The sequence below is a fragment of the Mesorhizobium sp. M1142 genome (assembly GCF_040318565.1).
Classification (GTDB): Bacteria; Pseudomonadota; Alphaproteobacteria; order Rhizobiales; family Rhizobiaceae; genus Mesorhizobium.
Map to the genome: position 1 here is coordinate 1 of NZ_JAMYMK010000005.1, position 54,224 is coordinate 54,224.

The 54,224-nt window shown below is 63.3% G+C and carries 58 protein-coding genes and 2 pseudogenes (1 of these 60 running past the window's edge); 31 read left to right on the plus strand and 29 right to left on the minus strand.

Annotation, left to right across the window (positions count from 1 at the left end):
- Positions 1 to 217: 217 nt before the first annotated feature.
- Positions 218 to 1,561, minus strand: coding sequence for a mechanosensitive ion channel family protein (locus NKH42_RS10125; RefSeq protein ID WP_352974063.1), 1,344 nt, complete (start codon positions 1,559 to 1,561; stop codon positions 218 to 220).
- A gap of 34 nt (positions 1,562 to 1,595) precedes the next feature.
- Between NKH42_RS10125 and NKH42_RS10130 the strand changes: the two genes are divergently transcribed.
- Positions 1,596 to 2,828, plus strand: coding sequence for a hypothetical protein (locus tag NKH42_RS10130; RefSeq protein ID WP_352974064.1), 1,233 nt, complete (start codon positions 1,596 to 1,598; stop codon positions 2,826 to 2,828).
- A gap of 39 nt (positions 2,829 to 2,867) precedes the next feature.
- Here the strand turns inward: NKH42_RS10130 and NKH42_RS10135 are convergent, their stop codons facing one another.
- Positions 2,868 to 3,872 (minus strand): cytochrome d ubiquinol oxidase subunit II, encoded by a 1,005-nt coding sequence (locus tag NKH42_RS10135; RefSeq protein ID WP_352689783.1) that lies wholly within the window; start codon positions 3,870 to 3,872, stop codon positions 2,868 to 2,870.
- Positions 3,869 to 5,242, minus strand: a complete 1,374-nt coding sequence (locus NKH42_RS10140) for a cytochrome ubiquinol oxidase subunit I (protein WP_352689784.1) — start codon at positions 5,240 to 5,242, stop codon at positions 3,869 to 3,871. The genes NKH42_RS10135 and NKH42_RS10140 overlap by 4 nt, the downstream gene beginning before the upstream one ends.
- Before the next feature lie 263 nt (positions 5,243 to 5,505).
- Here NKH42_RS10140 and NKH42_RS10145 point away from each other — a divergent pair, with 263 nt between their 5' ends.
- From NKH42_RS10145 to NKH42_RS10160, 4 genes are all read left to right on the plus strand, one after another.
- Positions 5,506 to 6,432 carry an ABC transporter ATP-binding protein gene (locus NKH42_RS10145; RefSeq protein ID WP_352509392.1) on the plus strand — a complete coding sequence of 309 codons (927 nt, stop codon included), beginning with the start codon at positions 5,506 to 5,508 and terminating at the stop codon, positions 6,430 to 6,432.
- Positions 6,433 to 6,446: 14 nt separating this feature from the next.
- Positions 6,447 to 7,208, plus strand: a complete 762-nt coding sequence (locus NKH42_RS10150) for an ABC transporter permease (RefSeq protein WP_352509411.1) — start codon at positions 6,447 to 6,449, stop codon at positions 7,206 to 7,208.
- A gap of 134 nt (positions 7,209 to 7,342) precedes the next feature.
- Positions 7,343 to 7,831 (plus strand): MarR family winged helix-turn-helix transcriptional regulator, encoded by a 489-nt coding sequence (locus tag NKH42_RS10155; protein WP_352974065.1) that lies wholly within the window; start codon positions 7,343 to 7,345, stop codon positions 7,829 to 7,831.
- Positions 7,831 to 8,511: a GNAT family N-acetyltransferase gene (locus NKH42_RS10160; protein ID WP_352509395.1), complete on the plus strand. Its 681-nt coding sequence runs from the start codon at positions 7,831 to 7,833 to the stop codon at positions 8,509 to 8,511. The genes NKH42_RS10155 and NKH42_RS10160 overlap by 1 nt, the downstream gene beginning before the upstream one ends.
- 104 nt (positions 8,512 to 8,615) lie before the next feature.
- Here the strand turns inward: NKH42_RS10160 and NKH42_RS10165 are convergent, their stop codons facing one another.
- Positions 8,616 to 10,622: a PhoX family protein gene (locus NKH42_RS10165; protein WP_254818037.1), complete on the minus strand. Its 2,007-nt coding sequence runs from the start codon at positions 10,620 to 10,622 to the stop codon at positions 8,616 to 8,618.
- A gap of 202 nt (positions 10,623 to 10,824) precedes the next feature.
- Between NKH42_RS10165 and NKH42_RS10170 the strand changes: the two genes are divergently transcribed.
- From NKH42_RS10170 to NKH42_RS10185, 4 genes are all read left to right on the plus strand, one after another.
- Positions 10,825 to 11,163 (plus strand): hypothetical protein, encoded by a 339-nt coding sequence (locus tag NKH42_RS10170; RefSeq protein WP_023679017.1) that lies wholly within the window; start codon positions 10,825 to 10,827, stop codon positions 11,161 to 11,163.
- 14 nt (positions 11,164 to 11,177) lie between these two features.
- Positions 11,178 to 11,879, plus strand: coding sequence for a phosphatase PAP2 family protein (locus tag NKH42_RS10175; RefSeq protein ID WP_352509397.1), 702 nt, complete (start codon positions 11,178 to 11,180; stop codon positions 11,877 to 11,879).
- A 314-nt stretch (positions 11,880 to 12,193) separates the two neighbouring features.
- The gene (locus NKH42_RS10180) at positions 12,194 to 12,463 is read left to right on the plus strand and encodes a helix-turn-helix domain-containing protein (protein WP_352509399.1); all 270 of its coding nucleotides are present in this window, start codon (positions 12,194 to 12,196) and stop codon (positions 12,461 to 12,463) included.
- A 180-nt stretch (positions 12,464 to 12,643) separates the two neighbouring features.
- On the plus strand, positions 12,644 to 14,356 hold the full coding sequence (locus NKH42_RS10185) for a SulP family inorganic anion transporter (protein WP_352509400.1): 1,713 nt from the start codon (positions 12,644 to 12,646) through the stop codon (positions 14,354 to 14,356).
- Positions 14,357 to 14,372: 16 nt separating this feature from the next.
- Here the strand turns inward: NKH42_RS10185 and NKH42_RS10190 are convergent, their stop codons facing one another.
- The gene (locus NKH42_RS10190; protein WP_352509402.1) at positions 14,373 to 15,233 is read right to left on the minus strand and encodes an SMP-30/gluconolactonase/LRE family protein; all 861 of its coding nucleotides are present in this window, start codon (positions 15,231 to 15,233) and stop codon (positions 14,373 to 14,375) included.
- A gap of 115 nt (positions 15,234 to 15,348) precedes the next feature.
- On the opposite strand from NKH42_RS10190, the gene NKH42_RS10195 reads away from it, so the two are divergent.
- Positions 15,349 to 16,149, plus strand: a complete 801-nt coding sequence (locus tag NKH42_RS10195) for a helix-turn-helix domain-containing protein (RefSeq protein WP_352509404.1) — start codon at positions 15,349 to 15,351, stop codon at positions 16,147 to 16,149.
- Here the strand turns inward: NKH42_RS10195 and NKH42_RS10200 are convergent.
- From NKH42_RS10200 to NKH42_RS10210, 3 genes and pseudogenes are all read right to left on the minus strand, one after another.
- Positions 16,146 to 16,343, minus strand: a pseudogene (locus NKH42_RS10200) (hypothetical protein); the annotation flags it as partial. The gene NKH42_RS10195 and the pseudogene NKH42_RS10200 overlap by 4 nt on opposite strands.
- 133 nt (positions 16,344 to 16,476) lie before the next feature.
- Positions 16,477 to 17,421, minus strand: coding sequence for a CHAD domain-containing protein (locus tag NKH42_RS10205; RefSeq protein ID WP_352509405.1), 945 nt, complete (start codon positions 17,419 to 17,421; stop codon positions 16,477 to 16,479).
- Positions 17,418 to 17,891 carry a CYTH domain-containing protein gene (locus NKH42_RS10210; RefSeq protein WP_352509406.1) on the minus strand — a complete coding sequence of 158 codons (474 nt, stop codon included), beginning with the start codon at positions 17,889 to 17,891 and terminating at the stop codon, positions 17,418 to 17,420. The genes NKH42_RS10205 and NKH42_RS10210 overlap by 4 nt, the downstream gene beginning before the upstream one ends.
- An 88-nt stretch (positions 17,892 to 17,979) precedes the next feature.
- Between NKH42_RS10210 and NKH42_RS10215 the strand changes: the two genes are divergently transcribed.
- The 4 genes from NKH42_RS10215 to NKH42_RS10230 are packed head-to-tail and all read left to right on the plus strand — an operon-like array spanning position 17,980 to position 21,708.
- A complete protein-coding gene (locus NKH42_RS10215) occupies positions 17,980 to 18,696 on the plus strand; it encodes a CerR family C-terminal domain-containing protein (protein WP_352509412.1) in 717 nt (238 codons plus the stop codon).
- Positions 18,693 to 19,646, plus strand: a complete 954-nt coding sequence (locus tag NKH42_RS10220; RefSeq protein WP_254818028.1) for an HlyD family secretion protein — start codon at positions 18,693 to 18,695, stop codon at positions 19,644 to 19,646. The genes NKH42_RS10215 and NKH42_RS10220 overlap by 4 nt, the downstream gene beginning before the upstream one ends.
- Complete coding sequence (locus NKH42_RS10225; protein WP_352509476.1) at positions 19,643 to 20,563, plus strand: ABC transporter ATP-binding protein; 921 nt, start codon at positions 19,643 to 19,645, stop codon at positions 20,561 to 20,563. The genes NKH42_RS10220 and NKH42_RS10225 overlap by 4 nt, the downstream gene beginning before the upstream one ends.
- Before the next feature lie 8 nt (positions 20,564 to 20,571).
- Positions 20,572 to 21,708 (plus strand): ABC transporter permease, encoded by a 1,137-nt coding sequence (locus NKH42_RS10230; RefSeq protein WP_352509497.1) that lies wholly within the window; start codon positions 20,572 to 20,574, stop codon positions 21,706 to 21,708.
- A 35-nt stretch (positions 21,709 to 21,743) separates the two neighbouring features.
- Here the strand turns inward: NKH42_RS10230 and NKH42_RS10235 are convergent, their stop codons facing one another.
- The 3 genes from NKH42_RS10235 to NKH42_RS10245 form a co-directional block, all read right to left on the minus strand.
- On the minus strand, positions 21,744 to 22,397 hold the full coding sequence (locus NKH42_RS10235; protein WP_352509478.1) for a glutathione S-transferase family protein: 654 nt from the start codon (positions 22,395 to 22,397) through the stop codon (positions 21,744 to 21,746).
- Positions 22,398 to 22,489: 92 nt separating this feature from the next.
- Positions 22,490 to 23,467 (minus strand): threonine/serine dehydratase family protein, encoded by a 978-nt coding sequence (locus tag NKH42_RS10240; protein ID WP_352509479.1) that lies wholly within the window; start codon positions 23,465 to 23,467, stop codon positions 22,490 to 22,492.
- Between the two features lie 200 nt (positions 23,468 to 23,667).
- The gene (locus tag NKH42_RS10245; RefSeq protein WP_352509480.1) at positions 23,668 to 23,985 is read right to left on the minus strand and encodes a hypothetical protein; all 318 of its coding nucleotides are present in this window, start codon (positions 23,983 to 23,985) and stop codon (positions 23,668 to 23,670) included.
- 179 nt (positions 23,986 to 24,164) lie between these two features.
- Here NKH42_RS10245 and mbfA point away from each other — a divergent pair, with 179 nt between their 5' ends.
- On the plus strand, positions 24,165 to 25,148 hold the full coding sequence (gene mbfA, locus NKH42_RS10250; protein ID WP_254818023.1) for an iron exporter MbfA: 984 nt from the start codon (positions 24,165 to 24,167) through the stop codon (positions 25,146 to 25,148).
- Positions 25,149 to 25,154: 6 nt separating this feature from the next.
- Here mbfA and NKH42_RS10255 read toward each other — a convergent pair whose 3' ends face one another.
- From NKH42_RS10255 to NKH42_RS10265, 3 genes are all read right to left on the minus strand, one after another.
- Entirely contained in the window at positions 25,155 to 25,499 is a 345-nt protein-coding gene (locus NKH42_RS10255; RefSeq protein WP_254818022.1) for an antibiotic biosynthesis monooxygenase family protein, read from the minus strand.
- Positions 25,496 to 25,828, minus strand: coding sequence for an NIPSNAP family protein (locus NKH42_RS10260; RefSeq protein WP_352509481.1), 333 nt, complete (start codon positions 25,826 to 25,828; stop codon positions 25,496 to 25,498). The genes NKH42_RS10255 and NKH42_RS10260 overlap by 4 nt, the downstream gene beginning before the upstream one ends.
- Before the next feature lie 97 nt (positions 25,829 to 25,925).
- Positions 25,926 to 26,141 (minus strand): DUF1127 domain-containing protein, encoded by a 216-nt coding sequence (locus tag NKH42_RS10265; protein ID WP_254818020.1) that lies wholly within the window; start codon positions 26,139 to 26,141, stop codon positions 25,926 to 25,928.
- A 68-nt stretch (positions 26,142 to 26,209) separates the two neighbouring features.
- Here NKH42_RS10265 and NKH42_RS10270 point away from each other — a divergent pair, with 68 nt between their 5' ends.
- A complete protein-coding gene (locus NKH42_RS10270) occupies positions 26,210 to 26,884 on the plus strand; it encodes an ArsR/SmtB family transcription factor (RefSeq protein WP_254818019.1) in 675 nt (224 codons plus the stop codon).
- A 123-nt stretch (positions 26,885 to 27,007) separates the two neighbouring features.
- On the opposite strand, the gene ligD is transcribed toward NKH42_RS10270, so the two are convergent.
- The 3 genes from ligD to NKH42_RS10285 all read right to left on the minus strand — a co-directional run bounded on the left by ligD (position 27,008) and on the right by NKH42_RS10285 (position 31,021).
- The gene (gene ligD / locus NKH42_RS10275; protein ID WP_352751387.1) at positions 27,008 to 29,509 is read right to left on the minus strand and encodes a DNA ligase D; all 2,502 of its coding nucleotides are present in this window, start codon (positions 29,507 to 29,509) and stop codon (positions 27,008 to 27,010) included.
- 9 nt (positions 29,510 to 29,518) lie between these two features.
- On the minus strand, positions 29,519 to 30,370 hold the full coding sequence (gene ku / locus NKH42_RS10280) for a non-homologous end joining protein Ku (protein WP_352751388.1): 852 nt from the start codon (positions 30,368 to 30,370) through the stop codon (positions 29,519 to 29,521).
- 144 nt (positions 30,371 to 30,514) lie between these two features.
- Positions 30,515 to 31,021: a YciE/YciF ferroxidase family protein gene (locus NKH42_RS10285; RefSeq protein ID WP_254818016.1), complete on the minus strand. Its 507-nt coding sequence runs from the start codon at positions 31,019 to 31,021 to the stop codon at positions 30,515 to 30,517.
- A 408-nt stretch (positions 31,022 to 31,429) separates the two neighbouring features.
- On the opposite strand from NKH42_RS10285, the gene NKH42_RS10290 reads away from it, so the two are divergent.
- From NKH42_RS10290 to NKH42_RS10300, 3 genes are all read left to right on the plus strand, one after another.
- Positions 31,430 to 31,576, plus strand: coding sequence for a hypothetical protein (locus NKH42_RS10290; protein ID WP_254818015.1), 147 nt, complete (start codon positions 31,430 to 31,432; stop codon positions 31,574 to 31,576).
- Positions 31,577 to 31,833: 257 nt separating this feature from the next.
- A complete protein-coding gene (locus NKH42_RS10295; RefSeq protein ID WP_352751389.1) occupies positions 31,834 to 32,214 on the plus strand; it encodes a thiol-disulfide oxidoreductase DCC family protein in 381 nt (126 codons plus the stop codon).
- A 50-nt stretch (positions 32,215 to 32,264) separates the two neighbouring features.
- Complete coding sequence (locus NKH42_RS10300; protein WP_352689789.1) at positions 32,265 to 34,016, plus strand: saccharopine dehydrogenase family protein; 1,752 nt, start codon at positions 32,265 to 32,267, stop codon at positions 34,014 to 34,016.
- Here NKH42_RS10300 and NKH42_RS10305 read toward each other — a convergent pair.
- The 3 genes from NKH42_RS10305 to NKH42_RS10315 all read right to left on the minus strand — a co-directional run bounded on the left by NKH42_RS10305 (position 33,905) and on the right by NKH42_RS10315 (position 37,404).
- On the minus strand, positions 33,905 to 34,288 hold the full coding sequence (locus NKH42_RS10305; protein WP_352689790.1) for a DUF1850 domain-containing protein: 384 nt from the start codon (positions 34,286 to 34,288) through the stop codon (positions 33,905 to 33,907). The genes NKH42_RS10300 and NKH42_RS10305 overlap by 112 nt on opposite strands.
- Positions 34,285 to 36,381 carry a TRAP transporter permease gene (locus NKH42_RS10310; RefSeq protein WP_352509487.1) on the minus strand — a complete coding sequence of 699 codons (2,097 nt, stop codon included), beginning with the start codon at positions 36,379 to 36,381 and terminating at the stop codon, positions 34,285 to 34,287. The genes NKH42_RS10305 and NKH42_RS10310 overlap by 4 nt, the downstream gene beginning before the upstream one ends.
- 63 nt (positions 36,382 to 36,444) lie before the next feature.
- The gene (locus tag NKH42_RS10315) at positions 36,445 to 37,404 is read right to left on the minus strand and encodes a TAXI family TRAP transporter solute-binding subunit (protein WP_254818012.1); all 960 of its coding nucleotides are present in this window, start codon (positions 37,402 to 37,404) and stop codon (positions 36,445 to 36,447) included.
- Between the two features lie 237 nt (positions 37,405 to 37,641).
- On the opposite strand from NKH42_RS10315, the gene NKH42_RS10320 reads away from it, so the two are divergent.
- Complete coding sequence (locus NKH42_RS10320) at positions 37,642 to 38,010, plus strand: YciI family protein (RefSeq protein ID WP_352689791.1); 369 nt, start codon at positions 37,642 to 37,644, stop codon at positions 38,008 to 38,010.
- A gap of 7 nt (positions 38,011 to 38,017) precedes the next feature.
- Positions 38,018 to 39,274 carry an RNA polymerase sigma factor gene (locus NKH42_RS10325; RefSeq protein ID WP_352689792.1) on the plus strand — a complete coding sequence of 419 codons (1,257 nt, stop codon included), beginning with the start codon at positions 38,018 to 38,020 and terminating at the stop codon, positions 39,272 to 39,274.
- A gap of 15 nt (positions 39,275 to 39,289) precedes the next feature.
- Here the strand turns inward: NKH42_RS10325 and NKH42_RS10330 are convergent, their stop codons facing one another.
- From NKH42_RS10330 to hrcA, 6 genes are all read right to left on the minus strand, one after another.
- Entirely contained in the window at positions 39,290 to 39,913 is a 624-nt protein-coding gene (locus NKH42_RS10330) for a glutathione S-transferase family protein (protein ID WP_352689793.1), read from the minus strand.
- Positions 39,914 to 40,081: 168 nt separating this feature from the next.
- Entirely contained in the window at positions 40,082 to 41,062 is a 981-nt protein-coding gene (gene cysK, locus NKH42_RS10335; RefSeq protein WP_352689794.1) for a cysteine synthase A, read from the minus strand.
- Between the two features lie 153 nt (positions 41,063 to 41,215).
- Complete coding sequence (locus NKH42_RS10340) at positions 41,216 to 41,833, minus strand: LysE family translocator (protein WP_352689795.1); 618 nt, start codon at positions 41,831 to 41,833, stop codon at positions 41,216 to 41,218.
- An 87-nt stretch (positions 41,834 to 41,920) separates the two neighbouring features.
- On the minus strand, positions 41,921 to 43,276 hold the full coding sequence (locus NKH42_RS10345) for a PQQ-dependent sugar dehydrogenase (RefSeq protein WP_352689796.1): 1,356 nt from the start codon (positions 43,274 to 43,276) through the stop codon (positions 41,921 to 41,923).
- 100 nt (positions 43,277 to 43,376) lie between these two features.
- Positions 43,377 to 43,574, minus strand: coding sequence for a hypothetical protein (locus tag NKH42_RS10350; protein WP_352648472.1), 198 nt, complete (start codon positions 43,572 to 43,574; stop codon positions 43,377 to 43,379).
- Positions 43,575 to 43,607: 33 nt separating this feature from the next.
- On the minus strand, positions 43,608 to 44,720 hold the full coding sequence (hrcA, locus tag NKH42_RS10355; RefSeq protein WP_352648474.1) for a heat-inducible transcriptional repressor HrcA: 1,113 nt from the start codon (positions 44,718 to 44,720) through the stop codon (positions 43,608 to 43,610).
- A 145-nt stretch (positions 44,721 to 44,865) separates the two neighbouring features.
- Between hrcA and rph the strand changes: the two genes are divergently transcribed.
- From rph to NKH42_RS10380, 5 genes and pseudogenes are all read left to right on the plus strand, one after another.
- Complete coding sequence (gene rph / locus NKH42_RS10360; RefSeq protein ID WP_352491199.1) at positions 44,866 to 45,582, plus strand: ribonuclease PH; 717 nt, start codon at positions 44,866 to 44,868, stop codon at positions 45,580 to 45,582.
- Between the two features lie 32 nt (positions 45,583 to 45,614).
- A complete protein-coding gene (locus tag NKH42_RS10365; RefSeq protein ID WP_254818002.1) occupies positions 45,615 to 46,025 on the plus strand; it encodes a VOC family protein in 411 nt (136 codons plus the stop codon).
- Between the two features lie 29 nt (positions 46,026 to 46,054).
- On the plus strand, positions 46,055 to 46,702 hold the full coding sequence (rdgB, locus tag NKH42_RS10370) for an RdgB/HAM1 family non-canonical purine NTP pyrophosphatase (protein WP_352509499.1): 648 nt from the start codon (positions 46,055 to 46,057) through the stop codon (positions 46,700 to 46,702).
- Entirely contained in the window at positions 46,699 to 47,862 is a 1,164-nt protein-coding gene (gene hemW, locus NKH42_RS10375; RefSeq protein WP_352751391.1) for a radical SAM family heme chaperone HemW, read from the plus strand. The genes rdgB and hemW overlap by 4 nt, the downstream gene beginning before the upstream one ends.
- A 4-nt stretch (positions 47,863 to 47,866) precedes the next feature.
- Positions 47,867 to 48,167 (plus strand): annotated as a pseudogene (locus NKH42_RS10380) (low molecular weight protein tyrosine phosphatase family protein); the annotation flags it as partial.
- A gap of 265 nt (positions 48,168 to 48,432) precedes the next feature.
- Here the strand turns inward: NKH42_RS10380 and NKH42_RS10385 are convergent.
- Positions 48,433 to 48,618 carry a hypothetical protein gene (locus NKH42_RS10385; protein ID WP_352689797.1) on the minus strand — a complete coding sequence of 62 codons (186 nt, stop codon included), beginning with the start codon at positions 48,616 to 48,618 and terminating at the stop codon, positions 48,433 to 48,435.
- Positions 48,619 to 48,794: 176 nt separating this feature from the next.
- On the opposite strand from NKH42_RS10385, the gene rsmI reads away from it, so the two are divergent.
- The 4 genes from rsmI to NKH42_RS10405 all read left to right on the plus strand — a co-directional run bounded on the left by rsmI (position 48,795) and on the right by NKH42_RS10405 (position 51,575).
- Entirely contained in the window at positions 48,795 to 49,721 is a 927-nt protein-coding gene (gene rsmI / locus NKH42_RS10390; RefSeq protein WP_352701138.1) for a 16S rRNA (cytidine(1402)-2'-O)-methyltransferase, read from the plus strand.
- Positions 49,714 to 50,091 (plus strand): YraN family protein, encoded by a 378-nt coding sequence (locus NKH42_RS10395; RefSeq protein WP_023678973.1) that lies wholly within the window; start codon positions 49,714 to 49,716, stop codon positions 50,089 to 50,091. Before rsmI ends, NKH42_RS10395 begins: the two co-directional genes overlap by 8 nt.
- Before the next feature lie 192 nt (positions 50,092 to 50,283).
- A complete protein-coding gene (locus NKH42_RS10400) occupies positions 50,284 to 51,255 on the plus strand; it encodes a complex I NDUFA9 subunit family protein (RefSeq protein WP_352689798.1) in 972 nt (323 codons plus the stop codon).
- Between the two features lie 83 nt (positions 51,256 to 51,338).
- Positions 51,339 to 51,575 carry a metallothionein gene (locus NKH42_RS10405; protein WP_254817997.1) on the plus strand — a complete coding sequence of 79 codons (237 nt, stop codon included), beginning with the start codon at positions 51,339 to 51,341 and terminating at the stop codon, positions 51,573 to 51,575.
- 137 nt (positions 51,576 to 51,712) lie between these two features.
- Here NKH42_RS10405 and NKH42_RS10410 read toward each other — a convergent pair whose 3' ends face one another.
- Positions 51,713 to 52,963, minus strand: coding sequence for a flavin-containing monooxygenase (locus NKH42_RS10410; protein ID WP_352689799.1), 1,251 nt, complete (start codon positions 52,961 to 52,963; stop codon positions 51,713 to 51,715).
- Positions 52,964 to 53,057: 94 nt separating this feature from the next.
- Positions 53,058 to 53,864: an undecaprenyl-diphosphate phosphatase gene (locus NKH42_RS10415; protein WP_352689800.1), complete on the minus strand. Its 807-nt coding sequence runs from the start codon at positions 53,862 to 53,864 to the stop codon at positions 53,058 to 53,060.
- Positions 53,865 to 54,025: 161 nt separating this feature from the next.
- On the opposite strand from NKH42_RS10415, the gene NKH42_RS10420 reads away from it, so the two are divergent.
- On the plus strand, positions 54,026 to 54,224 hold the 5' end (the start) of the coding sequence (locus NKH42_RS10420; protein WP_254817994.1) for a glutathione S-transferase family protein. 494 nt of this gene lie beyond the right edge of the window; only the first 199 of its 693 coding nucleotides appear in the window; it begins with the start codon at positions 54,026 to 54,028; its stop codon lies off the right edge, out of view.

The window sequence follows — 54,224 nt, forward strand, 5'->3', positions numbered from 1 at the left end:
GCAAGCCAACGATAGGATGGCAAACTGTTCGCGATGTCCTCGCACAGCTGTTCGCGATGTCCCCGGTCCAAACAGGGGGGAGATCGGCTATCACCTCGACCTTCGCCAAATCTCCAACGTTCAGGACGAGCGGAGCGCTGAAACTGCTAATCTCCCCCCTTGCGGGGGAGATGGCCGGCAGGCCAGAGGGGGGTGCTGTCCCGCCAACGTCTCGAAACTACTCCCCCTTTTTCCAGGGCAGGCTCCAGCGCACTTTCTCCAGCGTCGCCCTTGCCTCGGCCGAGTCCGGGTCGGGCTCTGTCTCGCGATAATGCGCCGAGCCCTCAGGCGGGTAGTCAAGCGTGTTGTTGAGGGCGAATTTGTCGATCTGGCTGAAGTCGGGGAAAGGCAGATTTTGCGCCTCGCGCCAATCGCCGACCCTTTTCTCCGCGGCGATGCGTTTTTCGTCGTCGACCGGAAGGTCGGTGGCTCTGTATTCCAGTGACGAAGGGAAGGCGAACTGTGCGCCGGCATCATCCATGACGTTGATCATGGATAACAGGATGTCCTCGCGGATGGCTTGAAAATCGGCCACGTCGGCGGTTTTGATATAAGTGAACACGTCGATATCGAGCGAATAGGCGCCGTAGCCGGCAAAGCGCACGCGGCACGGCTCATCGATAACGCGCGGATGGGCAATCAGCAGCTTGCGCAGCTCGGCCAGGACGTAACGCAGCTGATCGGGCGTCGTTTCGTAGCGCAGCTGCAGCGTCGTCGCGAACCGGGTGCGGTCGCGATGGGCGTAGTTCTCGATCTGCATGCCGGCGAAATCCGAGTTCGGCACCGAGATGATGGTGCGGTCGAGCGACCTGATGCGCGTCGAGCGCATGCCGATATGCTCGATTGTGCCGGACTGGTCGCCGAACTTGCAGAAGTCGCCTACGCTTACCGGCCGGTCGGCATAGAGCGTCAGGCCGGAGAGGAAGTTCTGCAGCGTCGGCTGCGCGGCCAGCGCCACCGCCAGACCGCCGATGCCGAGACCGGCGATGACGCCTTCGTATGGGATGGCGAGCACTTCGGCCAACAGCAGGAAGGCGACGACGAGCACGGCGACGCGCGCGACGCCGGTGGACAGCGAAATCAGCGTGTCGTGATAGCCGGGCACTTGCCACAGTCCGCGATAGTGTTCGGCGACCTTGCCAATCAGATGCCAGACCACCGGCACGGCGCCGATCACGATCAGGCTCCAGGCGATTGCCTTGACCGGGGCGGCGACCACTTGTGGCAGACCGAGCGGGCGCAGCGTCAACAGCAGGAAGAAGCCAAGCACGATCGAGCGCACCGCCCATTCGACGATGCGGAAGAAGGCCGGGCTGTCCGTCCTTCGCACAAACAAGGAAATCAGCGCATTGGCGATGAAGCCGAAGACGATGCCGGCCAGTGCGGCAAGGCCGAGCATCCACCATTGCCAGTGCTCCATCGGGCCGGCGCGGGTGAGCAGGCCGGGGCTGATCTCGCGGGCGAGGCCACGGGCGATAAAGAACGGGTCGGTGCTGGCGAAGGCGGCGAATTCCGGCGCCACCGGCACGTCTTCGACGTCGGCGTAGAGCGCGGATGTGGGCGAGCGTCTCGGGCGTGAACTGCCAGATCTTGCGCTTGCCGGTGCCGTCGGGGTCGGTCTCGACCGGGCCGATGACGATGTTGCCGGCGGGATGCTCGAAATAGACGAAGGGGGTGTTGCTCTTCGGATCGTCGGGGATCTCCTGCCAATAGACGTAGCCGATGCGGTCGATGACCTTTTTGAGATAGCGCTCGAGCAGGAACGCCTCGTCGCCGCGCACGGCCTGACTGTAGTTGCGCAGGTCGAGCGCCGCCTGGGCCGGGTCGCCGGCTTCGGTGAGGCCGCTCAACAGTACCTTGAACGTGTCGCGCGGCGAGGCGAGCCTGCTCGGATCGTCGATCATGTCGACGGCTTCGCCACGCGCTTCCTGGAATTCGGCGAGCTTTGCCTGGAGCTCGCCAAGTGGCGGCCCCACGATGAACCAGTCGCCATTCCTGCGGCGAAATGTGACGTCGAAGGAGACCCTGGTGCCGTATTGCGGCAGCGTCGCCGTCACCTCGTCGCTGGAAATAATGTCATGCGGCAGGCTCCACAGACGGAACGTCGCGTTGTCGATGACGGTGAACAGCAGCTTGGTGTAATCGGGCATGTTGAGGCCGCCGCGGTCGGCCTCGGTGACGTCGACGAGACCGGCCGCCAGGCCGGCAAGACCCATGCCGCCGCCGGTGGCGCGCGGGACATTGTCGGCGCCGCTCTCGTTCATCGTCTGCAGGAACGAGCGCATGGTGCTCATCGGGCTCGACTGGTCGACACGCACGTCCTCGACGGCGCTGACGCGCACACCTGTCCACCATTCGGCGGTGGCGGCATCGAAGCGGCCCATGAAGCTGCCGCCGTCAGGCGACTGGACGAAGGTGAAGGCGCCCTGGCGGTCGCCTTCGAACCAGTGGCCGACAAGCTTGTCGCCTTCGGCCTTGGCCTCGATACGGCCGTTATAAAGCGGGTACACGCCCTTTACGTCGGCGCCGGTCTGCTCGAACTTGATCTGGGCGCCGCCGCCGCGCCACTTCGTGTCCCACACGCCGGTCCAGTTGGCCGCGTCCTGGGCATGCGCCTGCGGCATGGCCGGCAGCAGGCCGGCAAGCGCGAGTGCGCCGATCAGCGCGACCGTCCGGATCAGCAAAAGCAGCAGCCGATCCTGTCCTGCCGCAGAAAAGGGGTTCATTCTGTTGCCCTTCTTCTTGCCGGCGATTCTGCTGGGCCGGCCAGAGAAGGTTATTCCGCTTGAAGATGAATATTCTGTTTCAGGCTGCGACGGCGATGCCGGTCAGTCATAGGTCAGATCCGTCGCCTTGCCGGCGAACACCCGGTAGGCAAAGAACGAATAGAAGATGATGATCGGCAGCACGACGGCCGTGCCGACCAGGATGACGGCCAGGCTTTCGGGTGCCGAAGCAGCCTGCCAGATGGTCAGCCGGTCGGGCACCACGAAGGGGTAGAACGACCAGGCGAGGCCGGCAAAGCCGAGCGTGAAGATCGCGGCCAATGTCAGGAACGGGAGCAGCGCGTGGCGGTCGCCGGGTTTCGGCAGATGGAAGGTCTGGCGCCACAGCCACAGGAACAGCACTGCCGACAGGATCGGCAGCGGTGACAAATAGAGCATGGCCGGCCAGACGAACCATTTGTCGAAGATGCGCGCGCTGGCAAAGGGCGTGGCCAGCGATACCGCGACCATGCCGAGCGCGGTCAGCACCAGCGCCGTGCGCAGCCACAGCACCGCCTTCTTCTGCAGATCGCCTTCGGTCTTATAGATGACCCAGGCCGCGCCCATTGCCGCGTAGGCCGCGGCAAGGCAGAGCGCCACCAGCGCGCCGAACGCCATGCCGCCAGGGCCGACGTCGAGGCCGAGCACATAGACGCCGAGCATATAACCTTGCGCCAGCGAAGCGACGACCGAGCCCAGGAAGAAGATGCGGTTCCAGCGGTGCTTCCTGCCGGCCGGCACCTTGGCGCGGAAATCGAAGGCGACGCCGCGCAGGATCAAGCCGACCAGCAGCACGAAAACCGGAGTGTAGAGCGCGGTCAGAATGGTGCCGTGCGCCAGCGGGAAGGCGACCAGCAGCAGGCCGACCGCCAGCACCAGCCAGGTCTCGTTGGCGTCCCAGAACGGGCCGATGGCGGCGATCATCGTATCCTGTTCGGTGCCTTCGGCTGCGGCGAACAGGATGCCAATGCCGAGATCGAAGCCGTCGAGGATGACGTAGATCAGGATGGCGAGGCCCATCAGGCCGGCGAAGATCAGAGGCAGCAGGGTCGGCCAGTCGACGCTCATGATGTTTCTCCCGGTTGCGCAACCGGCTGCGACAGCGGCATGTTCATGACACCCGGCAGCGGCGAGGTGTCACCATCCTTCGCCGCCTTCAATGCCAGATGCACCAACACGCCGAGATAGGCGATCAGTAGCAGCACGTAGAGGCTGAGATAGACCGCGAGCGACAGCGCGACATGGCTGCCGGCGACCGGCCCGACAGCATCGGCGGTACGCAGCACGCCGGTGACCAGCCAGGGCTGGCGGCCGATCTCGGTGGTGTACCAGCCGGCCAGCGTCGCCAGCCAGCCGGACAGCGCCATCGGCACCATGACGAGCGCCAGCGGCTTGGGGAGGCTATGGCGGCGCTTGAGGAAAAAGGCCGCCGACCAGGAGACGGCGAGCATAAGGAGGCCTGTGCCGACCATGATGCGAAAGCCCCAGAACACCGGAAATACCGGCGGATGGTTGCCGGCATAATCGTTCAGCCCCGGCACGACGCCGCCGGCGCTGTGCCTGAGGATGAGGCTGGCGCCGTCGGGAATGGTGAGTTCGAACCTGTTCTCGCTCGCCGCTTCATCGGGAAGCGCAAACAGCACCAGCGGCACGTTGGGGCCGGTGTTCCAGTTGGCCTCCATGGCGGCGATCTTCTGCGGCTGGTGTACGAGCGTGTTGAGGCCGTGCTGGTCGCCTGCGAAGATCTGGATCGGGATCAGGATCGCGGCGGTGAAGACGCCGGTGCGCAGCGCCTTCCACATCGATTCCGAACGATCGCCGTAGAGATAGCGCAGCGCCGACAGGCCGGCGATCAGGAACGAGACGGTCAGCCCCGAAGCAAGCAGCATATGGACGAGCCGGTAGGGCATGGACGGATTGAAGACAACGGCCCACCAGTCGGTGGCGTGCGCTACACCATCGCGCATCTCGAAGCCGGCCGGCGTCTGCATCCACGAATTGAGTGCGATGATCCAGAAGGCGGACAAGGTGGTGCCGCCGGCCACCAGCACCGTCGCCAGCGTATGGACGCGGTTCGAGACGCGGCGGAAGCCGAACAGCATGATGCCGAGGAACGCCGCCTCGAGGAAAAAGGCGGTCAGGATCTCGTAGGCCAGCAGCGGGCCGGCAATGTTGCCGACCGTCTCCATATAGCCCGGCCAGTTGGTGCCGAACTGAAAACTCATGGTGACGCCGGAAACCACACCCATGGCGAAGGACAGCGCGAATACCTTAACCCAGGTGAAATAAGCGCGCATCCAGGCCGAATCGCCTGTCGCGTTGTAGCGGAGCTTGAAGAACAGCAGCACCCAGCCGAGCGCGATGGTGATCGCCGGGAACAGGATGTGGAACGAAATGTTCGCGCCGAACTGAATGCGCGACAGAATGAGCGGGTCCATGGCGGCTCCGGCTGCTGCTTGTTTGTACAAGGATAGGCTTCATGCGCGGGACGGTCAAAGCGGCGTCCCGCCGCGAGGCGGAACGCCGCAGTGTCGGTGAATCTGTTTTTGCATGGAATTTGGCTGGACGACCTGGCAGGTGTCGCCTATTCCGGCAAACCTCGATGTCCAGAACTGTCAGGAGCGGCATTGACATCCGGATTTGCGAACCGACATTCAGCGGATTAAATCAACAACTCTGTTTCAAGCAGCCGTTTTCAGCCATGCAGCCGATCATCTCGATTTCCGGGGTCACCAAGACCTACGCCACCGGCTTCAAGGCGCTGAAGGAGATCAATCTCGATATAGTGCGCGGCGAGATCTTTGCGCTGCTCGGTCCGAACGGCGCCGGCAAGACGACGCTGATCTCGATCGTCTGCGGCATCGTCAACCGTTCGTCGGGTTCCGTCACCGTCGACGGCCATGACATCAACCGCGACTACCGCGCGGCGCGCAGCTTGATCGGGCTGGTTCCGCAGGAACTGACCATCGACGCCTTCGAGAGCGTGTGGGCGACGGTCAACTATAGCCGCGGCCTGTTCGGCAAACCGGCGGACAAGGCGTTCGTCGAAAAAGTGCTGCGCGACCTGTCGCTCTGGGACAAGAAGGACGCCAAGGCGATCACGCTGTCCGGCGGCATGAAGCGCCGGCTGATGATTGCCAAGGCGTTGTCGCACGAGCCGCGCATCCTGTTCCTCGACGAACCGACGGCAGGCGTCGATGTCGAGCTGCGCCAGGACATGTGGGCTATGGTGCGCCGGCTGCGCGAAGACGGCGTCACCATCATCCTGACCACGCACTACATCGAAGAAGCGGAGGCGATGGCCGACCGCGTCGGCGTCATCAACCGCGGCGAGATCGTGCTGGTCGAGGACAAGGCCGAGCTGATGCGCAAGCTCGGCCGCAAGCGGCTTGTGCTGGAACTGCGCAGTCCCCTGGCCACCGTTCCCGACGCCTTTTCGCGCTACGCGCTGGAGCTTTCGCCGGATGGCGGGCAGCTGACCTATACTTATGACAACCAGAGCGAACGGCCGGGCGTCGCCTCGTTGATCCGCGAGCTCGAGGCGGCCGGCATCCAGTTCCGCGACATCGACACGGAAAACAGCTCGCTCGAGGAGATCTTCGTCAATCTGGTGAGGAAACCGGCATGAACCCGCGCGCGGTCATGAACCTTCATGCGGTATGGGCGATCTATCGGGTGGAGATGGCGCGCGCCCTTCGCACGGTGCTGCAGAGCATTGTTTCGCCGGTCATTTCGACGTCGCTCTATTTCGTCGTCTTCGGCTCGGCCATCGGCTCACGCATCACCGAGATCGACGGCATCAGCTACGGCGCCTTCATCGTGCCGGGGCTGATCATGCTGTCGCTGCTGACGCAGTCGATCTCCAACGCTTCTTTCGCCATCTATTTTCCGAAATTCGTCGGCTCGATCTACGAATTGCTGTCGGCACCTGTGTCCTATCTGGAGATCGTCATCGCCTATGTCGGGGGTGCGGCGACAAAGTCGATCGTGCTTGGCCTGATCATCCTGGCGACGGCCTCGCTGTTCGTGCCGCTTCACATCGAGCATCCGTTCTGGATGCTCGCCTTCCTGGTGCTGACGGCGGTGACCTTCAGCCTGTTCGGCTTCATCATCGGCATCTGGGCGAAGAGCTTCGAGCAGCTGCAGCTGGTGCCGCTGCTGATCATCACGCCGCTGACCTTCCTCGGCGGCAGCTTCTATTCGATCAACATGCTGCCGGGCATCTGGCGCACGGTGACGCTGTTCAACCCGGTCGTCTACCTGGTCAGTGGCTTCCGCTGGAGTTTTTACGGCAAGTCCGACGTTTCGGTCGGCGTCAGCCTCGGCATGACGGTTGTTTTCCTGCTCGTCTGCATAGCAATCGTCGCCTGGATCTTCAGGACCGGCTACCGGCTGCGCAACTGATCGACTGGCCTGCCAGGCAAAGCAGCCTTATCAGTCAACGGAAACAGCGCTGAGTGCAGCCCTTGCGACGATGCCCTTGATCTTCATGTTTTGTTATATATCATGTTATTGTTTTTCGCGAGACGGATTGGTTTATGGAAGACATCACACGATCGCTTGGCTTCTTGTGCCTGGGCAGCAGGATGAAGCGTATAGGCGAGCAACTGCAAGCGGAGGCGCAGCGCCTGCTCGACCGGCTGGATGTTCCGGTTCAGGCGAGCCAGTACCCACTGCTGGCCGCGCTCGACAGGCTGGGCCCGCTGCCTGTCGGGGAACTGGCGCAATCGCTCGGCATCGCGCAGCCAGGTATAACGCGAAGCGTCTCGCTTCTGGCCGGACTGGGATTGCTCGAGGTCAGTCAGTCGACCGATGACCAGCGGCGCAGGATTGTCTCTCTCACTCGGGACGGCCGGCGGCTGGTCGATGTCGCAAAGCGCGAGGTCTGGCCGCGCATCGAAAACGCCGTTGCGGATTTGTGCGCGGATCTTTCGGGGCCGCTTCTTGAGCAGCTGACCGCCATCGAGGACGGCCTCGCCGCGGCTCCTCTCGACCGTCGAGTGAAAAATCCGGAGGGCGCGGCGTAATGAGACACCTGCTCGACCGCCCTATCTGGAGCGCACTTCAGACGCGACATCGGGCGTTCGCGCAAGGTAATGACCTCGCCAGGCAGTATCGGCCGTCGATCGTTCCATTCGCCGCCACTGGCGCCGACGACGCGGAAAGCCTGCGGACGCTCGAACAGCTTGTCTCCGCGGGCGAGAGTGTCATTCTGCTTCAGTCGGACGCCATTGCTCTGCCCGCGGGGCTTTTTGCGACTTCGACCGCAGCCGGGGTTCAAATGATTGCCGAGCGGCCGTTGCAAACCGTGTCTGACCAACGTGTGCAACATCTGACCCGAGACGATGCGGCTGAGATGCTCGCCCTGGCATTGCTCACCAAGCCTGGCCCATTCACGCTCGAAGCCTTGAGCCTGGGCGATTTTTGGGGCGTGAAAATCGAGGGCAGACTTGTGGCAATGGCCGGCGAGCGCATGAAGCAACCTGGCTATACCGAACTCAGCGGGGTGTGCTCACATCCGGAATTTCGCGGCGGTGGCCTAGGCAAGCTGCTGTCCCTGTTCGTGGCAAACCGGATAGTGGCGCGCGGCGAAGTTCCCTATCTCCACGCCTATGCCAGCAACGCCACGGCCATCAGACTATACGAGTCCATTGGCTTCAGGTTGCGAAGCACAATGAATGTGGCCGTGGTTCAGCGCACCGAATGATTAGTCGGCGCATGATGCGCAGCATGGATGCATCCCATATCAGGAAAGGAAGGATTTCGCATCCACCGAAATCCTTCCTCGAGACTGCAAGGCCTTCCTGCGTCTCAGACCGCGATCTTGCCGCCGCCTTGCCTGGTGATGGCAACGACCGCCGGGCGCACCGGCATGTCCGGCTTGAAGTCAGGCCAGCGGGTCGACAAATCCTCATAATAGGAGGGACGCCCAAAAGCCTCCCAGTCCTCGCCACCGTCGCCTGGATGCTGGACGGCAACGAAAGCAGTCTGGTCGTCCGGCGCAAACAGGGGACCACACATTTCGGCGCCGATCGGCACACGGAAGAACAGCTTTGAGGTCGCCCGCGCCGGGCCTTCCGTGTCGACCGCCCACAGGCCGTCGGTGCGGCCTGTGGCCTTCGGGCCCTGGCCGTCGGTAGCAACCCAGAGGCGGCCGGCCGAATCGACCGCGCAATTGTCCGGCATGCCGAACCAGCCATTGGCAGTGGTTGCGGTGGAGAAGGTGGCGCCGATTTCGGCCACGGCGGGATCGCCGCATTTCAGCAGGATTTCCCACTTGCCCTTGGTCGCAGCGAAATCACCGCCATCCTCGACGATCTCAATGATATGGCCAAAGGCGTTTTCGGCGCGCGGATTGGCGGCGTCGACCTGGTCGGCCTTGCGCTTCGAATTGTTGGTCAGCATGACATAGACCTTGCCATTGGCGGCATTGGGCTGGATGTCTTCCGGGCGGTCCATCTTGGTGGCGCCAAGCAGGTCGGCGGCACGGCGCGTCTCGATCAGCACGTCGGCCTGGCTGGCAAAGCCGTTTGCCGCTGTCAGCGGTCCCTGGCCGAAGACGATCGGCAGCCATTCGATTGAACCGTCCTCGGCGAACTTGGCGACATGCAAGGTGCCGTCGTCGAGCAAATTCATGTTGGCGGCGCGATCGTCCGGATTGAACTTGCCTGTGGTGACGAACTTATAGACATAGTCGAAGCGCTCGTCGTCGCCGAGGTAGAAGACGACACGGCCATCCTTGGCGACGATCGATTCTGCGCCCTCATGCTTGAAGCGGCCCATGGCGGTGCGCTTCCTCGGCACCGACGTCGGATCCTGGACGTCGACCTCGACGATCCAGCCGAAGCGGTTCGGCTCGTTCGGCTCCTTGCCGATATCGAAACGGTCGTGATGCGCCGCCCATTCATAGGCGCCTTCGGGAATGCCGAGGCGCTTGTAATTGGCCGCCTCGTTATGGCTCTGCGGCAGCTCGCCCGAGAAATAGCCGTGGATGTTCTCCTCGGCCATGACATAGGTGCCCCACGGCGTGACGCCGCCGGCGCAGTTGTTGAGGGTGCCGATGACCTTCGTGCCGCTCGGGTCGGCGCTGGTCTTGACGCGGTCGTGGCCGGCGACGGGACCCGACAGTGCCATCTCGGTGTTGGAGGTGATGCGGCGGTTGAGCTTGCCGTCGCGCACGACCTGCCATTTGCCGGCTTCTTTGCGGATCTCGACAATGGTGCCGCCATGCGCGGCCATCTCGACATCGACTTGCTCCTTGCTGAGGGGCGCCTGCTTGGCTTTGCCATCGACGATGGTGACGAGGCCCGGGAACATCAGATGCGGATTGGTGTATTCGTGGTTGACGACCAGCAGGCCATGCTCGGCCGAGCCGCCGATCGGGATATAACCGACATAGTCGTTGTTGTAGCCGAATTGTCTGGCCTGGGCTTCCGCCGACTGTTTTGTCGGATCGAATTCCGGCGAATCGGCGAACAGGGGATCGCCCCAGCGCAGCAGCACGTCGGCGTCATAGCCAGGTGCGACGTGATGCTTGTCGTCGATGCCGGCCTCGAGCTCGTCGAAAGCGAAAGCGGAGCCTTCGGCGGCGCGGGCGTTGTCGGCGGCGATCAGCGCCAGCGGGCTAACGGTAGCGGCTATGGCCGAGACGGCAAGCGAGCCCTTGAGGAAGCCGCGGCGCGAGAACCGCGCGGCGATGATCTCACCCATGGTGCGGTTGTCGGTGGGATTGGCTCCTGGCCCATCGTTTTCCTCGAGCAGGCTGGTGCGGAAATGGGCGTCAGGGGTGCGATGTTCGGTCGAGCGCTGTTCAGTCATGGGGGCCTGCCTCTGGCTGGATGGATTGCTGGAGCGTGTTGCCTGGCCAATCCGGTATTACCGGCAGGTCACAGTTTGATGACATGCCGGCTAATTGCCACCTGCGATTTCGTATCCAACATCAGCCCCGCTTGACCGCGACCGGCGCTTCGGAAACAAGAGCTGCGGCAGGCGCGTAGGGACCGCATCGGGAGGAACAAAAGTGAGTTTCTGGGGACTTGGGCAGCTCTGCGTTTCGACGGTGATCTTTCTGCTGGCGGCCATGGCCGCAAAACAGTGGGGGCTGGCGCCGAGCCTCGGCAAGATCGTGCTGACGTTGGCGCTCTATTCGCTGGGCAATCTGATCATGCTGAGGCTGATCCGTGAATTCGGCATGTCGGTGTCGTTCAGCCTGTCGGCGGTGATCCAGCTGGTGTCGGTGAATGTGGTGGCGCTGGTCTTCTTCGGCGAGCGCGTCAATGCCTTGCAGGCAACCGGCATTGTGCTTGCCATCGCAGCTGTGGCGCTGATCACGCTCGGGCCCTATCTGCAAAGGCTGTAGCTGCGATCGGGCCGATGAAGAAGATTGCAAGCAGACTGCGCAACTGGCTGGAGTTCCCGGTTCTGCTGGCCGGGCTGGTCATTGCCGGCGGGCTGTGGGGGTTCGAAGAACTGATGGAGCTGGCGCGGGCGACCACGCCGCATGCCTTCGACACCGAAATCCTGCTTGCCTTCCGCAAGGCCGGCCAGCCCGACAATCCGATCGGACCGGCGTGGCTGGAAGGAGCGATGCGCGACGTCACCAGCCTCGGCAGCGCCAGCGTACTGGTGCTGATCACGGCAGCAATGATCGTCTATCTGCTCCTTATCCGCAGGCCAGGCGCGGCGCTTCTCATGTTCGTCGCAGTGGCGGGCGGCCAGCTCCTGTCAAGCGTGCTGAAATTCGATATCGACCGGCCGCGCCCCGATCTGGTCTCGCATCTCGCCGATGTGGCATCGCTTTCGTTTCCGAGCGGCCACGCCATGCTGTCGGCGGTGACGTATTTGACGCTGGGCAGCATGGCGGCACGGTTTTTGCCCGGGCGCACAACGAAGATCTATGTGCTCGTGCTGGCGGTGCTGACGACGGTGCTGGTCGGCATCAGCCGCATCTATCTCGGCGTCCACTGGCCGTCCGACGTGCTGGCCGGCTGGTGCGCCGGCTTTGCCTGGGCGATGCTGTGCTGGCTGGCGGCACGATTGCTGCAGCGATGGCTAGGGCGGGCCGACGGCACCTGACGTCGGCCGGACTACTTCAAATCAGCCTGTTGATCAGGCCATGTCCGCAGCCTGCCAGCAGGAAAACCATCGACAGCAAGACTGTCGAGGTCGCCAACGCTTTGAATGTCTTCACCTGCTCATCCCTTTTAAGGTCGTACCTGTGAAATCGGTACCGCAATGGATGTCCCGCCTAACGATGTCGAGGTTTGTAGCATGCCAGCGCACCGGCTGGCAAAGACTGTTGCATGTTTCACATATGCAAGATGATGTTTGACCCATCATTATGAAGGTATTATACGTGATACTGCAGAACTCAGACGGGGTTTTGACCGATGATCACTGCCGCGCAGATGCGTGCCGCGAGGGCGCTGGCCGGCATCGATCAGAAGACCCTCGCCGAGCGCGCCGGGGTTTCGCTTCCAACCATTCAGCGCATGGAAGCGAGCGACGGCGTGGTCCGGGGCGTGGTCGATACGCTGATGAGGGTCATCCAGGCCCTTGAAGAGGCCGGGGTCGAGCTGATCGGCGAGAACCAGGCGAGCGAGCGTGGCGGCAGGGGCGTTCGCCTCAAGCCTGTCACGCCGCAGAACCCGCAAGGCTGACGCTACTGCCGCATCGCCGAAAATCAAATTCGATTTTCGGATAGTCCGATGCGCGGGTCAAAAGTGTTGGGGCGTATCTGTGCGCCTATTTGGACGCACGCCGCTCCAAGTCGCGACGGCGACCGCCGACAGTCCTGCCGACGATCCCGCCGCTCCTTGGTTTCATGCGGAAGGCACTCGATGGATCAGACGCAGCGGGCAGTGCATCAACCGGCGCGGCCGACATTTTCCGAACTGTTCACCCCGAAGCTGGTGACGGTGCTGCGCGAGGGCTACACGCTCACGCATTTCAAGGCGGATGCCATCGCCGGGCTGACTGTCGCCATCGTTGCGCTGCCGTTGTCGATGGCAATTGCCATTGCTTCAGGCGTGACGCCGGAGCGCGGGCTCTACACCTCGATCATTGGCGGATTCCTGGTCTCGGCGCTTGGCGGCAGCCGTTTCCAGATCGGCGGCCCGGCCGGCGCCTTCGTTGTGCTTGTGGCGGCGACGGTGGCGCGGGTTGGCGTCGACGGCTTGCTGCTGGCGACGATGATGGCCGGCGTGTTCCTGCTTGCCATCGGCTATCTCAGACTTGGCACCTACATCAAATTCATCCCCTACCCGGTGACCGTCGGCTTCACCGCCGGCATCGCTGTCATCATCTTCTCCGGCCAGATCGTCGAACTGTTCGGGCTGAAGCTCGCCGGCAAGGAGCCAGGGCCGCTGGTGCCGAAGCTGATGGCCATCGGCGAAGCGGCCGGAACAATCAACCTCGCCGCAACTGCGGTGGCGGCACTGACCATCATCACCATTGCGATGTTGAAGCGGTTTCGGCCGAAGTGGCCGGCTATGCTGATTGCCATCGGACTGGCATCCCTCGTCGTCGCATTGCTCGCCATGCCGGCCGAGACGATCGGCACGCGCTTCGGCGGCATCCCGCGCAGCCTGCAATGGCCGGCCTTCCCGCCGCTCAGCCTCGACAGGATAATCGACGTGCTGCCGGACGCCATCGCCTTTGCGCTGCTCGGGGCGATCGAATCGCTGCTGTCGGCCGTCGTCGCCGACGGCATGACCGGAAGGCGGCATCGCTCCAATTGCGAGTTGGTGGCGCAAGGCTTCGCCAATATCGCCTCCGCCTTGTTCGGCGGCATATGCACCACTGGCACCATTGCCCGCACCGCGACCAATGTACGGGCCGGCGCGCATGGACCGGTCTCAGGCATGATGCACTCGGCCATTCTGCTTGCTCTGATGCTGGCGGCGGCACCGCTGGCCAGCTATATCCCGCTTGCAGCACTTGCCGGCGTGCTGGCGGTGGTGTGCTGGAACATGTTCGAGAAACAGGCCTTCGCCACCTTGCTGCGCGCCTCGCGCGGCGATGCGCTGGTACTGATGGCGACGTTCCTGATCGTCATCTTCCGCGACCTGACCGAAGGCATCGTCGTCGGCTTCGCGCTAGGCTCGATCCTGTTCATCGACCGCATGGCCAAGAGCATCGCGGTGGAGGCGGACCATCAATCCTTGGTGCAGGAAGACGTCGCCGACCGAGCCAGCGCTTATGATTCCAGCGAGGCGAGCGATGCCGACACCGTGGTCTACCGGATATCGGGCGCCTTTTTCTTCGGCGCCGCCTCGACCGTCGGCACGGTGCTGGACCGCATCGCCGACCAGCGCAAGAACTTCATCCTCGACTGTTCGGCGGTGCCGTTCTTCGATTCGACGGCGGCCAATGTCATCGAGGGCGCGGCCCACAAGGCCAAGCGCGCCGGCGTTCGCTTTATTATCTCAGGCGCTTCACCGCAGACACGCCGCATGCTGATCAACCACGGTGTCAAGCGGCCGCTGGTGACTTATGCCGCATCGATCACGGATGCGCGGGCGCAGCTGAAGAAAGCCGCGCCCGCCGCCTGAGCTGGCAACTGCCGGCTTAGTCGAGGCCCAACGCTGAGACCTCGCCCTCGTTCATCAGCGGCACGAAGATTGTCGACTTGCCATCTGTGCCGATATCGGCGCTGCCCGGCTTGAACGTCGCAACCACTTGCGGCGTACCGCCGGCTTTGTAGCGGTAGAGCGTGCCGGTCATATAGGCAGTGGCGTAGATGCTGCCGCCGATGGCAACGACGCCATCGAGGTTGGCAAAGTTTTCCGCGCCAGCCAGAGGCGAAACGGCCTTGGTGGCGAGATCGACCGAGAGCAGGCCGCCCGGCTCCGCGGTGCTGAAGTCGGGCTTGATGCCCTTGCCCCACGAAGCGACGATCAGCCGGCCGCCATCGGCGAAGATGCCATTCGGCGAAGCGAGCGCCGCATCCTTGATGAACAGTTCGAGCCGGTCGCCGTCGATGCGATAGATCGTATCGGCAAGCATATCCGTGACGTAGACCTTGCCGGATGCATCAGCGGTCATGTCGTTGAGAAAGACAGCGTTCGGCACGTCGATCGTCGACGCTAGCTTGCCGCTTTGGAGATCGACGACGCGCACATGGGTGATGTCGGCGACGTAGAGTTTGCCGCCGGCAATCGCCATGCCCTTGGGCGCGTCCATGCCGTCGGTCCAGTGTTGTGTGACCAGCTTGCCGTCCATCGACAGAACCGACAGATAGCCGTTGCCGTCGGCTTCGCCGGGATTGCCGACGATGTTCGAGACGATAACGCGCTGGCCGGCGGCGTCGAACAGCGCCGATTCAGGTTGCTCGAGGCCGCTGGCGCGCCAGAGTTCAGCGGCCTGAACTGCCGGCGCAGTCGCGATGCCGAAGATGGCGAGAAGTATCGGTGTGAAGAGGCTTTTCATGGCTAGTCTCCTGTAATGGACTGGCGGAGAGCTAGGCCTTTCGATACTTTCCGGGAAGATCTATCGGGACTAGTACCGAAGGTTGATACCAAATCGTGCAAAAGAGGTGCATCCCGTGAACGGCCTGATCTTCGACGCGCTGAAGCGGACGCTGAAGGCCAAGGGCGTGACCTACCGCGTCCTTGCCGAGCGAATGGGCGTTTCCGAGCCGACGGTGAAGCGCATCTTCCACGAGCGCAACTGCAAGCTCGACCGGCTGATGGAGATCTGCGCTGCCGCCGGCGTGGAGTTGGAGAACGTGCTCGGCTCTATGAACAGAGGACCAGGACCTGCCAACCACGTCGCGCCGGAGATCGAGCGCAAGCTCGCCGGCCGGCCGGCACTGCTGTTCATCTTCGTCATGCTTTCGGAAAAATTTACGCCCGAAGGCATCATGCGCTCACAGGGGTTGAGCGAGGCTTCGATGTTCCTCTATCTGCGAGACCTCGAGGAGTTGGGGCTGGTCGCGCTCGGTCGCGGCCTGTCGGCCAGGCTGCTGGTCGAGACGCCAATCCAGTGGAATTTCGACGGGCCATTGCGGCCACTGTTCGAGGTGACCAACAAGAACTTCATCGGCTGGGCCATCACGCATCTGGAGCGCGAGGCGACATTCGTCAGCTTCTCCAGGCGGATGCGGCCCGAGACGGCGGAAATGGTCAGGCGGGAGGCGGAGGAACTGGCCGAGCGCGCCAAATTGCTTGCGCATCACGATCAGCACACGACGCCGGAAGACGGGTTGGTCGGCTACAAATGGACCTTCGCTTTCGGCGCGACGCCATTCCCGGCGATCATGCCGATCGGACCGCATCCGCGCGACGCCGGCGCGCGGACACCCGGCCGGGCCGCCGCAAAGACACGACGGCCGCTGCCGGCCTAGCCGCCACTCTGAACCCTTGTTTCGGCGTTGGTAATCCAGGGCTTGTCGTCCCAAATCATCTGCCGGTAGTCGAAACCATATTCGACGGTCGGCTTGCTGATGCGGAAATAGGGCGACAGGTCGAAGTCGCGCGGCGTGTCGAGCGAGTGATGGCGGATGTGCAGAATTTCCCTGCGCGAATAGCGTCCGACGGCGTGTAAGGCTCGTAGCCGGACGATTCCTCCTGCAGCCGGCCGGCAAGCCAGCGGCCAAGTCGGTCCAGAAGCGTGTCGCCGGGCTCGGTCATGCCAGACGGCGATTATCACAGGGCGGCAAATTACACCATGATCAGCCCACGCCAGGCGCGCCGGCGTCTTCGTGCGATACCGCTGTGAGATCGTCGCGCACCTTGCGGGCAAGCTTCCTTGTCGAGCGCTTCGGACGGTCGCCGAAAAGCTCGGCCGCCTCGGCGAGGCAGGTTTTTTTCAGGCTCTTTTCCGAGCGCTTCAGCAGCTTGGCAAGCAACCGCGTGTCCTCAGGGGGACCGAGCGGCTGGTCCTCGGCATCGAGAAGCGCGCGCATGACGAACACGTCGTGCAGTTCGCCGAGCCGCTCGCCCAATTCATCGACGGCCTTGCGCCGGGCCTTGATCGGCGTCGGCCACAGCCGGCCGAGCAGCGACAGGTGCATGCCATGCGTCTTGGCCGCCTTGCGCAGGTCGTGAAAGTCATCGGCTTCGCCGCGCGAAGCCGCCTTGTCCAGCGCTTTCCTGGCGCGGCGCAAAGTGGCGCGCGCGCCTTCGGCGAGCACGTCGGCAGCCTGCTCCGGCTGGTCGGGCAGAGCGAGCTTGTCGATCCGGCCGACACCTTCCTCGCAAGCGGCGATCGCCGCGCCTATCGCAGCATCGAGGCCTGCTCCGCCATGCAGTTCATGAAGGCGCGCGACGAGCCGGTCGCGAACGGCATCGAGGCCACCGCCGGCACTTTGCTCGGGAAAGCTTGCCGCTAGCCGGTCGATTGTTTCCACCAGTGCGGTCGCCTCGCGCGGGCCGGCAAGCAGGGCCGCCACCTGGCGGTAGCATTGATTCTCAGTCACGCAGAATGTTTCGTCTCCGGAACGGACAAGGCGCAGCAAGGCGCGGACATTCTTCAGCCGTTTGCGACAGTTGTGCAGCCCCTGTTCGGGCCTGTCACGCGCGGCGTCCAGATGGACAAGCGCCTTGCCGATCTCCTCGGCGAGAATGCGTCTGATCTCGCCGGTCAGCGAGATGTGCGGATCGATACGAAAGCTCATGCGACGATCTCCGCAATCCCCCCAAGGGCGAGCGACGCGTTGTAAAATCTCGGCTCGCCGGTGACTTCACGGCCGAGCCAATCTGGCAGCATTTCGTCCGGTACATCCTCCGGCGTCTCGAGCTCGGCGATCACCAACCCCGCAAGCGTCCCGCCGAAGACATCGACTTCGTAGAGATAGCCGCGGTGTCTAACATGATGGCGTGTCTTCTCGATGACATGTCCGATGGCAAAGGCCTGCATCTCCTGCGCCTCCGCCAAAGGCATCGGATATTCGAATTCATCGCGTTGGCGTGCCTGGCTGCCGAACTTGAGCGTCAGCTTGGCGGCGGCATCATTGCTGATGCGCACACGCACCGTACGGCTGGGTTCGGCGAGAAGGTAGAATTGACGGATATGAGTGTCCGCCTCGACCATTGCCCGCCATTCCTCACCTGAGACCAGGAATTTACGCTCGATTTCCTTGCCCATGGCCACGCACTAGAGCGCGCACGGCCAGAGTTGGCAAGCCGCTTGATCGCAGTTGACTTTAATCATTCGATTGATTAAATTGTCGATGATGATCAAATCGCCCAGCGCCAGCAGCCTTCCTCATGAGGGGCCCAAGACCGCCGCAGACATGACGCGGACGGCACTCGTGCGCGCGGCGCTGAAGCTGTTCGGACGCCAGGGTTTCGACGGAACGTCGACGCGCCAGATCGCGGCTGAGGCCAAGGCCAATATCGGCTCGATCGCCTATCATTTCGGCGGCAAGGAAGGGCTCCGCAACGCGGCAGCCGACTACATCGTCGACACCATCCAGACCGTTGCCGGCCAGGCGATCGGCAATCTGCAGGCGCCGGTCGCAGCATTGGCGGACACCGAGGCCGCGCGGGCACATTTAGCCGTCGCACTGGAGCGGATGGTCGCCTTCATCGCGGCAAGGCCGGAAGCCGGCGAGATTGTACAGTTCGTCCTGCGCGAGCTGTCGCATCCTACCGCGGCGCTCGACCGTATCTATGACGGCGTGTTCGAACCGGCGCATCACCGCCTCTGCCTGATCTGGGAACAGGCGACAGGCGAGCCGGCCGAGAGCGAGCGCACAAAACTCACCGTATTCACGCTGATCGGGCAGGTCGTCTATTTCCGCATCGGCCGCGAGGCGGTTATGCGCCGGATGGGCTGGCGCAAGATCGGCGATGATGAGGCCGGCAAGATCGCGGCAACAATAACCGACAATCTCAGCGCGATTTTAGCTCGGCGCGATTTGGCTGTCCGGAAGGATCGTGGATCATGAGCCTGCTCTGTTCTTTGCCGCTTGCCGCCCAGCTTTTCAGCGCCTGCGCGCCGGCAGCACCGCTCGCCGTCGGCTACGTCGAGGGCGACTACGTCCTGCTCGCGCCGATCGAGGTGGCGCAGGTCGAGACGATTGCGGTCAAGCGCGGCGACCGCGTCGCGCCCGGCACGCCGGTGGTGACGTTGGAAAACGCCGACGCCAAGATCGCCATCGCACAAGCCGAGGCGGCCCTTGCGCAGGCCCAGGCGCAACTTGCCGACCTGCAGGTCGGCAAGCGGCCGGAAGAGATTGCGGTGCTCAAGGCGCAGGTCGACATGGCCAAGGCGCAAGCCGCCGACGCCAAACGCCGTTACATCCGCGCCAGCGATCTGTTCAAACGCGGCACCGGCACGCAGGCCGACTACGACACGGCTTCCGCGACGCTGGAGACGGCCAACGCGCAGGTCGGCCAGGCGGAGGCCAATCTCGCCGTCGGCGGGCTGCCCGCACGGCCCGAGACGATCAAGGCCGCCGACAACCAGGTCAGGCAGGCGCAGTCGGCGCTGGAGCAAGCGCAATGGCGACTGTCGAAGCGCGTGCTGACGGCGCCCTCGCCCGGCCGGGTCAACGATGTCATCCGCTATCCAGGCGACACGGCCGGGCCGACCGCGCCGGTCATCTCCATACTGCCGGATGGCGCGGTGAAGCTCAGCGTCTATGTGCCGGAAAGCGCGTTCTCCTCGGTCGATGTCGGCACGCTGCTCAATGTCCATTGCGACGGTTGCGGAGCGGGCGTGAAGGCTCGCGTCAGCTACGTGTCGCCGGATCCGGAATTCACGCCGCCGGTGATCTACTCGCTCGAGACCCGGCAAAAGCTGGTCTATCTGGTCGAAGCGCGGCCGGAGGGCGACGCCAGCGCATTGCAGCCCGGGCAGATCGTCGACGTCGATCTGGCGGACATCGGAAAATGAACGTCATCGACCTGCACGGCCTGGTCAAGCGCTTCGGCGACAAGACCGTCGTCGACCATGTGACGATGACGGTGGCCGAGGGCGAGATCGTCGGCTTCCTCGGGCCGAACGGCTCAGGCAAGACGACGACCATCCGCATCATGTGCGGCTTGCTGACGCCGGATGAGGGCGAAGGCACGGTTCTGGGCTTCGACATCCGCACCGACAGCCTGCGGATCAAGCGCGAAGTCGGCTACATGACGCAGAGATTCTCGTTCTACGAAGACCTCACGATCGGCGAGAATCTCGAATTCGTGGCACGGCTTTACCGGCTGAAGCCGCTCGACGGGCATGTGGCTAAGACGCTTGAGGAGCTCGGCCTGACATCGCGCAAGAACCAGCTGGCCGGTACGCTGTCCGGCGGCTGGAAGCAGCGGCTGGCGCTGGCCGCCTGCATCATGCACAAGCCGAAACTGCTGCTGCTCGACGAGCCGACGGCGGGCGTCGATCCGAAGGCCAGACGCGAATTCTGGGACGAGATCCACCGGCTGGCGAGCGGCGGCCTGACCGTGCTGGTCTCCACCCATTACATGGACGAAGCCGAGCGCTGCCACCGCATCAGCTACATCTCCTACGGCAAGATGCTGGCCACTGGCACGGTCGAGGACGTGGTGAGGAATGCCGGGCTGACCACCTTCGTCCTGCAAGGGCCACGGCTCGATAAGGTCGCGGCCGCACTTCATGGCCGCCACGGCGTCGACCAGGTGGCGCCGTTCGGGGCGACGCTGCATGTCGTCGGTTCCGACAGGAAGGCGCTTCAGGCAGCGCTCGCCGATGTCGAGAAAGAGCACAAGGGCGTCACGGTATCGCCCGGCGAGACCAGCCTGGAGGATGTGTTCATCCAGTTCATGTCCGGTTCGAAGGACAACATGGGATGAAGAACGGGATAAACAGCATCTTTTCCTTCGCCAGGCTAGGCGCTCTGCTGATCAAGGAGTTCATCCAGATGCGGCGCGACCGCATCACCTTCGCCATGATGCTCGGCGTGCCGCTGATGCAGCTGGTGCTGTTCGGCTATGCCATCAACAACGATCCGAAGAGCCTGCCGGCAGCACTGGTGGCGATGAGCAGCGATCCTTACACGCGGGCCATGGTTTCGGCGCTGCAGACCACCGGATATTACCGCTTCGACCATGTTGCGCAAAGTGCCGCCGAAGCCGAATTCCTGATGGCGCGCGGCGATGTCGCCTTCGTCGTCACCATTCCCGCCGATTTTGCCCGACGGGTCGAGCGCGGCGACAGCCCGCAGATCCTGATCGAGGCGGATGCAACCGACCCGGCCGTCGCCAGCGGCGCCATCTCGACGCTCGGCACCGTCGCCAACCAGGCGCTGCTCAGGGCACGCGGCATGCAGGAGACGGCGGCTGAAGCTGCCCGGGGCCAGCTCCAGGTGGTAGTACACCGGCGCTACAATCCGGAAGCCGTCTCGCAGTACAACATCGTGCCCGGTCTGCTCGGCGTCATCCTGCAGATGACGATGGTGATGATGACCTCGATCGCGCTGACGCGCGAGACCGAGCGCGGCACGATGGAGAACCTTCTGGCGATGCCGTCCAGCCCGCTCGAGATCATGCTGGGCAAGGTGCTGCCCTATCTGGCGGTCGGCGCCGTGCAGGTGTTGGTGGTGCTGGCGGCCTCGAAGCTTCTGTTTGCCATACCCTTCACCGGATCTATGTCGCTGCTGCTGACGGCGGTCCTGATCTTCGTCTTGGCGCTGGTACTGCTCGGCTACACGATTTCGACGATCGCCCGCACGCAGATGCAGGCCCTGCAGCTCACCTTCTTTTTCTTCCTGCCGTCGATCATGCTGTCCGGCTTCATGTTCCCCTATCGCGGCATGCCGGACTGGGCGCAAGATTTCGGCGAAGTGCTGCCGCTGACGCATTTCCTGCGCATTATCCGCGCGGTGATGCTGAAGGGCGCCGAGCTGCCGGCAGTGGCAACGGAGATCGGCTGGCTGGTGGTGTTCGTGGCGCTATTCGCCGGCATTGCGCTGGTGCGGTTCCGCCGGACGCTGGATTAGGGTCGACGCAATCAGCTTGCGCAAATGATCGAGAATCACACGGCCTTGGCCTGGCCCGGGACCGGTGTCAATTCAGGTGCATTGAGCCCTTCGAAGGGATCACGCCAGGCATCGATTTCTTCAAGCTGCCGATACCAGCGGCCGACAGAGGGATAATCATCGAGAGGCAATCGGGCGACGTCGTTGAAGGGCAGAAACGTCGCCATTCGAAAGTCGGCGTAGGAAACCGAATTTCCGACCAGCCATTCTCGCTGGGAAAGCTCGGCATCAAGTATTGCAGCGGCGGTACTGAAGTCCCTCAGGCCCTCCTCAACCCGTGCCTGATCGATCGGGCCGAGCCCATAGCGCTGTTTGGTCCCGCGTTCGAAATGCACGACATCGCAGGCTCTTGCGAGGTTCTCTTTGCCCCAACTCAGCCACCGGATCATCTCCGGCTCATCGTCGCCGGTGCGCCAAAAATGCGAATGCGTGTCGCGTGAAAGCCGGCAGGCTATGGCATCGGCCTCCCAGAGGCTTTTTCCCAAGTCCACAAGGATGGGCAATGAAAGATTTGGATTGAGCGGCCGAAAGCGCTCGGCCTGCCCCGGAGCGAAGGGGGAGGCGAATTCAAACTCGACCTTGGCATTGAGATAACGTGCCACGGCGACCGCGAGGCGAGGATTGGGATTGCGGCTGAAGAACAGTTTCATTGATCTCAGTCCTTGAATGGGACCGGTTCGACCGGACGCAACGGAGGCTCGAGCGCCTCGAACCGGCGCATGACCTGCAACTGATTGCTATCTTAGCTGGCAGCAATGATCTCGGCATAGGTGCTGAAATCGACATTGCCGCCGGACAGCACCACGGCCACGCATTTCCCGGTAAGGTCGATCTCGCCTGACGACAGCGCGGCCAAGCCGACGCAGCCGCCAGGTTCGACCACCAGCTTCAGGCAAGCCATCGCGTCGCGCGTCGCCTGAGCCACCGCCTTGTCGGAAACGGCGATGGCGCCCGCGAGATTCTTGCGGTTGATCTCGAAAGTGATCGCACCCGGCTCGGCGACGAGAAGGGCATCGCAGATCGAGGTGTGGCCGGGCGCGTTCGACACCCTGGCGCCTTGGATCAGCGAGCGGCGTGTGTCGTCGAAATGCTCGGGTTCCACAGCCCAGACGGCGGTGTCCGGCGAGGCGTCCTTGATCGCGATCGAAATGCCGCTGCTCAACCCGCCGCCGCCGCAGGGAACCACCACCGCATCGAGGCTGACGCCAAGCGCTTTTGCTTGGCGCATCAATTCGAGGCCGATCGTGCCCTGGCCGGCGATGATGGCCGGATCGTCGTAGGGCGGCACCAGGACCATGCCCTTTTCCACGTAAGAACGGACAACGGCAGTGCGATCGTCGCGGACCCGGTCGAAGGTGATCACTTCGGCGCCCATCTTCCTGACATTGCCGACCTTCATCGCCGGCGCATCGGCAGGCATGGCGATGATGGCCTTGACGCCGAACATCGCCGCTGCGGCGGCAACGCCTTGCGCGTGATTGCCCGACGAGAAGGCGACGACGCCGCGGGCGCGTTCTTCCGCCGAGAGCGAGGAGAGCCTGTTATAGGCACCGCGGAACTTGAACGAGCCGGTGCGCTGCAACGTCTCCGGCTTGAACAGGATCCTGGCGCCGAAGCGCTTGTTCAACTCCGGCGATTCGATCAGCGGCGTTTCGACGATCAGTCCGGACAATCGCGCTGCTGCGCTGTGAATATCGGCGATGCCGGGAGGGATGGTCATGGCTGGGGTCCTGCAAGAAATGAGACCGCCTATGGTGCACGGAAAGGGAGGCCGCGCACCAATAAAAAATGTGACCGTTACAAATCGACTTGGAGGCAGGAGTGGGGCGTGACTGTCACCCCCCGCCGCCTCCGCCCTCCGCTATGCATTCGTCACTTCAATCGACAAATCGTTGCCTGACCGGCATTGCCGGCCGCTCCTCATCCCAACAGCGTCTTTTTCCGTTTGGGGCCGCCCATCTTGCGCCAGGTGTTGAAGCGATGGGTGGCAGCAGCGAAGGAGATCTTCATCTGCTGAGCAACCGAATAGCGCGACTTACCCTCGTCGAACAGGCGATAGCAGCACTCGACGCCCTCCTCGGTCAACTTGCCGTCGGGAGCCTTGTTGTGTGGATTGGCGGGATCGAATTTTTCGACCTGCTGCTCGACCAGCCCTTTCAGGCGCTGCAAGTCCGCCTCGATGTTAGCGATCAGGTCGAGAACCGGCTTGGGGTCAAATGGCTGCTGTTGTTCCGGCATCTGCGGGTTCCTTTCTCTTGGTTCAGATTCGATCATATAGGTGAACGTTTGCCGATAGCAAACGATGCCTCGTTCGGTTTCGACGTCGATACTTTTGAGCAGATGAGTGGAGGGGCGCGATTGACCGAGGATGTGCGAAGCTCTAGTTTAGAACTATTCTAAACTGGGGTGAATTTCTCATGCTTTCCCGCGTTTTTGGCTTCGGCCGCCGTCCGTTTGAATCTCTCTCGGAGCAGGAGATCCTGGCGCTCGCAATCTCCTCCGAGGAGGATGACGGGCGCATCTATCGCGCCTATGCCGACGGGCTGGCGGAAAGCTTTCCGCAATCGGCCAAAGTGTTCGAGGAGATGGCGGAGGAAGAGGACGGCCATCGCGACGCGCTGATCGAGCTTTACCGCAAGCGTTTCGGCGAGCGCATACCGCTGATCCGGCGCGAGCATGTGAAGGGTTATTACGAGCGCAAGCCGGACTGGCTGGTGAGGCCGCTCGGTATCGATCATGTGCGCAGCCAAGCCGAGGCCATGGAGCGGCAGGCCTACCTGTTCTATATCGAGGCGGCCAAACGCACAGGCGATGCCTCGACGAGAAAGTTGCTCGACGATCTGGCGGTGGCCGAACAGGGCCACGAGACACTGGCGCAGCGGCTGGAGCAAAAGCATATATCGGGCGCGGTCAAGGACGAAGAGGCGGCGGCCGAGCAACGTCAGTTCATCCTGACCTACGTGCAGCCCGGGCTGGCCGGGCTGATGGATGGCTCGGTGTCGACGCTGGCGCCGATCTTTGCCGCGGCCTTTGCCACGCACGACACGTTCCAGACCTTTCTGGTCGGGCTTGCCGCCTCGATCGGCGCCGGTATCTCGATGGGATTCACCGAAGTGGCCTCCGACGACGGCAAGCTATCCGGCCGCGGCTCGCCGGTAAAACGCGGGCTGACCGTCGGCGTCATGACGACGCTGGGCGGGCTCGGGCACGCGCTGCCCTATCTCATCCCGCTTTTCTGGACGGCGACGATCGTCGCCGCGGTCGTGGTGTTCTTCGAACTTTGGACGATCGCCTTCGTACAGAACCGCTACATGCAGACGCCATTCTGGCGCGCCGCCTTCCAGGTGGTGCTGGGCGGCGCGCTGGTGTTTGCGGCAGGGGTGCTGATCGGGAATGCATAGCAGTCGCTACCCATTCACCGCCCGGCTGTCTGCTGGCGCCTCGGCGCGTTCGGTCAGGCCGTAGTCGCGCATGACATGGGCGATCCGCAAACGGTAGCCGGCAAAGATGCCGCCGCGCCCAGCCCTCTGCGCCTGCCGATGTTCCTGCGTGTTGCGCCAGGCCTTCACCGCATCCTCGTCGCGCCAGAAGGACAGCGACAGGATGCGGTTCGGATCGGCAAGGCTCTGGAAGCGCTCGATCGACAGGAAACCGTCGATGCCGTCGAGCAGTGGGCGCAGATCGGCGGCGATGCCGAGATAGGCATCGCGCATGCCCGCCGCCGGCTCGACCTCGAAGATGACGGCGATCATGGCTTCACCAAAGAAGCATGTGGCCCGGAGGCCAGTTTGAGGAAGATGCGGTCCTCCTTCAGGATAAATTTTTCCCGCCGGGCGAACTCGTAATTCGCCTTGCCGGCGGGATCGGCGGCGAGCCGGGCGCGGTAGGCTTCGTAGGCCGCAAGACTGTCGATGTTGTAGGCGGCATAAGCCGTAGTGGCCGAGCCTTCGTGCGGCGCGAAATAGCCGATCAGATCGGCGCCGCAGCGCGGGATCGCCTGCCCCCAATTGCGTGCATATTCCTCGAACGCCGCCTTGCCGAACGGATCGATCTCGTAGCGGATGAAGCAGGTGATGGTCATTTTCGCCTCCTTGGCGGTGGATGTTTTCTGGCGGTCACAGTTCGAGCCGGGTCGAAACGTTCCGAAGATCGATATGCTAGGCAAATTCGCTGGCCGGTCAGGTTTGCCAGAAGGATTTCGCGCATTCGCGGCGGACGTCTTCGGGTGTCAGGCCAAGGTCACGCAGCAGATGATCGTCGATCTCGGCGAGGTCGAGACGCTGCAAATGACGGTCGTACCACCGCTTCAGGAGCCGCAGCCGCAGGCGGCGCAAGACAATGAACGGGAACGGCCGGCGAGCAGGCGCGGCGCCGAGAATAGTCCTTGCAGGCATTGTCGTCTCCTTGATTTGCATCGAGATTAATGCTTGTCTGACGAGGATGCTTCGATGATGAACGAACCATGCGCGAAGGACCTGACATAGCCCGCATTGCCAGCCTGGTGGGCGATCCGGCGCGGGCAAACATGCTGTCCGCACTGATGGGCGGCACGGCACTGACGGCGAGTGAACTGGCACTCGAGGCCGGCGTGTCGCTTCCGACAGCGAGCTCCCATCTGTCGAAGCTGATGGAAGGCGGGCTGCTGACGCTGGCAAGCCAGGGACGGCACCGCTACTACGGCCTCGCCGGCCCGCAGGTAGCAGGCATGATTGAGGCGATCACCGGTGTTGCCGCCGCGGTCGGGCCGCAACGAGTGCGGCCTGGCCCACGCGACGCTGCCATGCGCGTGGCGCGGGTCTGCTACGACCACCTCGCCGGCGAGCAGGCGGTGGCGATGCTGGACCGTCTCGTCGCTCGACAAGTGCTCCTGCGCAATGATGAGGAGATCCGGCTTGGGCCGTCGGCCGCCTCGCATTTCGCCGCGATCGGCATCGATGTCGAGGGCAAGGCGCGGCGACCGGTGTGCCGGGCCTGCCTCGATTGGAGCGTGCGGCGTTCGCACCTCGCCGGCACGCTGGGCGCCGCCATTCTCGATAAGATCCTCGCCGAAAAATGGGCGCGGCGCGAGAAGGACAGCCGTGCAGTGATCTTCTCGCCGACAGGCAAGCAGGCATTCGAGAAGACGTTTCTCGCCTGACGGCTCGCTTCGACGCACCAGAACGGCTCGCCGTCTCCACGGAAACGCCGAACCGCTCTATCTTTTTTGTTTTGACGCAATTCCGGACAGAAAATCGTTCCACACACTTTTCCTGGAATTGCTCTAGCCGCGCTTGAGCGGCTTGGCCTGCTTGAAAAAATCCTCCCAGGGATCGGCTTGCCCAAGCCGCTTCAGCGTCGTCTTGTCGCCTATCGGAAAGGCGTTCGGGGGCAATCCGGCCTCGATTTCCGCCCAGGTCACCGGCATTGATACAGTGGCACCTTTCTTGGCGCGCGACGAATAGGGCGCGACCGTGGTCGCGCCACGGCCATTGCGCAGATAATCGACGAATATCCTGCCGGTGCGCGCCTTCTTCGACAGCGTCGCCGTGTAGCGGTCGGGTGCGGCTTGCTCGAGCGCTCGAGCGAACTCATGGGCGAAGCCTTTGACCTCATCCCAGTCCGCCGACGGCTTCAGCGGGACGAGGACATGATAGCCCTTGCCGCCCGAGGTCTTGATGAAATTAGGCAGGGACAGTTCGTCGAGCCGGCTGCGGATGTCGAGCGCCGCGGCAAGCACCGCCTTCACGTCGACACCCTCGTCGGGATCGAGATCGAAGATGATCTGGTCTGGTTTTTCCAGCTCGTCCGTGGTCGAGCCCCAGATGTGGATCTCGACGACGCCAAGTTGAACGAGGGCCACGACACCGTCGAAATCGCGGATGAACAATATCTCCTCGCCGTCGGTGGGATCCTTCATCACGGCGATCTTGTCGTGCATGCCGGCCGAGGCATGCTTCTGGAAGAACCGTTGGCCGCCAACACCGTCCGGCGCCCGCACGAGGCTGAGCGGCCGGTTGATGACGAATTGCTTCATGCGCGGCCAGACCAGCGCGTAGTGATCGACCAGATCCTGCTTCGATACGTTCTCCTCGGGCCACAGAAGCTTGTCGGGGCGGGACAGCGTAACCGAGGTTTTCGCCGTGGCCACGGGTCTGGCGGGCTTTGGCTTCGACTCTGCCGGGGCTGAGCGTGCTTTCGGTTTCTCCTGCACGACTTCCTCCGCCGGCTTGTCCTCGCGCAATCCCTGGAACGACGCGTGGCGTATTATACTGTCCGACGTCCAACTGCGAAACTCCACTTCGCCGACAAGTTCGGGCTTGACCCAGACCAGCCCCTTACCCCTTGGCACCGCCCTGTCGAAGGGCGAGGTTGTCGTCTTCAGCGCATCAAGCCTCTTCTTCAGCTCGTTGGTGCTTTTGGCCGTGAAGCCGGTGCCGACGCGGCCGGCATAGCGCAGCTTGCCGCCCTCGTGATAGCCGACCAGCAGCGAGCGCAGGCCCCGCCCGGTCTTGTCCGACGGCATGTAGCCGCCGATGACGAATTCCTGGCGCGCCGTACATTTCGACTTCACCCAGGACGGGACCCGGCCGCTGCGGTAGGGCGCATCGGCGCGCTTGGAGACGACGCCTTCGAGCCCCAGCCGGCAAGCATGCTCCAGCATGATCTTGCCGGGCTCGGCAAAGTGGTCGCTGAAGCGCACGGCCTGATCCTCGGCCTGTCCGGCGAGCAACGTGCGCAGCCTTTCCTTGCGCTCGACCAGCGGCTCGGAACGGATATCCTCACCGTTAAGACGCAGCAGGTCGAAAACGTAGTAGATGAAACGATCCGTGCGGCCTGCCGACAGATCTTGCTGCAGCAGCGAGAATGACGACACGCCATTATCCGCCAGCACGACGATTTCGCCGTCGATGATAGCATCGGTGCATTTCAGGCCGCCAAGTGCCGCGACAATTGCGCCACCGAACTTGTCGGTCCAGTCGAGGCCGGCGCGTGTCAAAAGCCGAACCTCGGTGCCGGCAAGCTGCGCCTGCATGCGATAGCCGTCGAACTTCACCTCATGCAGCCAGTCCTTGCCGGGCGGGGCGTCCCGCTCCAGCGTTGCGAGCGCCGGTTCGATGAATTCGAGCCGCCGTGCGGCGACGGCCTTCGCTTTGCTGGCGGCCGGCCTGTCGGACTGCCAGACGCTTGGCTTCTTGCCATCGGCGGTCTTGCCTTCGCCAACCTCCTCGATGGTCAGGCCGGATTTCACCGATTGCGGCGCCTCCTGCAAAATGTCCTCGCCCGGACGCGCGGCGGCATCGTCGGATTTGATCAGCAACCAGTTGTCACGCTTTTCGCCCGGACGCGGCTTCAGCCGCACCAGATGCCAGGCGCCATGCAATTTGTGGCCATGCAGTTCGAAACTGATATGGCCTTTCTTCATCGCTTTTGCCGGGTCGCCATCGGGGACCCAAGTTCCCTCGTCCCAGACAATGACCGAGCCGCCGCCATATTGGTCCTTCGGGATAGTGCCTTCAAACGGCGCATAGTCGATCGGGTGGTCCTCGACATGCACGGCGAGCCGCTTTTCGTGCGGGTCGAGGCTCGGGCCCCGCGTCACTGCCCAGCTCCACAGCACGCCGCCATGCTCGAGACGAAGGTCGTAGTGGAGCCTGGTGGCGGCATGCTTGTGGATGACGAAGATGCCACCTGGCTCGGCTTTCTTGCCGCGCGAAACCTTGCCGGCCGGTTCGGTGGTCTTCTTGAAATTGCGCTTGGCGTGATACTGCTCGAGGCTGACCATGGTCTGATCCTAAGCAGATTTGCGCCGAGCGGCTTTGGACTTGGCGCCCTTTGCCGGGCGTCCGGTCTTTGCCGGCGCACCGGCTTCCGACGAAAGGCTCTTCTTCAGTGCATCGAAGAGATTGACGACGTTGGAGGGCCGTGGTTCCGCCTTTGTCTTCGGTGCCTTCCTGCCGGCCTTCTTGGCGCGGACCAGCTCGATCAGGGCGTTTTCGTATTTGTCCTCGAATTCGGAAGGATCGAACTTCGCCTGTTTCTCATCGACGATGTGTTCGGCCAGCCTGATCATTTCGGCGTCGGTCTTCACCGGCTTGATGTCGCCGAACACCATCTCGGGCCTGCGAACCGTATCGCCATAGCGCAGGGTCGTCAGCAGCAGACCCTTGCCCAACGGCTCGATGACCACCGGACGTTCGCGGCGATAGAGCACGATACGGGCCAGCCCCGCCGTCTTCTTGGCGGCCATGGCATCGCGGATGACGGCGAAGGCCTCTTCCGAGACCTCGTCCGCAGGCGTCACATAATAGGGCGTATCGAGATAGATCTGCTGGATCGAGGATTTTTCGATGAAACCATCGAGGCTCATCGTGTGCGAGGATTCGATCTGCACGGCTTCGATCTCCTCCTCCTCGATTTGGACGAAGTCGCCGTCGCCGATCTCGTAGCCCTTGATCTCGTCCCCTTCATCGAGCGGCTTGCCGCTGGCCGGATCGACATAGACGCGCTTGACGGTATTGCCGGTCTTGCGGTTGAGCACGCGGAACGAGACTTTCTCCGCCTGGGTCACGACATTGGTCAGTTCGACGGCGCAAGTAACCAGCGAAAGCTTGAGATATCCTCTCCAGGCGGGGCGCGGCGCCATGACAAACTCCCTGCGCGACAAGGTTCAACCGAGAACGGCGTTCAACCGAGAACGGCCAAAGCCCGTTCCGGTTCCGGCGGCGCAAAAAGGCAAGTCCGGGCTTTCGGCCCGGCCTTGCCCTGAACTCAATTCTCTATCGCTGCCCTACTCGGCGGCTTGCAGGTTGATCTTGCTTTCCGCTATCTCGGTAAGCTTGCGGTCGGTCGCCTGCTCCTCCTTGAGATTGTTGGCCAGCACATTGGCGCAGTCGCTGCGGCCCAGTTGCTTGGCCCAGGCAATCAAGGTGCCGTAACGGGTCATCTCATAATGCTCGACCGCCTGGGCCGAGGCGATCAGCGCAGCGTCGAGGACCTCCTTGTCGGCGATGTCGCCGCTGATGTCGTCGGCCTCTTCGAGAATGCCGTCGATGGCCGGGCAGTCGACCTGCTTGGCCTTCACGCCGTGCAGTTCGAACACCTGCTCGACACGCTGGATATGACCCTTGGTCTGGGCGAGATGTTTCTCAAAGCCGGCTTTCAGCTGCGGATCACTCGCCTTGTCGATCATCTTCGGCAGCGATTTCTCGATCTGTTTTTCAGCGTAATAGATGTCGCGCAGCGTGTGCACGAACAGGTCATCGAGTGTTTTGATATCCTTCGAAAAGAAGCCCATGGCCTTTGCCTTTCCATTGCTCTTGCAGTTTCGGATTTTTGGCTGCGGCCCAACCCGAGCACCACAGCCTGCGGAACCGGTTCGTCCCGGCACTGGGAAATCAACGTGCGGCTGACGGGCGGGTTCCTGGTTTTCCGGCCGCGTGCACGGAAATTTCGCGGTCCAGCAAAAAGCTGAAACAAAACCGCGCCTCAGCGACATTCAGGCGAAACATATGTGGTGCAAAAGTCACACTGGGCGAAATGCCGACGGACTGCATGGAAACACCGCGAATCAGCCGCATTCCAGCCATGAACGAAGGCATTTTCGACCAGAGATTAACATCGCGTTCACCGACTATTCACGCCTGGACGCTATGATCCCCGCAATTCGGAAGGGACATCCGAAACGGGACAGGGACCGAGTAAAATGAGCTTCTGGAATCACATCGCCGGCTATGCTGCCGCCATCCGCGAATTCGTCGCACCGACCTATCGGCCCGAGCGCTATTACATGCGCGGCCCAGGCCCCGCCTGCGCGCGCCGTGGCAACACGCTTGGGATCAGCGTGCACTGATGATGAGCATGGAGAGCCGTCACGACAGCCGGATATGCCGGCCCGACGCCGACAATCGGTCAACGACCTATCGCGCCGAGCGCCCTGCGCTGACCGACAGACGGCGTGCGACAACGCCAAGCCTTCAGCAGTCCGGGCTTTGATCGAGCCGCCGGCAGGTCTAGTGTCGCCTGACACCAGCTGCCGGGCGTCACGTGATCGTCAAGCCGAACCATTCTCCTGAGCCGCCAGAATTCGAATCACGTCGCCCGTTGATCGTGTTCGACGGTATTTGCGTGTTGTGCTCGGGCTTTGTGCGCATGGTGGTGAAGCTCGACCGCAAGGGCCGCTTCCATTTCGCAACGGCGCAGTCGCCCTTCGGCGAGATGCTGTTCAAGAAATCCGGGCTGCGAACGGATCGCTACGAGACCAATCTCGTCATCGTCAATGGCGCTGCTTTCACCCGCCTGGATAGTTTCGTTGCCGTCATGGCCGAACTCGGCTGGCCGTGGCGGGCGGCGCGGATCCTGCTGCTGTTGCCGCGCCCGCTTCGCGACTGGCTCTACGACCGCATCGCAAAGAACCGCTACGCCCTGTTCGGCAAGAAGGACAATTGTGAAATCCCTTCCGCCGAGGTGAGGGCAAGGTTGATCGGCTAGGCTCATTGCCGTGGCCGGGAGCGGCGCGGGGCATTTTGGGGGAACTGCGGATGAAGGTTCTTGTCGTCGGCGGCTATGGCACCTTTGGCGGTCGCACCGTCGAGCTTTTGGAGGGCGAACCGCGTCTGATCCTCTTCGTCGCCGGGCGCTCGCTTGCCAAGGCTGACGCTTATTGCAACAGGCGTGCGCCGACAGCAGCCCGGCTGCAGCCGGCCCTGTTCGACCGTGACGGCGATCTCGCCGCGCAACTCGCTGCATTTGAGCCTGATATTGTAGTCGACGCGAGCGGCCCGTTCCAGGCCTATGGCGAGGGACGCTATCGCCTGATCGAGGCCTGCATCGCCCGGCGCATCAACTATCTCGATCTAGCCGACGGCTCGGATTTCGTCGCCGGCGTCTCTGCGTTCGACGAGGCGGCGCGAAATGCAGGGGTTTTCGTGCTGTCCGGCGTCTCGAGCTTTCCGGTGCTGACGGCCGCGGTTGTGCGCCGCCTGTCGTCGGACCTGACGCGGGTCGACGGCATTCGCGGCGGCATCGCGCCGTCGCCCTTGGCCGGTGTCGGCGGAAACGTCATTCACGCTATCGCCGGTTATGCCGGTCAGCCGGTGCGGCTTGTTCGCAATGGCCGTCCGGAACAAGGCCGTCCGTTCACCGAACAACTGCGCTACACCATCGCGCCGCCGGGCCGGCTGCCGCTTCGATACACGCTGTTTTCGCTTGTCGACGTTCCCGACCTGCGCGCCTTGGCCGAGCTTTGGCCGGAGGCGAGGACCATCTGGATGGGAGCCGGGCCGGTACCCGAGTTGCTGCACCGCGCCCTGATCTGCCTCGCCTGGCTGGTGCGCGCCGGATTGATCGGTTCGCTTTTGCCGCTGGCGCCGCTGATGCATCAGGCAACGAACCGGCTGCGCTGGGGCGAGCATCGCGGCGGCATGTTCGTCGAGGTGGAGGGATCTGACCGGGCGGGCGCCATCGTCAAGCGCTCGTGGCATCTCTTGGCCGAGGGCAATGATGGGCCGCTGATCCCGTCGATGGCGGTCGAAGCGCTGGTCCGCAAAGCGCTGGCCGGACATCAGCCCGCGCCGGGCGCACGGGCGGCGGTGCGCGATTTGGAGCTCCGGGATTATGAAGCGCTGTTCGCCGGCAAGACAATCTACACCGGGTTCAGGAATGAGCCCGCTGACAGGGACAAGTCGCTTTATGCCGTCTTGCTCGGCGACGCCTGGCATGGCCTGCCCCGGGAAATCCGCGCCATGCACGATTGCACAACAATGGCGGCAGGCCGCGCGCGCGTCGAACGCGGGCGCAATGTTCTTGGCCGGCTAATGGCCCGGATGGTCGGCTTCCCCGGGGCAAGCGAGGACATCCCGGTTCACGTCCGCTTCGACACCGACAAGGAGAGTGAGACCTGGACGCGGACATTCGGCAAGCACAGTTTTTCTAGCCTGCAGTTTGCAGGCCGGGGTCGATCGCAGCGCCTGCTGTGCGAACGCTTCGGCCCGCTGACCTTCGCGATGGCGCTGGTTGCCGAGGACGGCCGGCTGGCGCTGGTCTTGCGCTGCTGGAGCTTTTTTGGCCTGCCGCTGCCGATGTGGCTCGGTCCACGCTCGGCTTCCTACGAAACGGTGGAGGATGGCCGCTTCCGCTTCCACGTCGAGATCTCGCATCCACTTGCCGGCATGATCGCCTGCTACCGCGGCTGGCTGGAGCCCTCCGGCCCGCACGGCTCCAGCGAGATCGTGTCGCCTGCCAGCTTAGCCAGTTCGCGGCAGTCCTGCGCCGTGCACAGCGTCCAACCCTGACCCGTAGCGCCCGACGCGGCTAGCACGAGGCGCCGCTGTGGCCCGACCTTGGGCGCATAGACCCACCAGCCGTTTCTCAGCACCGAGCCTTGCGGCGGCTCCATCCCGGCGCCCGATCCCTTGATGCGGGCCTCGACCAGCTGCAGGCCGGACGGCAGCACCTTCCAGTCTTCCTGCCACTGAGTCTTCTCCACCGAATGCACCCAGGAGAGCGTGAAGGCAGCGACCGCGAGCGCCACCGTCTTGCCGGCCGCGACGATGCAGAGGCTCATCCCGAGTTGGCCAGCGAAGCCTGCCGCGCGCGCCAGCAGTGCCAGCCGATCCAGGCAAGGGACAGCGCCCAGCCGGCCTCGTCGGTAAGCGGCAGCGCCGCAACCAGCAGCACGCCGGCGGCGAAGGCGACGAGGCGTTCCCACCAGGCCATGCGCCGGGCCAGAAATCCGACGGCAGCGGCGCCCCACAGGACTATGCCCATGCAGGCTTTGATGACGATATAGGCGACCTCGACGGGATAGCCGAACTGGGCGGCGATCGGGCCGGGGTCCTGCAGCATCAGCGCCGGGGTATAGACCGCCATGAACGGCACAACGAAGCCGGCAATGGCAAGCTTGGTGGCCTGGATGCCGATCTTGAGGCCGCTTTCCTTGGCCATGGGTGCGGCGGCGAAGGCGGCCAGCGCCACAGGCGGAGTGAGATCGGCCATGATGCCGAAATAGAAGACGAACATATGGCTGACCACCAACGGCACGCCGAGCGACAGCAGCGCCGGCCCGGCCAGCGACGAAGTGATGATGTAATTGGGAATGGTCGGTATGCCCATGCCGAGCACCAGGCAGGTGAGCATGGTCAAAAGCAGCGACAGGAACAGATTGTTCTCGCCGATCGAGATGATCCAGCCGATGAAGGTCGAGGCGATGCCGGTAAGCGTCAACGTGCCGATGACGATGCCGACAATGGCGCAGGCAATGCCGACCGGCAGCGCGTTCTTTGCTCCCTCCGCAAGGGAATCGATGCATATGCGCAGCGTCTCGCGCCCGCCCTTGAACGTGAGGCAGGCGACGACCAGCACGGCGATGACCAGGCTGAGGATGTCGACGCCGAATTTCATGAAGGAAGCCGCGGCAAGCCCGAGCGCCAGCCAGAAGACGATGCGGAAGGCGAGCGGCCCGATCGATGCTGCCAGCGGCGTGCCGAGAATAAGCACAATGGTCAACGCCAGGCCCATGGTGCCGGCGAACACCGGTGTGTAGCCGGCAAACAGCAGGTAGATCAGTGCTGCGAGCGGCAGTACCAGCGGCCAATGCTGTCTCACCGCATCCCACGGATTGGGCAGGTCGGTCCTGGCCATGCCGTGCAGTCCGGCCTTGCCTGCCTCCAGGTGCACCTGCCAGAAACAGGCGCCGAAATAGAGCAGCGCCGGAATGATCGCCGCCTTGACCACCGCGGCATAGGGGATGTTCAGGGTCTCGGCCATGATAAAGGCAACCGCTCCCATCACCGGCGGCATGATCTGGCCGCCCATCGACGAGGTCGCCTCGACGGCGCCGGCGAAAGCCGAGCGGAAACCGAAGCGCTTCATCAGCGGGATGGTGAACTGGCCGCTGGCCACCACATTGGCGACGCCGGAGCCGGAAATGGTGCCCATCAGCGCCGAGGACAGCACACAGACCTGCGCCGGGCCGCCGCGCCATGAGCCGACCAGGCCAAGCGCAAAATCGTTGAACAGCGCGATCATGCCGGCGCGTTCAAGAAAGGCGGCGAAGACGACGAAGATGAAGATGTAGGCGGCCGAGACATAGACCGGCGTGCCGTAGATGCCTTCGGTGCCATAGGCGAAGGTGTCGACGAGCTGGGCGAAATCATAGCCGCGATGGATGAAAGGCGGCGGCAGATGATTGCCGGCAAATGCGTAGGCGAGAAAGATGAAGGCAATGACGGCGAGCGGCAGCCCCATCAATCGCCGCGCCGCCTCGAAGACCAGCACGACCAGCACCGCGCCGACGATCAGGTCAGGCGTGGTGAGAAAGCCGGAGCGGCGGATGAGGTCGGCATAGAACACCCAATTGTACAGACCGATGGCGAAGCCGAGCACGCCGAGCGTCCAGAACACTGCTTTCGCCGGGACGCTTTTGGCGCGCAGATTGGCGATTAGGGCAAAGCCGAGCAGCAGCAGGAAGCCGACATGCATGGCGCGTACGACCTGGCTCGGCAGGCTGCCATAGGCGGCGATGTAGATCTGGAAGATGGAGAAGGCGATGGCGATAAAAAAAGCCGCCTTGCCGGCGATGCCTTCGCCGAACCCCGGCGGCAATCCTTCGACAGGAGCTTCCGCTGTGGGGGAAAGAACGGTCGGGGTTGCGGTCATTGGCGGGGTTCCTGGCGGGGCGCTCCCCTCCCCGAGGGAGGGTGCGGAGCGAGGCGAGGCTCCTTACTTCACCAATCCCTTTTCCTTGTAATACCTCTCGGCGCCTGGATGCAGCGGCACCGGCATGCCGTCGAGCGCCTTGGCGGGGTCGATCGCCTTGGCGGCGGCGTGGGCAGCGGTGAGCTGGTCGAGATGCTCGAACAGCAATTTGGTCATCTGGTAGGCGGTCTCGTCAGGGACATCGGCGCTGGTGATCAGGAAATTGCCGACGGCGGCGGTCGCGACATCCTCGGTCTGGCCCTCATAGGTGCCCTTGGGGATGACCACGGAAAGATAGGGCGAGCCGATCTTGGCGACGTCCTCCGCCGGCACGGCAACGATGTTTACCGGCACCGAGGTGGCGAGGTCACGGATCGATGCGACCCCAAGGCCCGCCGACTGCAGCGTGGCGTCGAGCTGGCGGTTCTTGATCAACTCTACGGATTCGGCAAAGGGCAGATATTCGATCCGCCCGAGGTCTTCGTATTTCAGCCCGGCAGCGGCGAAAATGGTGCGGGCGTTGAGCTCGGTGCCTGAGGCCGGCGCGCCGACCGAAAGGCTCTTGCCCTTGAGATCGGCGAGCGTCTTGATGCCGGATTCCTTGCTGGCGACGATCTGGATATAATTGGGATAGATGGCCGCAATGCCGCGCAGCTTGTCGAGCTTGCCTGGGAAGCCTGCTTCGGTATTGCCTTCGGCGGCCAGCTTGACGGAATCGCCGAGTGCAAAGGCGATCTCGCCCTTGCCCTGCTGCAGCAAGTTGAGGTTTTCGACCGACGCTTTCGTCGCCTGCACCTGGGTGCGCGCGCCTTCGATGCCCTTGCCGTAGATTTCCGACAGCGCCACGCCGAGCGGATAGTAGACGCCCGACGTGCCGCCGGTCAGCACGTTGATGAATTCCTGTGCCTTGACCGATACCGCGCCAAGGCCAAGCGACAGCGCTATCGCGCCGGCGGCAACGAACTTCGTCCTGAAATTGAGCATTCGGTTTCCTCCCTGAAGTATCTGCCGCACTCTCCTCGTCAGCGCGATCCGGGACGAGTTTAGAGAGCGGACGGGAAATGCCAACCCGCAATTGTCGCCATTAGACGAACGGTTGAGCTTGCGTGAAATGCCATGGGAGCCGAAAGATTTTTGCAGCGCGTGTCGAAATCGGGCGAGGCCACGCGACATACGTTCGGCCCGCAACGGAGCGGCCTTCGAGAAAAACGGGAGAAGACCATGCGATACATGCTTTTGATCTATGCGAACGAAGCCGCGATGGCGGTCGCGCCGACGGAGAAGACCTACGAAATCAGCGCAGCCTATGGAGCCTATACCGAGGCGTTGAAGAAATCCGGAGCGTGGCTGGCCGGCGACCGGTTGAAGCCGACCCAGACCGCCACCACGGTGCGGATGGCCAACGGCAAGACCAATGTGCTCGACGGTCCCTATGCCGACACCAAGGAGCAGCTCGCCGGCTTCTACATGATCGAGGCTGAGGACGCCGACGCAGCAATTGCCTGGGCGGCTCGCTGCCCCGGTGCCAGCACCGGCACGATCGAGGTGCGGCCGATCTGGGAAATGACCGAGTACCCATCCCAGAAGTGACCGTGTGATGAACAGTCGTCCGGAGATCGCGCGGGCGGCGGCGGAAGCGGCCGCCCGGCAAAGCTACGGCAAGCTGGTCGCGTATCTCGCCGCGCGCACACGCGACGTGGCCGCTGCCGAGGACGCCTTGGCAGATGCCTTTGCAGCGGCGCTCGAGCGTTGGCCACAGGCGGGCGTGCCCGACAAGCCGGAAGCCTGGCTGCTGGCGGTGGCACGCAAGCGCCGCGTCGACGCGGTCAGACGACGACTGACAAGCGAGGCGGCCCGCGACCACCTTAGGCTGATCGCCGAGGAGATGGAGGCACGCATGGTCGACGAAGACCTGCCGGACGAGCGGCTCCGGCTGATGTTCGCCTGCGCCCATCCGGCGATCGAGGCCGGCGTCCGCGCGCCGCTGATCCTGCAGACGGTCCTGGGCTTCGACGCAGCGACGATCGCCTCGGCTTTCCTTGTCTCGCCAGCCACGATGAGCCAGCGCCTGGTGCGCGCCAAGACGCGAATTCGCGAGACAGGCATTCCGTTCCGCGTGCCGGAGCGGGCCGAACTCGGCGAGCGGCTGGGCACCGTTCTGGAAGCAATCTACGCGGCGTTTGCCGAAGGCTGGTCCGACCCGGCCGGCACCGAAACGCGGCGCCGCAATCTCGCGACAGAAGCCATCTGGCTCGGCCGTCTGATGGCCACGCTGATGCCGGACGAGCCGGAGGCGCTCGGCCTTTTGGCGCTGATGCTGTTCGCCGAAGCGCGGCGCGCGGCGCGGCGCAATGCGGCGGGCGATTATGTGCCGCTGGCCGAGCAGGATCTTGCACTGTGGGACGATACACTGATCGATGAAGCAGAGACGCTGCTCGGGCGCGCCGCGGCCAAGGGCGTTGTCGGCCGCTACCAGCTTGAGGCCGCCGTGCAGTCCGCCCATGCGACAAGACGGCTGACCGGCGGCACCGACTGGGTCGCGATCAAGGAGCTCTATGACGCGCTGTCAGTGATTGCCGGCTCGCCGGTGGTTTCGATCAACCGTGCGGTGGCCATTGCCGAGGCCGAAGGTGCTTCGGCAGGATTGGGCGCCCTTGATCAACTCAGCGGCGATAAGCGGCTGTATGACTATCAACCTTACTGGGCCGCCCGCGCGGGCCTGCTGGCCAGGCTCGGCAAAGTTCCGCAGGCGAGCGAGGCCTATGACCGGGCCATCGGCCTCGAACGCGATCCAGCCGTGCGCCGGTTCCTGCAGGAACGACGGGCAGAGCTCGGCCGCGCGGAAAAAGACTGAGACAAGGCGGAGTGCTCAGGCCGGCCACATGTCGTGGGAAGCATTCAGCCTCTTCATCACCCGATGTTCCCGCAAATTGGCCCACAGGCGTTCGATGTTCGGCCAAGCGGTTGGAACCTTCGCGACCTCCGGATGCCAGGCCACCAACATGACGAGATAGATGTCGGCCAGCGAGAGTTGGTCGCCGGCCAGCCAGTCGCGGCCGTCGAGGGCGGCATCGAGAATGGCGAAGCTGCGATCCATTTCCGAGACCGCCGCCTGTTTGAGGGCGTCCACGCCACCGGCGTCGGCCGTGTAGCGATGCGCGTAGAAGAACCGCAGGTTGGCTGGATAGATGACGGAGGACATGAAAAACATCCAGCGCAGGAAATCCGCACGGTCAGGCGAACTTGCCGCGGGCGCCAGTCCTGCTTCCGGGTGGCGCTCGGCCAGCAGGATGCAGATCGCCGCGGATTCGGTCATCGAGCGTCCGTCCGGCAAGATCAGGACCGGCACCTGGTTCAAGGGGCTGATATCAAGAAAGGCCTGATCGAGGCGGCCCTTCGGAACGTCGATCTGGTGGAAAGGCACGCCTGCCAAAGCGAGCGCCGCCTCGACAACAAAGCCGCCGGTATTGGCACGCGTATAGAGCTTGTACATGAAATCCTCCGCCAGCCGGCATAGGGCCGGTGGCGATTTGAACCGGAAGCACCACCCTGCTCAAGCGAGCGACGGCCGCCACAGGTGTTTTTTCAGCGGTCCAGCGAGCTGCGATCTAGACCCTGGGCGTTGTTATTGGAACCTGTCGCGAGATGAAGTGTCGAGGACTTACGCACCCAGCCCTTCGAACAGGATCGTCGACAGATAGCGTTCGGCGAAGGATGGAATGACGACCACCAGGTTCTTGCCCTTGTTCTCCGGCCGCGAGCCGACGACGATCGCCGCTTGCAGGGCGGCACCCGACGAAATGCCGACCGGCACACCTTCGAGCCGAGCGACGAGCCGTGCATTGGCAACCGAATCCTCGTTCGAGACCTTGACGATCTCGTCGTAGATCGTCGTGTCGAGGATTTTTGGCGCGAAGCCGGCGCCAATGCCCTGGATCTTGTGCGGGCCTGGCTGGCCGCCCGACAGCACCGGCGAGGCTTCCGGTTCGACGGCGACGACATGCACCGAGGGCTTGCGCTTCTTCAGCACCTGGCCGACGCCGGTGATGGTGCCGCCGGTCCCGATGCCGGCAACGAAGATATCGACTTCGCCATGGGTGTCGTTCCAGATTTCCTCGGCCGTGGTGCGGCGATGGATTTCCGGATTGGCGGGGTTTTCGAATTGCTGCGGAATGACGGCGTCGGGCAGTGTTGCCGCCAGCTCGTCGGCCTTGGCGATGGCCCCCTTCATGCCTTTCGGCCCTTCGGTCAGCACCAGCTCGGCACCGAGCAGCGCCAGCATCTTGCGGCGTTCGACGGACATGGTTTCCGGCATGGTCAGAATCAGCTTATAGCCCTTGGCGGCGGCGGCAAAGGCGAGCGCGATGCCGGTATTGCCCGAGGTCGGCTCGATCAGCGTGGTCTTGCCGGGCGTAATCCTGCCCGAAGCCTCCAATGCCTCGATCATCGACACGCCGATGCGGTCCTTGACGGAGGCGATCGGGTTGAAGAATTCGAGCTTGGCCAGCAGATTGGCGACGACACCCTTCTCCCTGGCGAATTTATCCAGTCGCACCAGCGGCGTGTCGCCGATCGTCTCGGTGATCGAATTGTAGATGCGGCCGCGGCCGGGCACGTGTGTGTGGGTGGCGGGCTTGTTCATTGGTTTTCCTCCCAGAGGTCAAGCGGCAAGAGCCGGGCGGGCATAGGATAGAGCCATCCACCGCGCAAGATAGGCACGTTCGAAAAATATCCGGGTGACGGTCGTGCTGAATACCGGCGCCTTGCAGGGCGTTGGGCGGATTGGCGAAGAGATCTACTGGCGGGCGGCAATTGCCGCCGCCGCACCGACCATGAAGCCGGCGGCGGTGCGGTTGAGTGCCCTCAGCGCCCGCGGCGACTTCAGGAACCAGCGCGCCTTGGCCGCCAGCGCCAGATAGGGCACCAGCACCACGAGCAGAACGATGATAGTGAGCGCGACCAGGATGCCGTAATCGGCCAGTGTGATCGTCTTCAGATCGACGATGGTCGGGGTGATGGCGAGATAGAAGATCATCGTCTTCGGATTGCCGAGTGTGACGGCGAGACCGGCTACAAAGCTGGATGCCAAGCCGCCTTTGCCTTTCTTCGCCTCTACCGTTTCGGGCGTGATGCCGCTCGTCCAGAAACGCCAGCCAAGAAAAGCGAGGTAGGCGACGCCCAGCCATTTGATGGCCAGGAAGACCATGCCGAACGTCTGTGCGACGAAAGCCAGGCCGAGCACCACGGCAGTCAAATAGGTCAGGTCGCCGAGCATCAGCCCGAACGACATGGCCAGCGACGAGCGGAAGCCGGAACCCAGCGCACGCGCAACAAGCGCGGTGACGCCTGGGCCGGGGATGGCTGCGGCGATGCCGAGGGCGGCGCTATAGGCGAGGAACCCGGTGAGCGTCATGGTTCGCGCTTGTCGCACAATGTTGAAGTTGGGTGAATTCCCTCGGGCCGAATTCGATTGCGCCAGCGCAGCAGGCGACGCCGCCGTTCAGGAGCGGCCGTCTTCGTAGGTAACGCGCCAGATGGTGCCGTTACCGTCCTCGGTGACGATCAGGGAACCGTCCTTGGCCATGGCGACACCGACCGGGCGGCCCCAGACGGCGTCGTTCGAGATGACGAAGCCGGTCATGAAGTCCTCATACTCGCCGGTCGGCTTGCCATCCCTGAATTTGAGCCTCACCACCTTGTAGCCGGTCCTGGCGCCACGGTTCCACGAACCATGCATGGTGACGAAAGCATCCCCTCGGTAATCCGCCGGAAAGTTCTTGCCGTCGTAGAAGGCTATGTTCATCGGCGCCGAATGCGCCTGCATCAATACATCGGGGACAGTGGCCTTGCCGGCGAGGTCTGGCCGCTCGCCCTGATGGCGCGGATCCTCGTGGTTGCCGATGTAGTACCAAGGCCAACCATAGAACGCACCGTCCTTGACTTCAGTTGCAAACTCGAACGGCACATTGTCGCCGAGCTCGTCGCGCTCGTTGACGACGCACCACAACGCGCCGCTGGCGGGCTGCACCGTCATGCCCGTACAGTTGCGCAGGCCGGTGGCGACAGTTCGGGGATTTTTCCCGTCCGGGTCAAAGGCGAGCACATCGGCACGGCCGTCCTCGGGGCCCCAGGCCGCCCCGAGCGGCTTTGATTTCGCCCAGGCGTCGAGGCCGCCATCCGGCTGCTTGTCCATGTCCTCGGCGACATTCGAGTCCGAGCCAACCGATAAAAAAAGCGTCTTGCCGTCAAGCGAGAAGGCGATGTCGCGGGTCGAGTGACCGCCCGACGGGATTTTGGCGACAATGGTTTCTGGTTTACCGGACGCCTTCAGGTCACCGTCGCGATAGGGGAAGCGGACGATGCTGTCGCTGTTTGCGACATAGACCCATTGCGGCTTGCCGCCTGGCGGATAGAAGGCGATGCCGTATGGATAGTTGAGGCCTTGGGCGAAAATCGCTTTCTCGATGGGTTTGGCGCGGCCCTCGGCCAGACGGTAGACGCGTATTTGGTCGGCATGGCCGTTTGCGATGAACAGGTCGCCGTTCGGAGCGATGCGAACGACGCGCGGATTATAGAGTCCGGAGGCGATCATTTCGGCCGAAAAGCCCGGCGGCAATTCTGGCTCGGCGCTTTCGGGCCGTTCCGCCACGCCGCCGCCGTTCGAAGCGGATTGAGCGGGGTCGGCTGCCGGCATGTCTTGCGGCCCGATCAGGCGGCGGACGCCAGGCCTGTCGGCGTGCCAATCGCCAAAAGCGGCTTCGCCTTTGAGCACCTTTTGATCCGCCTGCTGGGCGGCTGCCGGTGTCGCGACAAGGAGGGCAGCGGCAACGGCCGCAAAGCCGCCAGATCGGATCATTAACGTCCTCCGAGGTTTGCCTCGAAGAGGGCAAACGGGATCAGGCATTGGTCGTTCCAAGCGGTGGTCCAGCACACGAGGATTTGAAGCCGAACCCCGTTCAGTTGCCAGAGGCGTAGAAGTCGTCGTCGAGTCGCTTTTCCAGCGCGACCAGATCGGCCGGCAGCGGCAGGCCCATGGCCCGCATCTCTTGCAGCTTCTCACGCAACTGCTCTTGCACCTCGTGGTGATCCTCAGGCTGATTGACCATTTCCTCGAGCAGCAGGCTGATCTGGGCCTTGAACGATTCCAGCGCCATTCTTTTTCTCCTTGCGGCAGGCCGCGGCGGCTCCTAGCGCAGCATGCGCGAAATCAGCTGCGCGGTATAGTCGACCATCGGTACTATGCGCGCATAATTCAGCCGCGTCGGCCCGATGACGCCGAGCGCACCGACGACGCGCGCGTCCTTGTCGCGATAGGGTGCCACCACCAGCGAGGAGCCCGACAGCGAAAACAGCTTGTTTTCCGAACCGATGAATATGCGCACCCCCGGGCCTTCCTCGGCGAGGTCGAGGAGCTGGATCAGTCCATCCTGCGTCTCCAGATCCTCGAACAGATGCCGCAGCAATTCTATGTCGGCCTGGGCGGTGACGTTTTCCAGGAGATTGGCGCGGCCGCGCACGATAAGCCGCCCAGGCACCCCGCTTTCGGCGCCTGCCCAGACCGCCAGGCCCTTCTCGACCAGATCCTGCGACAGCGTGTCGAGGGCTGCCCTGGTCTCTTCCTTGATGCGGGCGATCTCGACCCGGGCCTCGGCCAGGGTGCGGCCGCGGATATGGGCGTTGAGGAAGTTGGAGGCTTCGTGCAATTGCGAGACGGTGATGCCGGCGGGCAGATCGATGACGCGATTTTCGACGTCGCCGTTCTGCGAGACCAGCACGGCCAGCGCCTTGGTCGGCTCGAGCTGGATGAATTCGATGTGCTTCAGCGCCGCCTCATTTTTGGCGGCGAGCACGAGGCCGGCGCCGCGCGACATGCCGGACAGCATCTGGCTGGCCTCGGTCAGCATATGCTCCAGCGTCGCGCCCGAGCCGGAGGCGCGCACCTGCGCCTCGATGGTGCGGCGCTCCTCGTCGGAGAGGTCGCCGAGTTCCATGAATGCATCGACGAAGAAGCGCAAGCCGGCCTGGGTCGGCAGCCGGCCAGCCGAGATGTGCGGCGCGTAGATCAGGCCGAGATGCTCGAGGTCGCTCATCACGTTGCGGATGGTGGCCGGCGACAGCGATGACGGCAGGATGCGCGACAGGCTGCGCGAACCGACCGGCTCGCCATCCTTCAAATAGGAATCGACGATGCGCCGGAAGATGTCGCGCGAACGCATATCGAGCGATTGAAGCGCGGGCGGTTGAAGTGCCGGCGACGAGAGCAATGGCGACTGCGAACCGGGATCGACTACCTTGGTCATTCGAGCCAGAAACCTCCGGTCCGAAGATATAGACTTCCGCGGCGTCGGCGCAACCGGTCCATTTTCCTTTGCGCCTCACGCCCCGTGCGGCTACAAGCCGGCCAAGATTCCCCGGCCAAGATTCCGAAGAAAGAAAGAAGCCTGAATGCGCCCTTCCAAACGCCAATTCGACGAAATGCGCCCCATCTCCTTCGAGCGCGGCGTCTCCAAGCATGCGGAAGGCTCGTGCCTGGTGAAGTTCGGCGACACGCATGTGCTGTGTACGGCCAGCCTGGAGGAAAAGGTGCCGGGCTGGATGCGCAACTCCGGCAAGGGCTGGGTGACGGCGGAATACGGCATGCTGCCGCGTTCGACCGGCGAGCGCATGCGCCGCGAGGCTTCGGCCGGCAAACAAGGCGGCCGCACGCTGGAGATCCAGCGGCTGATCGGCCGCTCCCTGCGCGCCGTGGTCGATCTGCAGGCGCTCGGTGAGCAGCAGATCACCGTCGACTGCGACGTGATCCAGGCCGACGGCGGCACGCGCACCGCTTCGATCACCGGCGGCTGGGTGGCGCTCTACGACTGCCTGCGCTGGATGGAAGCCCGCCAGATGGCGAGCCTGGGCAAGGTGCTTAAGGATCACGTCGCGGCGATCTCCTGCGGCATCCATGATGGCCAGCCGGTCATCGATCTCGACTATATCGAGGATTCCTCGGCCGGCACCGACGCCAATTTCGTCATGACCGGCAAGGGCGGCATCGTCGAGATCCAGGGCACAGCCGAGGGCGAGCCGTTCTCGGAAGAGCAGTTCGCGGCGCTGATGGAGCTCGCCAAGAAAGGCATTCAGCGCCTGGTCAGCTTGCAGCAGATGGCGGTGGCTTAGCTGCGGTCAATATTGGAGAGATTGGCGATCCTGTGACTCCTTCCGCAATCCTGGAATCAGCACTCTACGTGACGGACCTTGCTGCCGCGGAACGGTTCTATTCGGGCGTCCTCGGGCTCGATCTGCTCGGTAAGGTCGATGGCAGGCATCTCTTCTTCCGCTGCGGCGACGGCGTGCTGCTTATCTTCAATGCCGAGGCGACCAAAGTGCCGCCGCGGGCCGACGCCAAGCTGCCCGTGCCGCCGCATGGCACGGTCGGCGAGGGCCATCTTTGCTTCGCCGCAAGCGCGGATGAAATCCCACGCTGGAAAGCGCATCTTGAGGCGAAGAAAATCGCCATCGAAAGTGAGTTCGAATGGCCTCAGGGCGGTCGCTCGATCTATATTCGCGACCCCTCGGGCAATTCGATCGAATTCGCCGAGCCAAGAATTTGGGGCATCTGATGCATTCGCCGCCTGTTCATTCACCAACTATTCATTCGCTTGATGGGCATAAGATCGTCGTCGCAAGCCACAATGCCGGCAAATTGCGCGAATTCACCGATCTGATGGCGCCATTCGGCATAGAAGCGAAGTCCGCAAAGGAATACGGCTTGCCGGAGCCGGACGAGACTGGCACCACTTTCGAGCAGAACGCCTTCATAAAGGCCTTGGCCGCCGCCAAGGCAACTGGATTGCCGGCGCTGTCGGACGATTCCGGCCTGTGTGTCGATGCGCTCGACGGCGCACCCGGCGTCTACACCGCCAACTGGGCCGAGACGCCGGACGGCTCCCGCGACTTCGGCATGGCCATGCAGCGCACGGAAGTGGCCTTGCAAGAAGTTGGCGCGATCACGCCTGCCCAGCGCAAGGGCCGCTTTGTCGCGGTCATCTGCCTTGCCTTCCCTGATGGCCAGGCGGAATATTTTCGCGGTGAGGTCGAGGGCACGCTGGTATGGCCGCCGCGCGGCGAGCTCGGCTTCGGCTACGATCCGGTGTTCTTGCCCGATGGGTTCGAAAAGACCTTCGGCGAGATGAGCGCGGAGGAAAAGCATGGCTGGAAGCCCGGCCAGCCAACCGCATTGTCGCACCGTGCCCGTGCCTTCCAGAAATTCGCCCAAGCCCGATTGGCCGGCGCATGACCATGCTGCTCGACCGCAGCCCCGGTTTCGGCGTCTACGTCCACTGGCCATTCTGCGCGGCCAAATGCCCCTATTGCGACTTCAACAGCCATGTCCGCCACCAGCCGGTCGACCAGGAGCGTTTTGCCCGCGCCTTCGAGACCGAGCTGGCGACGATGCGCGGCCGCACCGGGCCGCGCGAGGTGACCAGTATCTTTCTTGGCGGCGGCACGCCATCGCTGATGAAGCCGCAGACCGTGGCGGCGGTGCTGGATGCAGTGGCGAAGAACTGGACGGTGCCCGGTGGCATCGAGGTGACGCTGGAGGCCAATCCCTCCTCGGTCGAGGCCGAGCGCTTTCGCGGCTATCGCGCGGCCGGCGTCAACCGGGTGTCGCTTGGCGTGCAGGCGCTGAACGACAAGGATCTGCGCTTCCTCGGCCGTTTGCACAATGTCGATGAGGCTCTGCATGCGATCAGCCTGGCGCGCGAGATATTCCCACGGCTGTCGTTCGACCTGATCTACGCGCGACCTGGTCAGACGCCGGAAGCGTGGCAGGCGGAGCTCGAGCAGGCGATCGGCCACGCCGCAGACCATCTGTCGCTCTATCAGCTGACCATCGAGGAAGGCACGCCGTTCCATGCACTGCATGCGGCAAGGAAATTCATCATTCCAGACAATGAGCTTGCCGCCGATCTCTACGCGTTGACACAGGAGATCACCGCCGCGCACGGACTGCCGGCCTACGAGATTTCCAACCACGCCAGGCCCGGCGCCGAAAGCCGGCACAATCTCACCTACTGGCGTTATGGCGAATATGTCGGCGTCGGTCCCGGCGCGCATGGCCGGTTCGTCGAAAATGGCCGCCGCGTGGTGACGATCGCCGAGAAAATGCCGGAGACCTGGGCCAATCTGGTCGAGGCCAAGGGCCATGGCGTTACCGGCGGCGAAATCCTGACGCGCTCGGAAGAGGCCGACGAGTTCCTGCTGATGGGGCTGAGGCTGGCGGAAGGCATCGACCTTTCCCGCTACGAGGCATTTTCAGGGCGCGGCCTGTCGACGGCACGGCTGTCGGTGCTGCAGGACGAAGGCCTGGTGGCATCGATCGGCAATGCCCGCCTGCGCGCCACGCCGGCCGGCATGATCGTGCTCGATGCGGTCGTGGCGGATTTGGCCAGATAGCACGTTGAAGAACGTTCTCTTCACCTGCAGCCAGAATCGCTTGCGCAGCCCGACGGCGGAGCAGGTGTTTTCCAAGCGGCGGGACATCGAGGTCGCTTCGGCCGGCACTAATGACGCATGAACTCGTCGCCTGGGCCGACATCATCTTCGTGATGGAAAAAACGCACCGCGCCAAACTGCAGCAGAAATTCAAGACAAGCCTGAAAAAGGCTCGAGTAATCTGCCTCGATATTCCCGACGACTATGCATTCATGGACCCGGCTCTGGTGGACCTGCTGGAGCCCCGCGTCTCGAAGTATCTGGGTGAAGGATACATGGCGGAGCATTCGCAACCGCGCTTCGAGAACTGTCTCGACCGATCGCTAAGGTTTGCGGGGTCAAGCCTCGTGCTTGTGGCGGTGTTTGGCGCGATCTTTTTCGCTGGTCTCTCCGGAACGGGCCGGCTTGATCTCGCTTTTGTCGCGTGAGGCATGGTGCTGGTCGTCTGCGGAATGTGACGCTGCGCCATCGCGGGCGCTTTTTGTTTCGAGGCGGGTGATGAAAATGTCGAAGCGATTGGGCATCGTCCGGTCAGTGCTCCATCGTGCGGTCGGTTTCGTTTGCTTGCTTGCTCTCTGTCGATCGCTGGCGTGCAAGCGGCTTCTTGGCTCTGCCATCTGCGGCTTCGGCAGGCAGGCTCTTGTCGCATGGCGCGGCGAAGCGTTTGCGGCCGGCATAGTAGGGTTCGAAAACGTCCTGTATGGTCAGGCTGTTCATCCTGCTCCTCCCGAGATCAGGTGTAAAATTCGCCGGCAACGGTTTCGTTCCCTACTATGGCGAAGGCATGGCGGCTGGTTCACGTCGGCATCCCTTTTGGAACCCGGGCCTTTGCAACCCAGGCTTTTGCAACCAAGCGTGAGCCGTGCCAAACAGGGTCGAACGGAGTTGTGCAGGTGACCGGCGAATCGGCCAAACGCAGTTATGTGGTCGGGCAGACCGAAATCGCCGCCCGGCCGCTCGAGCCGGCGCTCTACCTGGTGGCGACGCCTATCGGCAATCTCGCCGACATCACGCTGCGCGCGCTGGAAACGCTCGCCGCCGCCGATATCGTCGCTTGCGAGGACACACGTGTCAGCCGCGTGCTGCTCGACCGCTACGGCATCCGCCGCCGCACCACCGCCTACCACGAGCACAATGCCGGCGAGGCCGGACCGAAGCTGATCGCGGCGCTGCTGGCCGGCCAAAGCGTAGCGCTGATCTCGGATGCCGGCACGCCGCTCATCTCCGACCCCGGCTACCGGCTGGTCGGTGAGGCGCTGGAACGCGGCATTCGTGTCGTGCCGATCCCCGGCCCGTCAGCAGCACTTGCCGCTTTGACGGCATCCGGCCTGCCCTCGGACGCGTTTCTGTTTGCCGGCTTCCTGCCGGTGAAGACCGGGCAGCGGCTGACGCGGCTGGAAGCGCTGAAGGCGGTGCCGGCAACGTTGATCTTCTTCGAATCGCCGCGCCGGCTGGCCGAGACGCTCAGTGCCATGGTCGAGGTGCTGGGCGGTGCCCGCAAGGCGGCGATCGGCCGCGAGCTGACCAAGACTTTCGAGGAGATGCGGACCGGCACCCTGCAATCGCTCGCCGGCCATTATGCGGGAGCCGATACGCCCAAGGGTGAAATCGTCATCTGCGTCGGCCCGGCCGATGCGGTCGCTGATGAGCCAGAAGACATCGACCGGCTGCTGCTTTCGCTCGCCGCCGAAATGCCGGCCTCCAAGGCAGCGGCGGAAGCCGCCAAGATGACGGGTGGCCAGAAGCAGACGCTCTATCGTCGGCTGCTCGACCTCAAGAATGCTGGAAGAGACGGGGCCGGCGGAGACGGCGATGGCTGAACGGCCAAGCGCCAGCCGGCAAAAGGCCTACCGGCGCGGCCATCACGGCGAATGGCTGGCGGCGGCGGCGCTGATGCTGAAAGGCTACCGAATTCTTGCCCGCCGCCACCGCACCAGGTTCGGCGAGATCGACCTGATCGCGCGGCGTGGCGATCTGGTGCTGATCGTCGAGGTCAAGGCGCGCCGCACGCTGATGGAGGCAATGGAAGCCGTCGGTCGCGAATCGGAGCACCGCATCGAAGGCGCCGCCGATTTCTGGCTGTCGCGCCAATCCGACTACGGAAAATTATCGGTGCGCTTCGACATGGTGGCGGTGCTGCCGTGGCGTTGGCCGGTGCATGTCGAGAATGTGTTTTACGGGCGAAACTAGGCCATTCTCGAAGTGGGGCCGTTTTGCTGCGCCTGCGGTTCAGATCATGGTTTGCCGATCTGTCAAGCATCCGCCCAGCGCTGACTGGAACAAAAGCGTTCCTGCGTTGTTCCTCAATCGTCCTGATGTTCGACGGGCTGGTTCAAGTGCCGGCCAGGGCAGTCCTCGTGGCAGCTATGCGAGGACAAAGGGATGGCGAGGCAAATGGATCCCGACGATCTCAACCCGGAACGGATCGTCACCGTGTTCGGCGGAACTGGCTTTCTCGGGCGCAGGATCGTGAAGCGACTCCTGGAAAGAGGTTTCACGGTGCGCGTCGCATCTCGCCATCCGGCTCGCGTGGCCCTGGTCTTTTCCTCGATTACGAGGATGCCCGAAGCAGTCGACGCGGATATAACGGATGCGTCCTCGATCGGGTCGGCCATTGCCGGATCGCAGGCGGTCGTGAATGCTGTCAGTCTTTACGTCGAGCAGGGCGTCCAGACCTTTGAACGCGTGCATGTGAAAGCCGCGGCCGATCTCGCTGCCGCGTCGCGCGACCGCGCGATCGACCAGTTCGTCCAGATTTCAGGGATCGGCTCCGATCCTCAATCGGATTCGAATTACATAAGGGCGCGTGGGCGCGGAGAAGGTGCCGTGGAAAGCGCATTTCCCGGCGCTTTCATTGTGCGTCCCGCCGTCATGACAGGACCTGACGACACTTTCCTGACGACCATTGTGAGGCTGATACGCCTCCTGCCGGTCTATCCGCTGTTCGGCGATGGTGGCACACGGCTTCAGCCGGTCCATGTGGCGGACGTCGCAGAAGCAGTGAGCCGGCTGATCGACGGGCGAACCCACAAGGGTTCATCCATATTCGAATTCGCTGGCCCGCGCATCTATACCTATAAGGAACTGCTTCGGGAGATCGCCCGACAGCTCGGGACGCACGTCCAGCTGATGCCGGTGCCGTTTGCGGTATGGAACGCCTTGGCTGGCGTCGCGGAACTCCTCCCGGCTGCCCCCATAACGCGCAACCAGGTCGATCTCATGCGTCAGGACAATGTGGCAGCAATCGACGTGCCTGGCCTGAAGGAACTCGACATCGAGCCGCGGGGTATCGACGAGGTGATCCGTGCGATCGAACAGCGTCGTGGCACAGGCTCGCGGTCGTCTCCGCCTTAGGACGGCCCCCTGATCCTGGCGGGAACCTATCGCCGCGCGACAGGTTGGTCGAGCTTGGAGCCAGTGAAAGAAGGAAAAGAACTATGGCCAGATGCGATCAATGCGGGAATGACTACGATAAGGCTTTCAACGTGACGATGGCCGACGAGACCTACACATTCGACAGCTTCGAATGCGCGGTCCAGAAACTTGCTCCGACGTGTCCGCATTGCGGATGCCGGATCATCGGACATGGCGTCGAACAGGATGACATCATCTACTGCTGCGCACATTGCGCCGCGGAGGAAGGCGCGAGCGCGCTGACCGATCGTGCGCCTTGACGCGCCTCCTTTGGCGTCTCCAGGTCGACCATTCCGAACGACTGCGCCGGCTCGGTCCGCTAGGCAGCGTACGTCGTCTTGATCGCGCCAGAGCTGTCATGTTCTTGCAGTTCAAGAACCCGCGTTCGACGGCTGGTTTAGACGCCGTTCCGTGGCAAGTCGGCTCGCGCTTGGACAAGTCGCTCCACGACGGCCGCCGTCTCCTCTGGAATGGCCGGTATGGTGCCCGACTTCCGCGTCGATCCGAAATCGAGGCCGGCGAAAAAGAGACCTGGAACAGCGCCGACGCCATCCTCGTGGACGGGCTGGCCGGCTGCATCGAGCGCGCCGGGAAGCCGAACCCACGAGAAATCGCCGGTGAAGCCCGTGCACCAGATCACCGATCTGATGCCGCTCGCCGTCCAGTCGAGGGAGCGGATCGGAGGATCGGGCAAGCGCGGTTCAATCGTCTCGGCCGGATCGTCCTCGGCCAGTGGCGCATCGAGGCCGGCGCGCTCGATGTACTCGTCAACCAGGCGCTTGGCATTCGCGGAGACTTCGTCGGCAAATCGCATATGGTCGTCGAGCTCGTCGCCGAAGACGAGGTTGCCGTTCTCCACACCCCTGAAGCGGCCGAGCAGCACCACGCCCTGCGCGCTCAGCGATTGCAGGCTGATCGTGTGGGTCGCGCCGACCAGCGCGCGGGCCTGCAGCTTGCCGGAGGGGAGGACGAGTTCCTTGCGTGGAACGTCGAGAAACCCGGACAGCGTCAGCCATTTGAGTATGTTGCCCCCGCGGTAGCGCCGCACCCAACGGCCGTTGCGGCTGGTCGCCAAAAAGACCACACGTCCTGCCGACGCCAGATCCTCGGCGATCTGGCCGCCCGACTGGCCGCTGCCGACCACCAGCACCGCGCCACTCTCGAACTCGGCCGGGTTGCGATAAGCCGAGGAATCGACTTGGCGAATTGCGGTTGGCAAATCCGCCGACCCTGCTGGCCGGACCTGCCGATTCTGGTCGCCGGTGGCGATCACCACAGTGCGCGCCAGAAATGCCCTGTCCGTCGTGGTGATGCGAAAGATCCCGTCGTCTCTGGTCAGCTCTTGCACCGGAGTTTGAGTGCTTACCGGCAACCGGTGCCGCTCGGCATAGCCTTCGAGGTATGCGACGAACTCGTGGTGGGTTATCGCGCCCCAGGGCTCGGGGCCGTCGTAGGAATCACCGGGTAAGATGGAGCGGACGGTCGGCGAGTTCAGTCGAAACGAGTTCCATCGCTGCGTTCGCCACGTTTCGCCAATCCGGCCTCGATCGAGTACACGGTGGTTGCGGCCCTGCCGTTTCAAGAAGTAGCTGACGCCGAGACCCGCCGGACCGGCGCCAATAACGAGGGCGTCAAGAACTTCGCTCACGCATTCCCCCTGCCAACCATACGTCCACAAGATCGTATGGCTCGGCTTCGGGCAAGAATAGAGTTCCGGCTGGGATTGCGCTATCCGCGCCGGCTCACCCCCAGATTGCCAGCCCCGTCAGCCCGACGATGCCGACGACCAGCCGCCACCAGCCGAACAGCGCGTAGCCATGGCGCGAGACGTAGTCGAGCAGGAAGCGCACGACGATTAGCGCGGTGACGAAGGCGGCAACGAAGCCGACCGTGATGATGGGCAAGTCGGCGCTGCTTAGCACATTGCGGTTCTTGAACAGGTCGAAGGCGAAGGCGCCGACCATCGTCGGGATGGCAAGGAAGAAAGAGAATTCCGCCGCCGCCCGCTTGTCGACGCCGAGCAGCAGCGCGCCGACGATGGTCGAGCCCGAACGCGACGTGCCGGGGATTAGCGACAAGCACTGGAACAGCCCGATCTGCAGATAAAGCCTGGTCGGAAACCGCTCGACATCGTGGTAATACGGCTTCGGCGTCATGCGATCGACCAGCAGTAGGATGACACCGCCGATGATCAGCATGATGCAGATCAGCCGCGGCGATTCGAACAGCACCGTCTTGATGAAGTCATGCGCCAGTGCGCCGATAATGGCCGCCGGCAGGAATGCGATGAGAATGCCAAGGACGAAATGCCGCGTCAGCCGATCGTAGGGCAGCTCGAGCAGCATCTTCCAGAGACGGCGGAAATAGACGCTGAGGATCGCCAATATGGCGCCGAGCTGGATCAGGATCTCGAAGGCCTTGCCGGTCGAATGAAAGCCGAGGAAATGGCCGGCGAGCAGGATATGACCGGTCGAAGACACCGGAATAAACTCGGTCAGGCCCTCGAGCATGCCGAGCAGCAGCGCTTCGACTACGGTTTGGCTTTCCATGGCAACCTCGGCGTTGGAGGGCGGGCTTGAGAAAACGGTTTGCTTGTCACGGCGCGGAACTCCCCCTATAGGTCGCAGCACCCTGACAGCCCCTGAATCGGGCGGCCAAGACTTACCGGCGCAGCCGGCGATTTGCCAGTGCGCTCTATTATCGCGGGACCATGCTGACGCTTTTCCACCATCCGATGTTCGCCAGCTGCCGCTTCGTCCGCCTCGCCTTTGGCGAGTATGCCGAGGAACTGGCGCTGATCGAAGAAAAGCCGTGGACGCGGCGCAAGGAGTTCCTGGCACTGAACCCGGCCGGCACGCTGCCGATCCTGCTTGCCGAGGGCGACGTGCCGATCGTCGGCGCGATGGTCA

Excerpts from the sequence above, each read along its gene's own strand:
- NKH42_RS10135 (WP_352689783.1), bottom strand. The coding sequence starts at position 3,872 with ATGAGCGTCGACTGGCCGACCCTGCTGCCTCTGATCTTCGCCGGCCTG.
- NKH42_RS10140 (WP_352689784.1), bottom strand. The coding sequence starts at position 5,242 with ATGGACCCGCTCATTCTGTCGCGCATTCAGTTCGGCGCGAACATTTCG.
- NKH42_RS10145 (WP_352509392.1), top strand. The coding sequence starts at position 5,506 with ATGCAGCCGATCATCTCGATTTCCGGGGTCACCAAGACCTACGCCACC.
- NKH42_RS10150 (WP_352509411.1), top strand. The coding sequence starts at position 6,447 with ATGAACCTTCATGCGGTATGGGCGATCTATCGGGTGGAGATGGCGCGC.
- NKH42_RS10155 (WP_352974065.1), top strand. The coding sequence starts at position 7,343 with ATGGAAGACATCACACGATCGCTTGGCTTCTTGTGCCTGGGCAGCAGG.
- NKH42_RS10160 (WP_352509395.1), top strand. The coding sequence starts at position 7,831 with ATGAGACACCTGCTCGACCGCCCTATCTGGAGCGCACTTCAGACGCGA.
- NKH42_RS10165 (WP_254818037.1), bottom strand. The coding sequence starts at position 10,622 with ATGACTGAACAGCGCTCGACCGAACATCGCACCCCTGACGCCCATTTC.
- NKH42_RS10175 (WP_352509397.1), top strand. The coding sequence starts at position 11,178 with ATGAAGAAGATTGCAAGCAGACTGCGCAACTGGCTGGAGTTCCCGGTT.
- NKH42_RS10180 (WP_352509399.1), top strand. The coding sequence starts at position 12,194 with ATGATCACTGCCGCGCAGATGCGTGCCGCGAGGGCGCTGGCCGGCATC.
- NKH42_RS10185 (WP_352509400.1), top strand. The coding sequence starts at position 12,644 with ATGGATCAGACGCAGCGGGCAGTGCATCAACCGGCGCGGCCGACATTT.
- NKH42_RS10190 (WP_352509402.1), bottom strand. The coding sequence starts at position 15,233 with ATGAAAAGCCTCTTCACACCGATACTTCTCGCCATCTTCGGCATCGCG.
- NKH42_RS10205 (WP_352509405.1), bottom strand. The coding sequence starts at position 17,421 with ATGAGCTTTCGTATCGATCCGCACATCTCGCTGACCGGCGAGATCAGA.
- NKH42_RS10210 (WP_352509406.1), bottom strand. The coding sequence starts at position 17,891 with ATGGGCAAGGAAATCGAGCGTAAATTCCTGGTCTCAGGTGAGGAATGG.
- NKH42_RS10215 (WP_352509412.1), top strand. The coding sequence starts at position 17,980 with ATGATCAAATCGCCCAGCGCCAGCAGCCTTCCTCATGAGGGGCCCAAG.
- NKH42_RS10220 (WP_254818028.1), top strand. The coding sequence starts at position 18,693 with ATGAGCCTGCTCTGTTCTTTGCCGCTTGCCGCCCAGCTTTTCAGCGCC.
- NKH42_RS10225 (WP_352509476.1), top strand. The coding sequence starts at position 19,643 with ATGAACGTCATCGACCTGCACGGCCTGGTCAAGCGCTTCGGCGACAAG.
- NKH42_RS10235 (WP_352509478.1), bottom strand. The coding sequence starts at position 22,397 with ATGAAACTGTTCTTCAGCCGCAATCCCAATCCTCGCCTCGCGGTCGCC.
- NKH42_RS10240 (WP_352509479.1), bottom strand. The coding sequence starts at position 23,467 with ATGACCATCCCTCCCGGCATCGCCGATATTCACAGCGCAGCAGCGCGA.
- NKH42_RS10245 (WP_352509480.1), bottom strand. The coding sequence starts at position 23,985 with ATGCCGGAACAACAGCAGCCATTTGACCCCAAGCCGGTTCTCGACCTG.
- mbfA (WP_254818023.1), top strand. The coding sequence starts at position 24,165 with ATGCTTTCCCGCGTTTTTGGCTTCGGCCGCCGTCCGTTTGAATCTCTC.
- NKH42_RS10255 (WP_254818022.1), bottom strand. The coding sequence starts at position 25,499 with ATGATCGCCGTCATCTTCGAGGTCGAGCCGGCGGCGGGCATGCGCGAT.
- NKH42_RS10260 (WP_352509481.1), bottom strand. The coding sequence starts at position 25,828 with ATGACCATCACCTGCTTCATCCGCTACGAGATCGATCCGTTCGGCAAG.
- NKH42_RS10265 (WP_254818020.1), bottom strand. The coding sequence starts at position 26,141 with ATGCCTGCAAGGACTATTCTCGGCGCCGCGCCTGCTCGCCGGCCGTTC.
- NKH42_RS10270 (WP_254818019.1), top strand. The coding sequence starts at position 26,210 with ATGCGCGAAGGACCTGACATAGCCCGCATTGCCAGCCTGGTGGGCGAT.
- ligD (WP_352751387.1), bottom strand. The coding sequence starts at position 29,509 with ATGGTCAGCCTCGAGCAGTATCACGCCAAGCGCAATTTCAAGAAGACC.
- ku (WP_352751388.1), bottom strand. The coding sequence starts at position 30,370 with ATGGCGCCGCGCCCCGCCTGGAGAGGATATCTCAAGCTTTCGCTGGTT.
- NKH42_RS10285 (WP_254818016.1), bottom strand. The coding sequence starts at position 31,021 with ATGGGCTTCTTTTCGAAGGATATCAAAACACTCGATGACCTGTTCGTG.
- NKH42_RS10290 (WP_254818015.1), top strand. The coding sequence starts at position 31,430 with ATGAGCTTCTGGAATCACATCGCCGGCTATGCTGCCGCCATCCGCGAA.
- NKH42_RS10300 (WP_352689789.1), top strand. The coding sequence starts at position 32,265 with ATGAAGGTTCTTGTCGTCGGCGGCTATGGCACCTTTGGCGGTCGCACC.
- NKH42_RS10305 (WP_352689790.1), bottom strand. The coding sequence starts at position 34,288 with ATGAGCCTCTGCATCGTCGCGGCCGGCAAGACGGTGGCGCTCGCGGTC.
- NKH42_RS10310 (WP_352509487.1), bottom strand. The coding sequence starts at position 36,381 with ATGACCGCAACCCCGACCGTTCTTTCCCCCACAGCGGAAGCTCCTGTC.
- NKH42_RS10315 (WP_254818012.1), bottom strand. The coding sequence starts at position 37,404 with ATGCTCAATTTCAGGACGAAGTTCGTTGCCGCCGGCGCGATAGCGCTG.
- NKH42_RS10320 (WP_352689791.1), top strand. The coding sequence starts at position 37,642 with ATGCGATACATGCTTTTGATCTATGCGAACGAAGCCGCGATGGCGGTC.
- NKH42_RS10325 (WP_352689792.1), top strand. The coding sequence starts at position 38,018 with ATGAACAGTCGTCCGGAGATCGCGCGGGCGGCGGCGGAAGCGGCCGCC.
- NKH42_RS10330 (WP_352689793.1), bottom strand. The coding sequence starts at position 39,913 with ATGTACAAGCTCTATACGCGTGCCAATACCGGCGGCTTTGTTGTCGAG.
- cysK (WP_352689794.1), bottom strand. The coding sequence starts at position 41,062 with ATGAACAAGCCCGCCACCCACACACACGTGCCCGGCCGCGGCCGCATC.
- NKH42_RS10340 (WP_352689795.1), bottom strand. The coding sequence starts at position 41,833 with ATGACGCTCACCGGGTTCCTCGCCTATAGCGCCGCCCTCGGCATCGCC.
- NKH42_RS10345 (WP_352689796.1), bottom strand. The coding sequence starts at position 43,276 with ATGATCCGATCTGGCGGCTTTGCGGCCGTTGCCGCTGCCCTCCTTGTC.
- NKH42_RS10350 (WP_352648472.1), bottom strand. The coding sequence starts at position 43,574 with ATGGCGCTGGAATCGTTCAAGGCCCAGATCAGCCTGCTGCTCGAGGAA.
- hrcA (WP_352648474.1), bottom strand. The coding sequence starts at position 44,720 with ATGACCAAGGTAGTCGATCCCGGTTCGCAGTCGCCATTGCTCTCGTCG.
- rph (WP_352491199.1), top strand. The coding sequence starts at position 44,866 with ATGCGCCCTTCCAAACGCCAATTCGACGAAATGCGCCCCATCTCCTTC.
- hemW (WP_352751391.1), top strand. The coding sequence starts at position 46,699 with ATGACCATGCTGCTCGACCGCAGCCCCGGTTTCGGCGTCTACGTCCAC.
- NKH42_RS10385 (WP_352689797.1), bottom strand. The coding sequence starts at position 48,618 with ATGAACAGCCTGACCATACAGGACGTTTTCGAACCCTACTATGCCGGC.
- NKH42_RS10395 (WP_023678973.1), top strand. The coding sequence starts at position 49,714 with ATGGCTGAACGGCCAAGCGCCAGCCGGCAAAAGGCCTACCGGCGCGGC.
- NKH42_RS10400 (WP_352689798.1), top strand. The coding sequence starts at position 50,284 with ATGGCGAGGCAAATGGATCCCGACGATCTCAACCCGGAACGGATCGTC.
- NKH42_RS10405 (WP_254817997.1), top strand. The coding sequence starts at position 51,339 with ATGGCCAGATGCGATCAATGCGGGAATGACTACGATAAGGCTTTCAAC.
- NKH42_RS10415 (WP_352689800.1), bottom strand. The coding sequence starts at position 53,864 with ATGGAAAGCCAAACCGTAGTCGAAGCGCTGCTGCTCGGCATGCTCGAG.